Here is a 56,893-nt window from a genome sequence, read left to right as displayed (position 1 = left end):
AGATCGGCCCGTTCTTCGGTTATGGGCCGCTGAAGGTACACTGGTATGGCGTCGCTTACGTCGTCGGCATCCTGTTCGCCTGGTGGTACGCCAAGCGCCTCATCACCAATTCGCGCTTGTGGCGGGATGGCAAGCTGCCGATGAAGCCCATCGACATCGACGATTTCGTCATCTGGGCCGCCGTCGGTATCGTCGCCGGTGGTCGGCTGGGCTACGTGCTTTTCTACAATTTCCCGCGTTACTTCAACAATCCGATCGAGATCTTCTACCTGCAGGATGGCGGCATGTCGTTCCATGGCGGCATCACCGGAACGATCCTCGCCATGTTCTTCTTCGCCCGCTCGCGCGGCATCAATGTCTGGTCCTTGTTCGACGTCGTCGCCGCCGGTGTCCCGGTCGGCCTGGGACTCGGGCGCCTGGCCAACTTCATCAATTCAGAGCTTTGGGGTCGGCTCACCACCGTGCCGTGGGCGGTTGAATTTCCGAACGGCGGCCCCTTCCCACGCCACCCGAGCCAGATCTACGAAGCATTGCTGGAAGGCCTTGTGCTCTTCCTGGTGCTTCGCTTCCTCACGCATACGCGCCTGAAATTGATGACGCCCGGCTTCGTCTCGGGAGCCTTCGTCGCCGGTTACGGCCTGTCGCGCATCTTTGTGGAATTCTTCCGAGAACCGGATGCGCAGCTTGGTTATCTGTTTGGTGGCTGGCTCACCATGGGCATGATCCTGTCGGTGCCGATGGTGCTGATCGGCATCTGGTGCATGGCCACGGCTAAACCTGCAACCCATGCACAGCCGGCATGACCCCGCTTAAGCGCCGTATCGCCGAATTGATCATAGCCGTTGGCCCCATCCCGGTCAGCGAATACATGGCGCTTTGCCTGTTCGATCCGGACGCAGGTTATTACACGACGCGGGAGCCGTTCGGTGCAGCCGGCGATTTCATCACCGCGCCGGAAGTTAGCCAGATGTTCGGTGAACTGGTAGCGGTTTGGCTCTACGAAGCCTGGCGTGCGATCGGTTCGCCGATGCCGGTCACCTTGGCCGAGATTGGGCCGGGCCGCGGCACGCTGATGAAGGACATGCTGCGCACGCTCCGGCGGCTCGATCCGGCTTTTGCCGGTGCAGCGACTATAGCGTTGATCGAGGCGAGCCCACGACTGCGCGAAGTTCAAAAAGAAACCCTGGCTGATACTTCCAAGGCTATCGATTGGCACGAAACGGTCGCATCCCTGCCCGAAGCGCCGTTGCTGATCGTCGGTAACGAATTGTTCGACGCGATTCCAATCCGTCAGTTCGCACGGACCGCCGACGGTTGGCGCGAACGTATGGTCGGCCTTGATGCGAAGGGTGAGCTCGGCTTCTACGCCGGTGCCGCCTCGCTCGACCCTTCTCTCTTGCCGTCCGATGCGAAAACCGCGCCAGACGGCACCGTCGTCGAAGCCGCGCCGGCCCGATCGGCATTGATGCAGACGATCGCCGACCATATCGTGGTTCGTGGCGGGGCTGGCCTTTTTTTCGACTATGGACACCTCCAACCCGGAGTGGGTGACACGTTGCAAGCAATGCGCAGCCACCAATATGAGGACGTGCTGGCAAATCCTGGTGAAGCCGACCTTACCTCGCATGTCGATTTCGCTGCCCTCGCAGCCACCACACGGGCATCGGGCTTGCGCGCCGATTTCACGACCCAAGGCTCGTTCCTGCTCGGCATGGGTCTTCTGGAACGCGCCGGTCAGCTCGGCGCCGGTGCCGACGAGGCCATGCGCGAGCGCATCTCCAGTGAGGCCGAGCGCCTTGCTGGCCCACAGGCGATGGGAGAACTGTTCAAGGTACTCGCCATCGCGCATGAAGATGTCGCCCTGCCGGTGTTCCGCAGCCGCATCGATCAGCCGGAGTAAGACACCAATCGATGCAGCAAGCCGAGCTCGACACGCTGAAAGCAGCGATCCTTTCCCATTTTCCGGATCTAGCAGGGTCCAGCTTCAGCCTGCTCACGCAGGGTTGGGATTCGATCGCCGTGGACGTCGATGATCGGCTGATCTTCAAATTCCCGCGCAATGAGAACGCCGAGAAGTCGCTGATCCGCGAAGTCAGCCTCCTCAACGTTATCCGCCCGGCTACCGACATGCCTGTTCCCGATATCCAGCTGATTGCTGATGCGCGGATCTTTTCACGCCACCGAAAGCTCAAGGGCAGTTATCTCGAGACGTCTCACTATGCCCGTTTGCCGGTGGAGGCGCGCGAAGACCTTGCTCTGCGCCTGGCCCGTTTCTACGTCGACCTGCACGGGCTAGACCTGGAGAGGATGCGCGCTGCCGGTGCGGGACCGGTGGAGGCCTGGGCGAAACCCGACGAAGTCCGCGACAAGGTGTTGCCGCTCCTGTCTGGCGAGTTGCAGAGGCAAGCCAGCCAGATCATCGCATCGTGGACAGAGTTGCCGCCGGACCCGTATGGCGAGACCTATGGTTTCTTCGATGGCCACGGCTGGAACATGGCCTTCGACCACGAAGCCAACCGTCTCAGCGGCATTTATGACTTTGCCGATTCCGGCTTCGGTCCGTTGCACCGGGATTTCATCTATTCGAACTTCATTTCTCCCGATCTGACCGAACGTATCGTCTCCCATTATGAGGCCTTGTCCGGCTGTGCGCTTGAACGCAAGCGCATCGAGGTGCTTACCGGCGCGCATCGGTTGTGGGAGATGGCTGAGGCCGTCAACGATCCATCGCAAATGCCTTTGATGATCGACCATTTCGCTTGTTGGGCAGCCATGTGCATTGACCCAGCCGACCACCACGCCCCCAATCGTGATTGACTTCGCACCCTGCCCTGTCCCACTGTCCGCGCTTCGAGCTGTCGGCGTATCGCCTTGACAGCTCCAGCCAGACAAAAGACAGATCTCGCAATAGGCTCTAGAATGCTGAACGAAACGAAGCCGGATCCGATCCGGTCTCCGATGCTTGAAAAGGCGGCGGCCCAAGGGATTCGCCACGGCTACTTCACGCGCATCGGCGGCGTCTCAAACGGCATCTATCGTGGACTGAACATCGGGGTGGGTTCCCAGGACGACCCGGAGATGGTGCACGAGAATCGCCGCCGCGTCGCGGAATGGATGGGCGTGCCGGTCACGCATCTGCTCAGCGCCCACCAAATCCATTCGCCCGATGTCATCGTCGTCCGCGAACCCTTCAATGGTGAACGGCCCAAGGCCGACGCCATCGTCACCGACAGACCGGGTATTGCTATCGCCGCAACGACTGCCGATTGCGGGCCGGTGTTGTTTGCCGATGCCCATGCTCGCGTTGTCGGCGCCACCCATGCCGGCTGGAAAGGCGCTTTCACGGGCGTGCTCGAAAACACCATTTCTGCCATGGAAGGCTTGGGAGCGAAGCGCGAGAACATCGTCGCGGTGCTGGGCCCGTCGATCAGCCCGCGCAACTACGAGGTCGGATCGGAATTCGTCGCTCGCTTTGTCGAGGCAGAAGCCGGCAACGAGCGCTATTTCACGCCGTCGAATAAAGCGGGCCATGCGATGTTCGATCTCAACCGCTATACGATCGACCGGCTGCAAAACGCCGGCGTGACTGCCGAGGGGCTCGACCGCTGCACCTATGCGGAAGAGGACCTCTTCTTTTCTTATCGCCGCACAGTCCACCGCAATGAGCCGGACTATGGACGTCAGTTGTCGGCAATCGTTTTGGAGGACAACGGCTGATGGCGCTGCATTTCGAACGCTCCGAATTCGACGCCCGTCGCGACCGGCTGATGATCGAAATGGCCGAGAAGAAACTCGACGCCATTCTGCTGTTCGCACAGGAAAGCATGTACTGGCTGACCGGCTATGACACGTTCGGTTTCTGCTTCTTCCAGTGCCTGATCGTCAAAGCCGACGGTTCGATGGTGCTGCTTACCCGCTCGGCTGATCTGCGCCAGGCGCGGCACACCTCGACGATCGATAACATCGTCGTTTGGATGGATCGCGCCGACGCCAATCCGGCGATCGATCTGCGCAACCTTTTGAACGACCTGGACCTGCTCGGCGCGCGCATCGGTGTCGAATACGACACGCATGGCCTCACCGCCTATAACGGCCGCCGTGTGGATGAACAGTTGCAGACCTTCGGCCAGATCGCGGACGCTTCCGGCATCGTTGGCCGGTTGCGACTGTTCAAGAGCCCGGCAGAAATCGCAAAGGCCGAAAAGGCTGCGGCATTGAGCGACGATGCCCTGGACGCCGCCCTCCCGTTGATCAAGCAAGGTGGTGACGAGGCGCAAATCCTTGCGGCCATGCAGGGCGCCGTCTTTTCCGGCGGGGGCGACTACCCCGCCAATGAATTCATCATCGGTTCCGGCCCAGACGCGCTTCTGTGCCGCTACAAGGCCGGACGCCGCAAGCTCAACAAGAACGATCAGCTGACGCTGGAATGGGCCGGCGTCTTTCATCATTACCACGCCCCGATGATGCGCACGGTGCTCACCGGCAAGGTTTCCAAGCGCCACCAGGAACTGTTCGACGCCTCGCGCGCAGCATTGATCGCGGTCGAGAAGACTATGACGCCTGGTAATACGTTTGGCGATGTCTTCGACGCCCATGCGCGGACTATGGAAGCCTATGGGCTCACCCGGCACCGGCTAAACGCCTGCGGTTATTCCGTCGGCGCCCGCTTCACCCCATCCTGGATGGACATGCCGATGTTCTATCAAGGCAATCCCGAGCCGATCGCGCCGAACATGACGCTGTTCGCACACATGATCATCATGGATTCCGAGACGGAAACCGCCATGACGCTCGGCCGAACCTATCTGACGACGGAATCGCAGCCGAAGCCGCTTTCGCGCCATGATCTCGACTTGATCGTGCGCTGAATCCCAAGCCGGGTTGGGCATGAGTTCGTCGCCGAGGAGTTCGTGAGTCGATGAGGCGAGTGTGCCTGACCATCGTGCCATTGCTTGCTGCCTTGGCGCTATCGGCCTGCAACAAGGCCAACGACGTCTTGCAGCCAGCACCGGCCACGACGGCTCCGGCCGGCGCCGCCGCACCGATGGCGGCATCGCAATCCGTTACGCCAGCGAACCCGATAGCCGGCGCACCCGCTGCGACCGGGACCACGCCCGCCCCGACGCCTGCCCAGTCTGCAGCGGTGCTCAGCAAGACCCGCCTGCAGATCGCTCCGATCGTCGGCGCCTCTGTGGAAGCTGCCACTCCGCTCACTCAACGGCTCGCGGCACGTGCCAAGGAAAGCGGCATCGCGATCGCCGGCAGCGCAGACCAGACTGCGACTCATGTGTTGAAGGGCTATTTCTCGACCATCTCCGAGGGCAAGGACACCACCGTCATCTATGTGTGGGACGTCTATGATCCCGCAGGCAACCGTCTGCACCGCATCAACGGCCAGCAGAAGGCTCCGACAGTCAACGGCGCTGAAGGCTGGGCGGCTGTGCCGCCCGCAACCATGCAGGCGATCGCCGACCAGACCGTCGGACAATTGACCAGCTGGCTCGCAGGCCGTGTTGCCGGCTGAGGACGGAATCTAGCCGGCTAGCACCCCGCCGGCCTGCCCTTGGGTCAAATCTTTGTTGGGATTCTGACGCTGAATCGCCAATAGGGCGCTTGCAATACCGGCACGGCTGGTTAAAAGCCCCATAAACTCCACCACCAGGTACGGTGCATGAAACTCTTCGCGGGCAATTCCAACAGGGTGCTGGCCGAAGCGGTCGCCCGCTATCTCAACATACCGTTGGGCAAGGCCAGCGTCAGACGCTTCGCTGATCAGGAGATCTTTGTCGAGATCCAGGAAAACGTGCGCGGCGAGGATGTCTTCATCCTGCAGTCGACTTCCTATCCGACCAACGATCACCTGATGGAACTGCTCATCATGATCGATGCCTTTATGCGCTCGTCGGCACGGCGCATCACGGCGGTCCTCCCCTATTTCGGCTATGCCCGCCAGGACCGGCGAGCCTCGGGCCGCACGCCGATCTCGGCCAAGCTCGTCGCAAACATGATCACCCGTGCCGGCGCCGACCGCGTTCTGACGCTCGACCTGCATGCGGGCCAGATCCAGGGTTTCTTCGACATCCCGACCGACAACCTGTTTGCCGTGCCGGTGATGGCGCGCGACGTGAAGGCCAAATACAAGCAGCTCGGCAACGTCATGGTGGTCTCGCCCGACGTCGGCGGCGTGGTGCGCGCACGCGCGCTCGCCAAGCGTATCGATGCCCAGCTCGCCATCGTCGACAAGCGCCGCGAACGGCCGGGTGAATCGGAAGTCATGAACGTCATCGGCGACGTGCGCGGCAAGGACTGTCTGCTGATCGACGATATCGTCGATTCCGGTGGTACGCTTTGCAATGCAGCCGATGCGTTGCTTGCCAACGGCGCCACCAGCGTCACTGCCTACATCACGCACGGTGTGCTTTCCGGCGGTGCAGTGGCCCGCATCACGGGTTCCAAGCTGCAGGAACTAGTGATCACCGACTCGATCCAGCCGACCCAGGCAGTCATCGATGCGCACAATGTCCGCGTCATCTCGATCGGTGACCTGATGGGCGAGGCGATCTCGCGAACGGCAACTGAGGAATCCGTCTCCAGCCTGTTCGACTAAACGCCGCGTGTCCATTTGGACTTATAGCGGCTATCGCAGAATTCCGTCCAACACCGGCAGACTGATCAGCGCCGAAAGGGCGATAAGACCGAAACAAAGTCTGCGGAAAGTCGTCTCGCTGGCGATACCGAACATGTGCGCACCCAGCCACAATCCGACCCCATAGGATGGTGCGACGACGATGGCCAGAGTGATGATCGGCACCGTGATGAGACCACCCCAGAGATAGCTGACCGCGGTGATCGCCGAAGAGACAGCGAAATAAAGAATGATATTGGCCCGCACCGTATTGCCGGGAATGCCGCCGCCCAACCAGTAGGCCACCACAGGCGGGCCGCCAACTTGCGCTGCGCCCGAGAAAAGGCCGGAAATCGCGCCGACTGCGACCGTAAGATGGGCTCTTGGGCGACCGTCATAACGCCAGCCCGAGATCAAGAGCAGAAGCAGCATAACGACAATGGCGATGATCGACCAACGGATGATCAACGGATCGAGCTGCGCCAACGCGTAGGTGCCCAATGGCACCCCGACAAGTGCTCCGATCGCCATGACGAAAACATTCGTTTTGTCTGCCAGTCTCCAGGCGCCCCGCAAGAAGCCGACCGACATCACCCCGTCGACCACAAGCAGCAGCGGTGCCGCCAGCTTGGGGCCGATCACCGAGCTTGCCAGCGGGACAAAGATGAGGGCCGCACCGAAGCCTGAAAAGCCGCGCGCGAGCCCTGCGATAAGCCCGATGGCGAAAATGGCAAGTACGGCCTGGTTTGAAGTGCCGGCCAGGAGGGACTGAAGCATGGTTTTGTCGGAAGGCTAAGGATCATTACCGTTTAGCTGTTTTTGGCGCGTATGACAGGGCGCAAGTCGAGGCAAGCCATGGTGCAGCGAAGCTCGACCGTGACGAACAGGCCGAGAGCACGTTTTTTCCGCTGGCCCTACCCCACCTCCCGCGCGCCTCTCAGATAGGCGCGGGGTGAGGTGCCGAGCATGCGCTTGAACATGGTGGTGAAGGCCGGAACGCTGTCATAGCCGAGGTCGAGGGCCACACGCGTCACCGGCTCGCCGTCCGTGAGCCTCGGCAAGGCGGCGAGCAGCAGTGCCTGCTGGCGCCACGTCGAGAGCGAGAGCCCGGTTTCGCGGTGGAAGACACGGGTGAAGGTGCGCCGGCTCATGCCGACGGTTTCTGCCCAATCATCGATGGTCGCATGCGGCGATGGTTCGGCGACGAAGCGCCGGCAGAGCGCGGCGATGCGGGGATCGTGCGGGAACGGCAGGCCGAGCGGCCGTTCCTCCATGGCTGGGATCTCGTGCAGAAGCAGAGCCATCAGAAGCCCGGCACGCTCGCTCTGCGGCTCGTCGGTCGGCAAGGTCACCGCCTCGATGATCAGGCTGCGCATCAGGTCGCTGACGCCGACGACACGCAGGTTGGTCGGCAGGCCGGCAACAGCATCGGGGGCGACATAGACCGAACGCATCGAGACGTTGCCCTGCATGTCCACCGCATGCTTGATGCCGGCCGGAATCCACATGGCGTGGTCGGGTGGAACCATCCAGCGGCCGAAATGCGTTTTCACCAGCACCACACCGGTCAAGGCGTGCAGCAGCTGGCTGCGGTTATGGCGATGGTCAGGCACGGTGTAGCCGTCCGGATATTCCGATGGCAGAGCAACGACGAGATCCTTGGCACGGTCGAGCCACTCCAGTCGCTCGCGATGACGGCGATGCAGATCTGTGATCGGCGCATCCAGATAGGAGACACTTACCGGCATGGTTTGGCCCACTCGCGTAAGAAATGGACCAAACCACGAAAGAAGCAGCATCGCAACGGGATTATAAGCGCCACCGCAGCGACGCATTGCCGTCTGCATCACTTTAGGAGCATAGCCTTGACCGACACCGCAGCGACAACCGGTCGCGCGACAAGCGCGGCGACCACCACAGCCTTCACCGTCATCCTCGCGGTGAGCTTCGGCCACTTCATCAACGACATCATGCAGTCGCTGCTTTCGGCCATCTATCCGCTCCTCAAGGACAATTACAGCTTGGACTTCTGGCAGATCGGCCTGTTGACCTTTACCTTCCAGGTGACGGCCTCACTGCTGCAGCCGGTGGTGGGCATGGTCACCGACAAGCGGCCGATGCCGTTCTCCTTGCCGTGGGGCATGGCTTCCTCGCTGCTCGGCCTGATCATCCTGGCTTATGCCGGCCATTATTGGCTGCTGCTGCTCGGCGCCTCGCTGATCGGCATCGGCTCGTCGATCTTCCATCCGGAATCCTCGCGTATCGCCAGATTGGCGTCCGGCGGCAAGCACGGCCTCGCCCAGTCCCTGTTCCAGGTCGGCGGCAATTTCGGCCAGGCCATGGGCCCGCTGGCCGCAGCCTTCATCGTCGTGCCTTTCGGCCAGACCAGCATCTCCTGGTTTGCCATCGGCTCGCTCATCGGCATCGTCGTCCTGTGGCAGGTCGGCAATTGGTATATCCGCTATCGCAAGGCAGTGGGCAATCGCCCCGCCGCGGTTCACGTGTCGCCCTTCTCACGCAGTCGGGTTGCATGGTCGCTGGTCATCCTGACGATGCTGGTGCTTTCCAAGAATGCCTACATCGCCAGCCTGTCGAGCTATTACACCTTCTACACCATCGAGAGGTTCGGCGTTTCCGTGCAGATGTCACAGGTGCTGCTGTTCGCCTTCCTGGGCGCCTCGGCGCTCGGCATCCTGCTCGGCGGACCGTTCGGCGATCGCTACGGCCAGAAGGCGATGATCTGGTTTTCGATCGTCGGCGTGCTGCCTTTCACACTGATCCTGCCCTATGCCAATCTGGAGTGGACGGTGATCCTCACCATCCTGATCGGCCTCATCCTGTCGTCGGCCTTCTCCAACATCGTGGTGTTCGCGCAGGAATTAGTGCCGGGCCGTGTCGGCATGATCGCCGGCATATTCTTCGGCTTCGCCTTCGGCATGGGTGGCATCGCGGCCGCCATCCTCGGCGTTGTAGCGGATGCCAAGGGCATCGACTTCGTCTACCAGATCTGTTCGTACCTGCCCTTGCTCGGCCTGCTCACCATCTTCCTGCCCAACATGAAGGAAGCGAAGAAGGCCGCCAAGGCAGCGTAAGACGAGAAAGCGGCCATGCTTGCGCGTTTGGCCGCCTTCCGCTATAGAGCCGCCACCCGCGTAGACACCCTTGGAGGCAACGCGGACGAGGGCCGCGGATTTCGCGGCTTTCGACATTTTCGGAACCCGGCTTGCCGGACACCGGGAATGCTCCAGCAACGCGAAAGGAAATACCATGAGCCACGATACTTACGAGCTCAAGGCCGAATCGCGCGAACAGGTCGGTAAGGGGTCCGCCCGTGCAGTTCGCCGCGAAGGCAAAGTGCCTGCAGTCATTTACGGCGACAAGCAGCCCCCACTGGCTATCGCCCTGTCCTACAAGGACGTTTTCTACAAGATCCATGGCGGTGGCTTCCTGACCACGGTCGCCACGATCGATGTCGACGGCAAGAAGATCCAGGTCCTGCCGAAGGACTACCAGCTTGACCCGGTCAAGGACTTCCCGCTGCATGTCGACTTCCTGCGCATCGGCAAGAACACCGAAGTCAACGTCAACGTTCCGGTCCACTTCCTCAACGAAGAGAAGTCGCCCGGCATCAAGCGCGGTGGCGTACTCAACATCGTCCGTCACGAGGTAGAGTTCCACTGCCCGGCCAACGCGATCCCGGAATTCATCGAGATCGATCTTACCGGCGCTGAGATCGGCGATTCCATCCACATTTCGGCGGTCAAGCTGCCGGCTGGCGTGAAGCCGGTCATTTCTGACCGCGACTTCACCATCGCTACCATCGCTGGTTCGGCCGCGATGAAGCCGGAGACCGAGGAAGCGGAAGCTGCCCCGGCCGCCGAGGAAGCTGAAGAAGAGAAGTAATTTTCGCTGCCCGGGAGGGCCGCAGCCATGCTTTTGTTTGCTGGTCTCGGCAATCCGGGTACGAAATACGCCAACAACCGGCACAATGTCGGTTTCATGGCGGCGGACGTTATCGCCCGCCGCCATTCCTTTTCGCCCTGGTCGAGGAAATTCCAGGCCGAGATCGCCGAAGGCAGGATCGGTGGCGAAAAAGTTCTGCTCATGAAGCCGCAGACCTTTATGAACCTCTCTGGCCAGGCCGTCGGTGAAGCGTTGCGCTTCTACAAGCTCGACGCCGCGTCAGTGACCGTCTTCTACGATGAGATCGAACTGCCCGCCGGCAAGGTACGGGTCAAGATCGGTGGCGGCTCCGCCGGCCACAATGGCATCCGCTCGCTCGACCAGCACATCGGCAACAACTACCGCCGCGTGCGCATCGGTGTCGGCCATCCAGGCGCCAAGGAAATGGTGCATGGTCATGTGCTGGGTGACTTCTCCAAAACCGATCAGGAATGGCTGGACGTGCTGCTCGACAGCATCGCTGACAGCGCGGATCTGATTGCCAAGGGCGACGACAATTCCTTTATGAACCGGGTGACGCTGGCCCTGCGCGACAAGCTGCAGCCGACCGGTCCGGACGACACCCCGCCGGCCAAGGCCCCGAAACAGTCAGCACCACCGAAGGCGCAGAGCCATATCCGCCAGGCAAGGCCGCAGCAGCCGGCCGTCAAGGTTCCTGAAAACGGGCCGATGGCCGCCATGCTGAAGAAGCTGCTCGGCAACAAGGATTGAGCGTTTGAGAGGCTGACTGCCTCGGCGGCCCACGAAGCTGCAATCGCCCTTGCAGTACCGAAAGACTTGACGATCCAAGGCCCTTTCCCCCATAGCCCTGAACAAATTTCGAACTCCCGATAGGACCACATCATCATGGGTTTCAAATGCGGCATCGTTGGGCTGCCCAACGTCGGCAAGTCTACGCTGTTCAACGCACTGACGCGCACCGCGGCAGCCCAGGCGGCCAACTATCCTTTCTGCACGATCGAGCCGAACACCGGTGAGGTGGCGGTGCCGGATCCGCGCCTGAAGAAAATCGCCGAAGTTGCCAAGTCGAAAGAGATCATCCCGACCCGTATCTCCTTCGTCGACATCGCCGGCCTGGTGCGCGGCGCTTCGAAGGGCGAAGGTCTCGGCAATCAATTCCTCGCCAACATCCGCGAGGTCGACGCCATCGTGCATGTGCTGCGCTGCTTCGAGGATGACGACATCACCCATGTCGAAGGCCGCATCAATCCGGTGGCTGATGCCGACACGGTCGAGACCGAGCTAATGCTGTCGGACCTCGAAAGCCTGGAACGCCGAATCGTCAACGTGCGTAAGCGCGCGCAGGCCAAGGACAAGGAATCGATGACCGTCCTGCCGGTGATGGAGCAGGCCCTTGCTTTGCTGCAGGACGGCAGACCCTGCCGTGTCATGCTCAAGGGAATCGCTGCGGAAGACTTGAAGATCCTGCAAGATCTCAATCTGCTCACCGCCCATCCGGTTCTCTATGTCTGCAACGTCGCTGAAGCGGAAGCGGCGACTGGCAACGAGCACACCAAGGCGGTCGAGGCAATGGCGGCCTCCCAGGGCGCTTCAACCGTCATCATCTCGGCAGCCATCGAGGCAGAGGTCGCCCAACTGCCCGACGGTGAGCAGAAGGAGTTCCTGGAGGCGATGGGCCTCCACGAGCCGGGCCTCGATCGGCTGATCCGCGCCGGCTACGAGCTTTTGCACCTGATTACATACTTCACCGCAGGCCCCAAGGAGACACGCGCCTGGACGATCGAGCGCGGCACCAAGGCACCGGGTGCCGCTGGCGTCATTCACACCGATTTCGAGCGCGGCTTCATCCGCGCCCAGACGATCGCCTATGACGACTTCGTTACACTCGGCGGCGAAGTGGCGGCCAAGGAAGCCGGCAAGGCGCGCGACGAAGGCAAGGAATATGTCGTGCAGGACGGCGATGTGATGCTGTTCAAATTCAACACCTGACGTCACGCTTGTGAACGCACGCACCCTGCTCGACACCGACCTGCCACCGACCATCCGCGGCATGGTCGATGGTTATGCATGGGATCGCGACACGCTCGGCCAATCACACGCGGGCGTGTTCAAGCTGGAAGCAGGGGACCGGCCCGGCCTGTTTCTGAAGACCGACGAAGCCAATGCCTTCGCCGAACTGCCCGCCGAGGTGGAACGCCTGCACTGGCTGGGACATCAAGGCATTGCCTGCCCGAGAGTTCTGGCTTTCGAGGTCCATGGCGGCCGCAACTGGCTGCTGATGAGCGCCGTGGCCGGCAAGGATCTCGTCTCCGCCGGCCCGCTGCCCCCCGAAAAAACAATCATCATCATGGCAGAGGCGCTGCGCATCCTGCACGCACTGGATATCCGCTCCTGCCCATTCGATCACCGGTTGGAGCATCGCATCCCCGACGCGATGGCGCGTATGGATGCCGGACTTGTCGACGAAGAGGATTTCGACGACGAACGCCTGGGTCAGACGGCGCAGGATGTCTACTCCGATATCATTGCCCTGCGTCCGAAAAGCGAGGACCTTGTCGTCACGCATGGCGATGCCTGTCTGCCGAATTTCATGGTCGACGGTCATCGCTTCTCCGGCTTCATCGACTGCAGCCGCCTTGGCGTGGCCGATCGTTGCCAGGATCTGGCCCTTTCCTGCTGGAGCATTCGCCACAATCTCGGCGAAGAGTGGATCGCGCCGTTCCTGGCTCTCTACGGCAAGCCGGACGCTGATCCGGCGAAACTTGCCTACTATCGGTTGCTCGACGAGTTTTTCTGATCGAGCGCTGCGGCCGCACAACACATTCCCGGCATCGCCGAGCTAGCTGCTCTTTTGCGGCTTGACGCGGCCCATGCCCAGGTCTATCGCGCCCTTGCGCCGGCAGGATTTCTCCCCTCGGCGCCGTCATGAGCCTGTGCCCTTGGGCCTTCATATCGTTTCCAGCATGGGAGACCACGCGATGATCAAAGCCTTCGTCGTGGACAATGACCGTCTGCGCCTCGCCGACGACCTCGAGCAGAACCGTGATGCGATTGTCTGGGTCGATCTGCTCAACCCTACCAAGGAAGAAGAAGCCTTGGTTGAGACCGTGTTCGGCATAGCCGTGCCGACACGTGAGGAAATGGAGGAGATCGAGATTTCCAGCCGTCTCTATGTCGAGGACGGTGGATATTTCATGACCGCCAACCTGCCCTCGCAGACGGAGGGCGAGAAGCCCGAAATGTCGCCGGTCACCTTCGTTCTGGCGTCAAAGCGGCTCGTCACCGTGCGCTATCACGAACCGCGCGCGTTCAAGACCTTCCCGTTGCGCGCGGAGAAGGTGGCGACCGGCTGCACGAGCGCGGACACGATCCTGATCGGCTTGCTGGAAGCCATCGTCGATCGCCTGGCCGATATCCTGGAGAAGGCCGGCCGCGACATCGAGGCGATCTCTCGCGATATCTTCGAGGCGACCGCCACCAACGCCTCGCGCCGCAACCGCGACTTCCAGGAACTCCTGAAAAGCATCGGCCGCAAGGAGGATCTCGCCTCCAGCGTCCGCGACAGCCTGACCTCGCTGCAGCGGGTGGCGGGGTTCCTTACGCATGCCGCAACGCAGACCAAGATGGGCAAGGATGCCCGCGCACGCATCAAGACCTTGTCGCGAGACGTGCTGTCGCTCGCTGATCACGCCACTTTCCTGTCGCAGAAGATCAGCTTTCTGTTGGATGCCACGCTCGGCATGATTTCGATCGAGCAGAACGCGATCATCAAGATCTTCTCGGTCGCCGCCGTCATCTTCCTGCCGCCGACGCTCGTTGCATCGATCTACGGCATGAATTTCGACATCATGCCGGAATTGAAATGGGAAATCGGCTATCCCTTCGCGATCGGTCTGATGATCATCTCGGCAATCTTGCCCTATCTCTATTTCCGTCGGCGCGGATGGCTTTGACGGTTGGCACCTGCAGATGCCATCCACAGCCTCCAAAGCGCTGAACCAAGCGCTGCGTAGCCTTGCGGGAAGGCGTCGCCGCGGTCACAATAATCGTACAAGCTTGAACGAGGTTGCGCGATGACCGGGAAGAAATGGGCCTATGAGGACTTCGAGGAAGGCGCCGTCCTCGATCTCGGCACCAAGAAGGTGGCTGCAGCGGAAATCGTCGAGTTCGCCTCCGAATTCGACTTCCAGCCTATGCATCTCGATGAGGAAGCCGGCAAGGCAGGGCTTCTCGGAGGTCTTTCTGCGTCCGGTTGGCATACCTGCTGCATGTTCATGCGTATGCTGTGCGATGCTTTCCTGCTGGAATCGACCTCGCAAGGCGCACCGGGCGTCGACCAGGTCAAATGGAAAAAGCCGGTTCTGGCCGGCGACACGTTGACGGGGCGCACCAAGATCCTTGCCAAGCGTCTTTCCAAGTCGAAGCCGAGGCTTGGTTTCGTCACAATGCGGGCCGAGTTGTTCAACCAGCGTGGCGAGGCAGTGTTCGAACTGGAAAACACCGGCATGTTCCTGACGCGCGCGGGAGGCGAAGCATGACGCTCGACGAATATTTCGGCATTGGTGCGACTGTCACGCTCGGCTCGCACCTGTTCGAGCCGGAAGAGATCAAGGCATTTGCCCGAAAATACGACCCGCAGATCTTCCATGTCGACGAGGAGGCAGCCAGGACGAGCCTGCTCGGCGGCCTGTGCGCTTCCGGCTGGCACACCGCGTCGACCTGGATGAAATACAATCTCAAGACCCCGAAGCGACCCGGCCTCGTCTGGGCCGGCCCTGGTCCCGAACCGGAGTTTGGCCCCTCGCCCGGCTTCCGTAATCTCAAATGGCTCAAGCCGGTGTTTGCCGGTGAGACGGTCACTTTCACCCGCACCGGCCTTGCTCACCGTCCACTCGCCTCGCGACCCGGCTGGCGGCTGCTCACCATCCTGTGCGAGGCTTTCGACTCCACCGGCGACAAGGTGATCGAGTTTGAAAGCTCGGTGCTGGTCAAGGCGGAATAATCTTTTTAAAGCAGCACACCGTCATCGCATCCTGACACCAAGGTGGCAGGACGACTACGCTATTGGACACCCCTGACAAGACGAGGTTCGCCATGGCGGCGCACCCGTTTTCGGGGGGAATCCGGCCAATGGATATGAGCGCCTTGTGGCTCTATTTCGTTCTGCTTGTCGGCATCATTATCGTACCCGGCATGGATATGCTGTTCGTGCTTGCCAATGCGCTCACGGGCGGACGGCAGGCAGGCGCAGTGGCAACCTCCGGCATCATGATCGGAGGCATATTCCATACCATCTTCGGCACGGCCTTCGTAACCGGCCTGTCCACGCTGCTTCCTATGGTGGCGCCGGCCATGATGGTGGCAGGGTCGCTTTACATGATGTGGATCGGCTTCACGCTTTCCCGCAGCGCCATCGAAGTCGACGCCGTAGACGCAGCGACAGCACGTCCTCTCGGCACGATCCTGGCGCAAGGCATCCTCACCTGCGTGCTCAATCCCAAGGCCTGGCTGTTCGTGCTCGCCGTCTACCCCCAATTCATGAAACCGAGCTACGGCCCGATCTGGCTGCAGGCGCTGATCATGGGTATCATGACCATCACCGTGCAGATGGTCGTCTATGGTGGTTTGGCGCTAGCCGCCTTGCGCGGTCGTGACGCACTGACCGCAAATCATGCGGCAACCGTTTGGATCGGTCGAGGCGCCGGCCTGCTCCTGATGGCCGTCGCTTGCCTCACGCTGTTCAGGGCAATGAAGGGGATGTGAGATCCTCGCAGATTCCGCCTGCTATCCCTCAATGCCCGTCGAAAGCAATCAAGGTACGCACCGGCACGTTGAGGGCTTCGAGCTTCTTGCGCCCGCCGAGATCGGGCAGGTCGATGATGAAACAAGCAGCCACGATATCGGCTCCGATCTGGCGCAGCAGCTTCACGGCTGCTTCTGCCGTGCCACCCGTGGCGATGAGGTCGTCTACCAGGATCACCTTTTCGCCCGGGGCCACGCCATCCTTATGCATCTCCATCTCGTCCAGCCCATATTCCAGGCTATAGGCGACGCGCACCGTTTCATGCGGCAGCTTGCCCTTCTTGCGGATTGGCACGAAACCCGCCGAAAGCTGATGCGCTATGGCACCGCCCAGGATGAAGCCGCGTGCCTCGATGCCGGCGATCTTGCCGACCTTCTCTCCGGCATAGGGATGAACCAGTTCATCGATGGCGCGACGGAAGGCGCGCGCATTGCCAAGCAATGTGGTGATATCCCGAAACAGGATGCCGGGCTTTGGATAATCCGGAATGGTGCGGATAGCGGAAAGCAGCGTTTCTTCGATCGACGGTGTCATCAAGAATCCAATCCTTATTCCCCCCATCGATAGAGCAATTCCAGCAAAAGTGTGTAGCGGTTTTGCACGCGGAATTGCGTAAATAAAGTTGGAGCATCCCGCGTTCCATGAAGGTGGAACCGCCTGGCTGCTGCAGCGGGCAAGGAAAAGCCGGAAGCCGCTCACTTTCGGCTTCCGGCCATTTGTTGCGAAAGAGCTAGGCAGGCAGCGTATCGGTCTCCACGGCCTGCTCATCGTCCGGCGCAGGTGCCGCCTTGAGCAGGACTGCGATGACCCCCGCGGCGATCATGAAGGCGCCGACCACCCAGAGACCCGCCTTCGGATTGCCCGTCAGATCGGTGAGCCAGCCAGTGACATACGGTCCGACGAAACCGGCCAGATTGCCGAGCGAGTTGATGAGGGCAATACCGCCTGCCGCGGCGGCTCCCGTCAGGAACCGGGTCGGCAGCGCCCAGAAGGTCGGCAGTGCCGAGCAGATGCCCATGGCGCATATCGTGACCGCAATCATCGTGGTGAAGGGTGACTGCATGTAGAGCGCGACGGGAATGGCAAGCCCTCCCACGATCGCCGGGATCGCCACATGCCAAACACGCTCGCCGGTGCTGTCGCCGTGGCGTGCCCATAGGTACATGGCAATCGCACCAAAAGCATAAGGAATCGCGACGATGAAGCCTTGCTCGAGGATCGAATACTCGGTGTTGAAGGCCTGTTTGAAGCCGGCGATGATCGTCGGCAGGAAGAAGCCGACGGCATAGAGCCCGTAGACGATGCCGAAATAGACGAAGGCCAATGCCAGGATGCGCGGCTGGGTCAACGCCTTGCTCAATGGATAATGATAGCGCTGGCTGGTCTGGAGCTGTTCGGTGTCCATCTCGTGCTGCAGCCAGTTGCGCTCGTCCGGGGTCAGCCAGGTCGCATCTTGCGGCTTGTCTGTCAGATAGAACCAGCAAAGCACCCCGATCAGGATCGCCGGAAGGCCTTCGACCAGGAACATGAAGCGCCAGCCTTCCATCCCGAACAGCAGGCCGTGGCCGGCCGAGATCAGCCAGGCCGACAGCGGTGAACCGATCACGGACGACACCGGTATAGCGATCATGAACAGCGCGACTGCACGCGCACGCTCACGCTTCGGGAACCAGAAGGTGAGGTAGAGGATGATCCCGGGGAAGAATCCCGCCTCGGCGATGCCGAGCAGGAAACGCAGGCCGTACATCGACATCGCATTGGGCACGAATGCCATCAGCGACGCAACGATGCCCCAGCTTACCATAATGCGCGCGATCCAGCGCCGTGCACCGACCTTATGCAGGATGAGGTTGCTGGGAACCTCGAGCAGCAGATAGCCGATGAAGAAGATGCCCGAGGCCAGTCCGAAGGCGGCCTTGTCGAAACCCAGCGCATCATTCATGCCATGGGGCGCGGCAAAGCCGATATTGGTGCGATCGAGATAGTTGATGAAATAGAGCAGCCCTAGAAACGGCATAAGCCGCCAGGCAACTTTACGAATGACGCGCTGGCGCGTGCCGGGGTCAGCGGCAATCGAGTGAGATGGACCAGCCAAGGCTTCCTCCCTGAATCGACGCTCCCCGCGCGGCAACGTAACCATGCAGCAGGGTTAACGTCCATCGCAGGATGTCAGGTCGGATCGGCCATGCACGGCTGTGTATAGGGCCAAAACAAAAAGGCGCCCGAAGGCGCCGTCTTGTTCTTTATGTCGCGAGGTTTAGTGCGCGATATTCGACCAGACCTTGCGCTTGGTCAGATACATCAGCACCGAGAACAGAAGCAGGAAAACGATGACGCGGAAGCCGGTCTTCTTGCGGTCTTCCAGATGTGGTTCCGCAGCCCACATCAGGAAGGCGGAGACGTCTTCGGAATACTGCTCGACCGTCTGCGGCGCACCATCATCATAGGTGACCTGGTCTGCCGAAATCGGCTTCGGCATCTTCAACGACACGCCCGCATTGAAGTACGGGTTGTAGTGCGTGCCTTCCGGAATGGTCATGCCGGCCGGCGGCTGCTCGTCATAGCCCGTCAGCAGAGAATGGATATAGTCCGGGCCATTCTCGGCATACTGCGTGAAGATATCGATGATGAACTGCGGGAAGCCGCGTTCGACGCCGCGCGCCTTGGCAAGCAGCGACATATCCGGCGGAACCGCCCCCCCGTTGGCTGCCGCCGCCGCCTGATCATTGGGATACGGCGAGGGGAAATGATCCGAAGCAATTCCAGGCCGCTCGAACATCTCGCCTGCGTCGTTCGGGCCATCCTGCACGGTATAGCCGGCAGCGAAGGCCTTAACCTGCGCTTCCGAATAACCCAGGTCGGACAGCGTGCGGAAGGCTACCAGCTTCATGGAATGACAGGCCGAGCAGACTTCCTTGTAGACCTTCAGGCCGCGCTGCAACTGAGCCTTGTCGTAGGTGCCGAACGGCCCTGCGAAAGACCAGCTCATCTCCTTCGGCTTGTGGATCGGGAAATGAGTCGGGTTGGCTTCGTGCGAAGCCTCGCCTGCCTTGCCGGCTTCTTCGGCATAGGCGGCCGCGCCGATGAACAGCGCGGAGACCGCAGCCAGCGAAATGAGAATCTTCTTCATACCAATATCCCCTGGATTCTCTTTTCGCTCAGCCCTTGGTTTCCGGCGATGCCGTCGCCCCGGCAGGATGCCCGCTGCCACCCTTGTTCTTCTCCAGCACCGCTTCGGTGATGGAGTTGGGCAGGCGGCGCGGCGTCTCGATGAGGCCGAGCACCGGCAGGATGACCAGGAAGAAGGCGAAGTAGAACAGCGTTGCCATCTGCGCCATCAGCACATAGGCGCCTTCTGCTGGACGCGAACCGAGCCAGCCGAGCAGGATGGCGTTGGCCACGAAAAGCCAGAAAAACAGCTTGTACCAGGGACGGTAGACCGCCGAACGCACCTTCGAAGTGTCGAGCCAAGGAACCAGGAACAGCATGGCAATCGCGCCGAACATGGCCAGCACGCCACCGAGCTTGGAGTCGATCGGTCCGATGTTGAAGGTAATGGCGCGCAGGATCGCGTAGAACGGCAGGAAGTACCATTCCGGAACGATATGGGCCGGAGTCTTCAGCGGATCGGCAACGATGTAGTTGTCCGGATGGCCGAGATAGTTCGGGATGTAGAAGATGAAGTAGGCGAAGAACAGCAGGAACACCACCATGCCGAGCGCATCCTTGATGGTCGCATAGGGTGTGAAGGCGACGGTGTCGGTCTTCGACTTGACCTCGATCCCGGTCGGGTTGCTCTGACCGACGACATGCAGGGCCCAGACGTGAAGCACAACGACACCGGCAATCATGAACGGCAGCAGATAGTGCAGCGCGAAGAAGCGGTTCAGTGTCGGATTGTCGACCGCAAAGCCGCCGAGCAGCAGTTCCTGGATCCAGTTGCCCACCACCGGAATGGCTGTGAAGAAGCCGGTGATGACGGTGGCGCCCCAGAAGGACATCTGGCCCCATGGCAGCACGTAACCCATGAACCCGGTTGCCATCATCAAGAGGTAGATGATGCAACCCAGAATCCACAGCAATTCGCGCGGCGCCTTGTAGGAGCCGTAATAGAGGCCGCGGAAGATGTGCAGGTAAACTGCAATGAAGAAGAACGACGCACCGTTGGAGTGCATATAGCGCAGCAGCCAACCCTGGTTGACGTCGCGCATGATCTTCTCGACCGAGCCAAAGGCGAGGCTGGTGTCTGAAACATAGTGCATTGCCAGGACGATGCCGGTGAGGATCTGCGACACCAGCATGATCGAAAGGATGCCACCAAACGTCCACATGTAGTTCAGGTTGCGCGGCACCGGGTAGGCAATGAAGGAATCATAGACGAGCCGCGGCAGCGGCATGCGTGCGTCGAACCAGCGTCCGATGCCGGTCTTTGGCGTGTAGGTCGAGTGTCCCTCGCTCATGGAAATGTCCCCCTGCCTCAGCCGATGCGGATCTTGGTATCGGAGATAAATGAGAAGACCGGAACAGCCATGTTTTCAGGCGCCGGACCTTTGCGGATTCGGCCGGAGGTGTCGTAGACCGAACCATGGCACGGGCAGAACCAGCCGTTGTACTCGCCCTGCTGGCCGAGCGGAATGCAGCCAAGATGGGTGCAGACGCCCACCATCACCAGCCAGTTCTCCTTGCCCTTGCCGGCGGAGCGGTCAAGGTCGGTCGCCTGGGCGTCCGACGCGAGATTGGCATTGCGGGCGAGCGGATCCTTCAGCTCCTCCAGCTTGACTTCCTGCGCGGCCTTCACCTCTTCCGGCGTGCGGTTACGGATGAAGACCGGCTTGCCGCGCCATTTCACCGTCAGCGACATGCCGGGCTGCAGCGAGGCGACGTCCACCTCGACCGAAGCCAACGCGCGCGTGGAGGCGTCCGGCTGCATCTGGTCGATGAACGGCCAGGCAACGGAAGCCGCGCCGACCACACCGGCCATGCCGGTGGCTATATAGAGAAAATCACGGCGATTGGGATCGTGGGTTTCGTCAGTTGCGCTCACGGGTGCCTGGTCCTTTCGCCTCTTCCGTACCGAAAGGCGAGCCCCCTGTCCCGCTTGAGCATCCCCGCTCAATTCGCACCGGCCCGACAGCGCATGGCAACAGGCTAGCGAATTCCTCCGGCATTTGGATTTCGGTTTATGCGTGCAGCCCGTTTTTGTCCAGTCGGGTGAAGCCTACAGGGCAGATTGTCGCGGGGACAAATGCCGCGCCGCAAAATGATGTTGTTCGAACAGTCACTTTGATGACCAAGAGAGCGTACCACGCGCACCGCGCCCCGTGGTACCAAGCCAAGCGATCGGATGGTTCGCGCCGGCGTTCGAGGCATCCTGCTGGTTATGTCGCCCCCAGCCTGACAAGCACTTCGCGCGGTATCTGCAGGTCGCGGATCACCGCGTCGTGGCGGCGAAAACCGCACAATTCGCGCTGGATGAACCAGGCATAGACGAGGCCGGCCGTTTCCTTGAGCAGTTTGGCCCTGCCCTCCTTATCGCCGTCATAGGTCTTGAGCCGCAGAAGCGCTTTTTCGGCGCGGTCGCCCGCCCGGCCAAGCGCAGCCGCCTTTTCCGCAAGCACCTCATGACCCAACGCATCGAACATCGCCTCGGCGAGCGAACCGCCGGAAGCACCAGAATAACCGGAAGGAGGCCTGAGCGTCATTCAATCCCGCCTTTCGCAAATAAAGACAGTTTGGCTGCGATCATAACTCACTCCGCCGCGTTTGCCTCTTCCAGTGAGTCGTCGCCGCTGAACAGGAAACCACCGGACTGCCGTTTCCACAGCCGCGCATAGAGGCCGTCGGCTGCCACCAATTCCTCGTGTGTTCCTTCCTCGACGATTCGGCCCTTGTCCATGACCACCAACCGGTCGAGTGCAGCGATGGTGGAAAGCCGGTGCGCGATGGCGATGACGGTCTTTCCTTCCATCAACTGGTAGAGATTCTCCTGGATCGCCGCTTCGACTTCCGAATCGAGTGCCGAGGTGGCTTCGTCGAGGATGAGGATGGGAGCATCCTTCAGCATCATGCGAGCGATCGCCACGCGCTGCCGCTGCCCGCCGGAAAGCTTGACACCACGTTCACCGACCTGCGCCTCATAACCCTTGCGGCCGCGGGGATCCTCGACATGGACGATGAAATCGTGCGCAGCGGCCCGCTTGGCCGCGTCGACAATCTGTGCATCCGAAGCACCCTCGCGACCATAGCCGATATTGTCGCGGATCGACCGGTGCATCAGCATCGCTTCCTGGCTGACCACGCCGAACTGGGCGCGCAGCGAGGCCTGTGTCAGCTCGCGGACATCACGGCCGTCGATCAGGATGCGCCCCTTTTCGACATCGAACAGCCTGAGCATCAGATTGACGATCGTCGTCTTGCCGGCTCCCGAAGGACCGACGATGGCGACACGCTCGCCTGCCCGGATATGCAGGTTCAAATTGTCGATGACCCCGCCTTCCTTGCCATAGTGGAAGGAGACGTTCTCGAAACGGATGTCGCCGCTGGCGCGCGGCATCACCGCCGCATCTTCGGCATCGCGGATTGCAGGGGTCACCGAGATCGTGCGCGTGGCGTCCTGCACGGTAGCGTAATTGCGCACCAGCCCGTTGATGTTGAACATCATCCAACCCGACATCTGGTTGAGCCGGAAGACCAGGCCGAGTGCCGCGGCGATCGCCCCGGTCGAGATATGGCCCGATGTCCAGTTCAAGACGGCGATGATGGCAATCAGGCTCATCATGATGCCGTTGAGGATGGCAACCGAGGACCGCACTGTGGTGATCGCCCGCGTCAATCGCACGACAGCGGTCAGGAAACCCTCAAGGCCATCGCGGATATAAGCGTGCTCGCGCTTGCCGCTGTCGAACAGCTTGACCGCCACGATGTTGGTGAAGGCGTCCACCAGCCGTCCGTTGAAGACCGAGCGCTGGTCGGCAGTCTCGCGCCCGGCGCGCCGCATCTCAGGCAGCAGGAACCAGACGATGGCAGCATAGCCAGCGAACCACAACGCCACGACGACGCCCATCAAAGGGTCCAGCGACATCAGGATCGTGATCGCCAGGATCAGGAAGGTCAGGAACGACCACATCGTCTGCAGAACGTTGATGATGAAATCACCGACGGCCTCCCCGCCCTGCATGATCTTGGTAGCGATGCGACCGGCGAAATCGTTCTGATAGAAACCGTAGGGCTGTTGGATTACGCGCCGGAATGCCTGCCAGCGCACCATCGAATAGAAGCCTGGAACAATAACCTGCTGTTCGACCACCGCCGATGCGATCAGGATGACGGCGCGAACAACCAGAATCAGCAGCAACAGACCGATCAGCGCCGGCCAGTGGTCGGCAAACAGCGTGGCTGGCGAGGACCTGTCGAGCAGGTCGATCAACCAGCCGACCGACCAGTACATCGCGGCGTCCACGGCACCAGCGAGGCCACCGGTGATCAGCAGCAGCAGGAAAGCGCCCTTGGCCTGGTTGGCGAAATAGAGAATGAACCGCCATGCATCCGACGGCAGCACCTCTCGATCCGTATCGCTGAACGGGTCGATGGCGCCTTCGACGGAACGCCAGATGCGGTCACGGAAACCTCCGCTGGTCACGTATCGGCGTCCTCACTGCTGGCTTCAGGAATCTGAATCAAGGCATCAATTGCCACGTGCATCCTTTTGTTCCGATTCACGTCTTCGCGATAGCTTCGAAAGCTGCGCGAACGCGGTTCTTGGCCGACGACAGCCGTCGCTGTTCGCGTACGGCCGCTATCCCATGTCATTGCTCCACCGCCTCTTCGGTCACCTTCAGGTCGGCGGCAGCGTCTATCCCGAGGTCGTCGTGCAACTGGAAGCCCCCGGATTGGCGCTGCCAAAGCTGAGCGTACAGCCCGCCTTTGGCGACCAGTTCGTCATGCGAGCCCTCCTCGATGATGCGGCCACGGTCCATCACCACCAGCCGGTCCATCGCCGCAATGGTCGAGAGCCGATGGGCGATGGCGATCACCGTCTTGCCTTCCATCAGGCGATAGAGGTTCTCCTGGATGGCTGCCTCGACCTCCGAATCCAGCGCCGAGGTCGCTTCGTCGAGGATCAGAATCGGAGCGTCCTTCAGCATCACCCGCGCGATGGCGATGCGCTGGCGCTGTCCGCCGGAGAGCTTGACGCCTCGCTCGCCGACATGGGCGTCGAAGCCGGTTCGCCCCTCGCGATCCACAAGGCCGGCGACGACATCGGCCACCTGGGCCGCTTCCACCACCCGCGAGATGTCGGCATCCGTGGCTTCCTGGCGCCCATATTTCAGATTTTCGCGAACCGAGCGATGCAGCAGCGACGTGTCCTGACTGACGAATCCGATCGCGGCACGCACACTTTCCTGCGTCACGTCGCGCACATCCTGCCCGTCAATCAGGACGCGGCCGTCTTGAACGTCGTAGAGACGCAGCAGGAGGTTCACCAGCGTCGACTTGCCTGCACCCGACCGGCCGATGACCCCTACCCTCTCGCCTGGCGCGATCTTCAGCGACAGGTTTTCGATGAGGCCGCCTTTTCCGTCCTTGCGCCCATAGTTGAAGTTGACGCGATCGAGCTCGATCGCGCCCTTGGTCACCCGCAGCGTCTCGGCTCCGGGCTTGTCGAGCATCCTGATCGGCTTGGCAACGGTGGTCATCGAGTTGCCGGCCGTGCCGATCTGCCGGAAGATATTTCCGCCGGCATCCAGGATCCGGTAGGAGATACCCGCGATCTGCAGCGCAAAAGGGATGGCCGTGGCCACCGCCGCTGCACTCATTCCGCCCACGCTCCAGCGCGCCAGTGCCAACCAGCTGATGGCCACCAGCAGGCTGGCATTCATGAAGAACAAGGCCGACCACATGCCGGTGAATACGCGCATCAGCCGGTAAAAGGTTTCGGCGTGCCTGACCACGGCTTGTGAAACATATCTGTCCTCATGTTCGCCGGTCGAAAACGTCTTCAGCGTCAGGATGTTGGTGTAGCTGTCGACAATGCGGCCGCTCATCACCGACCACTCCTCGGAAAGGTCGGTCGAACGCCGTGCGATAAGCGGCATGCAATATCTGAGCAGCAGGCCATAGAGCACCAGCCAGACTGCGATCGCTGCGACCAGCGTGACGTCGAACCGCGCCAGCACGGTGATGGCGACCACGACGAACACCATGGCGTACCAGACGGTATCGATGGTCAGGTTGACGGCGATCTCGATGGAATCGCCGCCTTGCATGACCTTGGTTCCGATCCGGCCGGCGAAATCGTTCTGGAAGAACGTCCAATCCTGCCTGGTAACATGCCAATGGCTCTGCCACCGGATGAGATCGATGAAGTTCGCCGCAATTGCATGGTTCCGCACGAGCGCGTCGAGAACGATGGTGAGCGGCCGCAGGAAGACGACGCAGGCCATGACGACCAGCGTCGTCCCCTGCTCAATAAAGAAGCTGCGCGGATCTGAACTCGCCAGCATGCCGACGATGACGCCGACGAAGATCGGCAGCATGGCGTCCACGACGGCGCCCGCCGCAACGAACAGCATGCGCATGGCGAAACCAGCGCGGAACTGCATGATGAAATAGCGGAAAAAGTTCCAAAGCCCCATCGGCGGCTGGCGATCTTCGGCCAGCGCGACAGGAGAATAGCGGGTCTCAAACCAGTCGAAGACTTTGGCGAACATCTTCTTCACTCATGCGGGTGCCTCGAGTCCGGCGGCCGGCCCCGATAGCTACGTTATAGAGTCGTTCTTCGAGCCGAACCTCGCCCAGCCCGCCCTTTTCAGGCAGCCCACGGCACCATCCGCCCCAACCGGAGCGGATGGTTTGAGGCGAAACCTATTCGGCGGCCTCTTCGGTCACCTCGAGCTTCATCTTGGCAGCCGGCTCGTGCCCAGGGTCGTCATGCAGCAGGAAACCACCCGACTGGCGCTGCCAAAGCTGGGCATAGAGCCCGCCCTTGGCAACCAGCTCGTCATGCGAACCTTCCTCGATGATGCGGCCCTGGTCCATCACCACCAGCCGGTCCATCGCTGCAATGGTCGACAGACGATGCGCGATGGCGATCACGGTCTTGCCCTGCATCAGCTTGTACAGGTTCTGCTGGATCGCCGCCTCGACTTCCGAATCCAGCGCCGAGGTGGCCTCGTCAAGAATGAGGATCGGCGCGTCCTTCAGCATGACACGGGCAATCGCGATGCGTTGGCGTTGCCCGCCGGACAGCTTCACGCCGCGTTCGCCGACATGCGCATCGAGGCCCTTGCGACCCTTCGCATCCGAGAGCCCGCCGATGAAGCCGAGTGCTTCGGCGCGCCTTGCCGCTTCCAGAACCGCCTCCTCGCCGGCGTCGGGACGGCCATAGAGGATGTTGTCGCGCACCGAACGATGCAGCAATGACGTATCCTGCGTAACCATGCCGATATGGGCGCGCAGCGAATCCTGCGTGACGTCGGCAATGTTGTCGCCATCGATCAGGATTCGTCCGCCTTCCAGGTCGTAGAAGCGCAGCAGCAGGTTGACGAGTGTCGACTTGCCGGCCCCCGAACGGCCGACAATGCCGACCTTCTCGCCCGGCTTCACCGTCAGGGACAGATTCTCGATGACGCCCTTCTGCTTGCCGTAGTGGAAGCGAATGTCGTCGAAGCGGATTTCGCCCTTGCTCGCCTTAAGATCGGGAGCACCCGGCTTGTCTTCGACCAGACGGGGCATCGAGATGGAACTGATGCCGTCCTGCACCGTGCCAATGTTCTCGAACAGGCCCGACACTTCCCACATGATCCACTGCGACATGCCGTAGAGGCGCAGCACGAGGCCGACCACCACCGCGACAGCGCCCACCGTCACGATCTCGTGCAGCCAGAAGCCGATCGCCAGCCCACCGACGGCAAGCAGCAGCGCCGAATTCAGCAGATACACCACGATGTAAAATTTGCTGATCAGCCGCCCCTGCGCATAGGCGGTATCGAGGAATTCGGTCATGCCTTCGCGGGCATAATCCGACTCGCGCCGCCCGTGCGAGAACAGCTTGACCGTCTGGATGTTGGTGTAGCTGTCGACGATACGGCCGGTCATGACCGAGCGCGCGTCAGCCTGGGCTTCCGATACTTTGCCGAGGCGCGGAACGAAATAGCGCAAGGCGACGAGATAACCGCCCAGCCAAACCACGATCGGCGCAGCAAGGCGCCAGTCGGCCGAACCGACGATGAACAGCATGCCGAGGAAATAGACCACGACATAGTTCAGCACCTCGGCGAACTTCAGCACCGTCTCACGCACGGCAAGCGCCGTCTGCATCAGCTTGGTGGCGATGCGGCCGGCAAACTCGTCCTGATAGAAGGCCATCGACTGCTTGAGCAGGTAGCGATGCACCTGCCAGCGGATGCGCATTGGATAGTTGCCGAACAGCGTCTGGTAGGTGTTGAAGGACGAAAGCGTCACCGCCGCCGGCAGAAGGATGGCGATCACAAGTGCCATGCCCGCCAGTTTCCACCATTCGGTCTGCAGGAACGTTTCCCGGTTCTGGGCCGACAGCCAGTCGACGATGTGGCCGAGGAAGCCGAACATCCAGACTTCGAGGAAGGCGATCAAGGCCATCAGCACGGTGGCCAGCAACACGAAGGGCCATGCGGGCTTGGTGAAATACCAGCAGAAGGCCCACAGCGTCTTCGGCGGCTCGACCGGTTCCTCGGCCGGGAACGGATTCAGTCTCTTTTCAAACCAGCGAAACATGGTTTCGTACTCTAATTAAGAATGGTGATGCGTGCAGCCTCAGGCTGCACGCGGCAGGATCATGGTCTCGCGATCGACTGCGGTTCGCAGCATGGCCCGACCGAGGCCTCGGGCGCCACCGATATGGGCATCCGAATGCTCTACGCCGACTCCGCCGCGTTCGCCCTCCTGACCAGCCGTGGCAGGAGCCTCCGTCTTTACCAGGCGAGGTCGCAGCAGCCTGATGAACCGGCGCACCAGCGACGGCCGGCCGGGAGCCGGAACGGCGCGCGAGAAGTCGACATCCGGCAGCATGCCGCGATGCGGCCTGTGACGGATTTCGGCATGGACCGCCGACGAGCGGGTTTCGCCGACCAGCAACGCCCAGGTTGCCAGCTTGCGGTCGTGCAGGCTGCGGGAGCCCGGTATCTTAAAGGGATCGAACATGGGCCCGTCCTCCATTGAAAAAACAGGTCGAATGATGGATTGCGCTCCCCGGCGAAATGCGGACCGGGAGCGTTAAACGGCTGAAACTGGTTAGACTCTGACGGGACCGAAGGTCCCTTGGACAGACGAGAAAACATCGCAGGATTCCCTTGGTGGCCGGAAAGAAGATCCAGCTGGAATCGGTGCGATTGGGCCTAAAAGATTAGGAGAAATGTCGAACCGAGCCAGCCGTCGGGCACACGCCCCACGCCAGAAGGCGTGCATTACGCATGGTCATCATTTCCATGAACGCCTCCGTCGGCTCGTGTTGACAATGCCGGCCTGATACACGCATTCGCAAAAAATGGCCAGATGCCAGTCAAGGAATCGCCGAAACCATGGAGTGCCTGTGGCCGATCTGCCACGCATAAAGCGGGCTCCGCAAAAGCGTTCCACCGTTTTGCGATCGGATCCCGCGACAAAACTTGAGAAGGCCCGGAAATGAAGCACGGTCTGCGCATCGCCCTCTATCAGCCGGACATCGCCGGCAATACCGGGACAATCCTCCGCTTCGCCGCCTGCATGGGGCTTGGCGTCGACATTATCGAACCTGCCGGCTTCGACCTTTCCGACCGCAATCTCAGGCGTGCCGGCATGGACTATCTCGAAATGGCGGCGCTGACCCGCCATGTCGACTGGGCGAGCTTCGAGAACTGGCGGGGAAGCGAGGTACGCAGGCTTGTGCTGCTGTCGACCAAGGCAGCGGTCCCCTACACCGACTTCGTTTTCGACAGGAACGATGTCCTGTTGTTTGGCCGCGAATCGGCTGGCGTGCCGGAAACCGTTCACGACGCTGTCGATGCCCGACTGCTCATCCCGATGCAGGCTGGCGCACGCAGCCTCAATGTTGCGCTTTCGGTGGCGATGGTCGCGGGCGAAGCCTTGCGGCAGCTCGGCTAACGCGTCGGCAATCGCCCTCCCCGTTCGCACCGGCGCGGTGATTGCTGACCATCGTTTCAGTTCGCCACGGTTGTGGGGCGATCCTGTTCCAAGGACGCTCTGTGCGAGAGCCCAACCCGTTCCACACATCTTGTCCGCCTTCGTTCGTTTCGAAGGCTTTCTTTCTAAAAGTTCAAGTTAACTTTAAGTCAAGTCGGGTTACTGAACAGTACAATGCACTGGCCGGAAGGCTGCTTGATTTTCGACCGACTATGTCGCCGTGGCTCAGTCGGCGGCCGGCAGCCGGCGAATGGTGAACTCGATCACGTCGCCAGGGCGTTCGAACCAGCTTTCGATGCTGGTCCAATAGGCCTGTTTCGGCCAGCGTTCGAACCATTCCTTCGCTTTCAGCCTGGCGTCGGTGCGCGGCAGGACAAAGGTCTCGCGCAGGAAGCCATCGCGCGGCGTTGCCTCGGCGCGGGCGCGATCCAGCCTCTTTTTGAGGCCATCTAGCGGTGGTCTTGATGGAGTACGCATGAAAGAACTCCTTGACCCAACTCCACAAGAGATTAGGGATCGCGCCCGAAAAAGACGAGTCATTTGTCGGGCAACCATGCTCGCGAGCGGAGATGGCAGTTGGAAAGACCCGAAATACCGATCGGCTTGCCGGCGGACATCGAAGATAAGAAGGAACGCGCGCGCATCTGGTTTGAGGAATTGCGCGACCGCATCTGCTCCGCCTTCGAAACGATTGAGGGCGAACTGGCTGGTCCGCAGGCCTCCTGGGCTCCAGGACGCTTTGAACGAACGCCCTGGGAACGTGAAGAAGGCAGGGGCGGAGGCGGCATCATGTCCCTGATGCATGGCCGTGTGTTCGAAAAGGTCGGTGTGCACACTTCTACCGTCTACGGCGAATTCTCGCCGGAATTCCGCAAACAGATACCCGGTGCCGAGGAGGATCCGACCTTTTGGGCCAGCGGCATCTCATTGATCGCGCATCCCTGGAACCCAAATGTGCCGGCCGTGCACATGAACACCCGCATGGTGGTCACCTCCCGGCACTGGTTCGGCGGCGGCGCCGACCTGACGCCGGTGCTCGACCGCCGCCGCACCCAGGACGACCCGGACACGCTGCGCTTTCACCGGGCCATGCAATTCGCCTGCGAAAAACACCCGGCTGTGGCGGACTATCCCAGGTTCAAGGACTGGTGCGACGGGTATTTCTTCCTGCCGCATCGCAACGAGGCTCGTGGCATCGGCGGCATCTTCTTCGACTGGTTGCATTCGTCGGAAGAAAAAGGCGGCTGGGAGGCGGACTTCCGCTTCGTGCAGGATGTTGGCCGCGCTTTCCTGGTCGTCTACCAGCATCTCCTGCGCGGCAATTTCAACGAAAACTGGACCGACGGGGATCGCGACGAGCAGTTGGTGCGGCGTGGCCGCTATGCCGAATTCAACCTCCTCTACGATCGCGGCACGCTGTTCGGGCTGAAGACCGGTGGCAATGTCAACTCCATCTTGTCCAGCCTGCCTCCGCAGGTGAAGTGGCCCTGAGTTTCATCACTTTATCTCCCTCTCGCCATTTTCATCGCAACCAAAACGGAGGGTGCGTGTTATGCTGGACCTTCCAGATGACGAGATAGGAGGACTCCGATGAAGGAATTTCATTGCGGCTCGCTAGTCCCCGGCTGCGAATGGCATACCCGCGCCGAGGAAGAAGCGGAGGTCATGCGCCGTGCTGTCGAGCATATGCGAGAGACCCATGGCGAGACTATCATCCGCGAAACCATGATCGAGGCGATCCGCTCGCGTATCGACAAGGTTCGCGACGCGGCCTGATTAAGGCGTTTTGAATGCGCCCCAGGGCGTGCTGAAAACACACCTCAATCCGCCGCAAGCATTTCGGCGGCGCGTTCGAGCAGCGCGCCGCGGTCAGGCTGGAAGCCCTTGTCGACCCATTCCCCTTCAAGATTTTTGAGCAGAGTTCCGAATTTCGGCCCTGGCGGTACGCCAAGAGCGGAAATATCGGCTCCCTTGATGGGAAATGCCGGCTTTTCCCACTTTCCTGCGAAGCCAAGCAGGCGCGCATAGCCCCCCGCTTCGACCAACGCGCCGTCGTTTGTCGCAACGCGCGCACGCGCCGAAGCAAGCGACAGTTTGAGCCGGTCGACGATGGCTTGCCGGTCGCCGAGATAGAGCGTCTTGGCCAGCGCGCCTTCCGTCATTCTCGCGTCGATCGCCGGAGCGAGCGCCCAACGCTGCAAGCGGTTTCCCTCTTCCGTCGAAAAGCGCAGCCGTTCGGCAAGCGTCTTCATGCGCGCAGCGTCCGGGGGCACAATTGCCTCCAGTCTCAGCAGTGCTTGTGGCGACCATCCGAGATCGCGCTCAGCGGCGACAAGGCCATGGACGGCATCGATGCCCCATTTTTCGCTTTCCGGGAGGACCCGCGACAGCACGCCGGCCTGGCGCATCCACAACAGCGCCCGCGAAGGGTCCGGCGCGGATAACAGTTTCTTGAGTTCCGTCCAGACGCGCTCCGGTGAAAGCCTGTCGAGCCCCTCCTTCAACCGCGCGCAGGCCTTCAGGCCTTCCGCATCCGGGCGCCCCGCTCCGTACCAGGCGAAGAAACGGAAGAAGCGGAGAATCCGCAGATAGTCCTCGCGGATGCGTTTTTCGGCATCGCCGATGAAGCGCAACTGTCGTGCCTCGATGTCGGCAATGCCGCCGACCAGATCGACAATGGTGCCATCGGCCTTGGCATACAAGGCGTTGATGGTGAAATCCCGCCGCTCGGCGTCGGCTTTCCAGTCGCGGCCGAACGAAACCTTGGCATGGCGGCCGTCCGTTTCGATATCGGCCCTCAGCGTCGTCACTTCATAGCCTTTGCCAGCCGCGACGACAGTGATCGTGCCGTGGTCGATACCGGTTGGCACGGCCTTGAAGCCAGCCGCCTTGACACGCCGCATCGTCTCGTCCGGAAGCGTGGTGCTGGCAACATCGATGTCCGCCACTGGCTCGCCGATCAGGGCGTTGCGAACAGCGCCGCCTGCGATCCGTGCCTCCTCGCCATCGCCCGAAAGCACTTCGAGTAGCCGCTTGAGATGTTTGTCATTCAGCCAGTCGGCCTTGTCCGCGATGGAGACCTGGCTCATCAAGCATAAAGCCTTTCGTAAAGTGTGCGAATGATACCTGCCGTCACGCCCCAGATGCGTTGCCCGTCATAGGGCATTTCATAGAAGAACCACTCCAGGTCGTTCCAGAAGCGGCTGTCACGACGATGGTTGGCCGGATCCATCAGGAAGGAGAGCGGCACTTCGAAGGCGGCATCGACTTCGTCATGGTTCAATGTGAGCGAAAACCCCGGTCGCACGATCGAAAGCACCGGCGCGATACGATAGCCGCTGCCCGAAACATAGTCGGGCATGCGTCCGATGACCTCGATGAACTCCCGTCCGAGCCCGACCTCTTCGTCCGTCTCGCGCAGCGCCGCGAATTCCGCGGAGCGGTCGCCGCTGTCGATGCGGCCGCCTGGAAAGGCGACTTGCCCGGTATGGCTGCGCAACGTCTCGGCGCGCTTGGTGAGCAGCACCGTCGCCTGGGGGCCGCGATCGATGACGGGGATCAACACCGCAGCATCCCGCAGCGGCTCGCTCCGCTTCAGGCGCGGATGACCGGGATTGAAGCGATGGTCGCCATCCTCGTCCGGATGGATGATGAAATTTTCTTCGCGTGCCGCGCGCGCCCGGAAATCGGCGGCCGAAAACAACGCGGGAAGCGGTTGGTCCATCAGGCACTCAACTCCGCAAGCCGTGCCGTCGGCATGATCGGATAGGTTTCTCCATTCGAACGCACCGCAAACATCGAAACACCGTCGACGACGACCTCTTCGCCGTGGCCGACCAGTTCATACATCACCGGCCGCGACACGAGCGCCTCCAGCCGCCCACGCACCAGGACATAGGGCTTCAACCCCCCGGTCTCGGGCTCGTCGACGAAGCGTAGTGGGTTGGACGGCCCAACTTCAACGACGTCGCCGACATTCGTGCGGAAGGTGATGATTTGATCGTCACCCTTGCCGGAAACATCGACCTCGACGGCGACAAACGGCGCATCGATCACGCGGATGCCAACCCGCTCGACGGGCGTGACCAGATAGGTCCTGCCATCGGCATCCTTGCGCAGCACGGTGGAGAACAGCTGCACCAGTGGCATGCGGCCGATTGGCGTGCCGAGATAGAACCAGGTGCCGTCCTGGCGGATTTCCATGTCGATGTCGCCGCAGAAGCGCGGATTCCAGCGCTCCACCGGCGGCAACCCCTTGCCGACTCGCGCCGCGCGCGCGACCAGCGCTTCCAGCCCACGCGCATCCGCAACGGCTGTCATGCTGTCAGGCGTCTGTCCGGAAGCTTCTGTCATCGTCACGAAATAGTCACTGTTGTTGCGCTTGTCAGCCGTACACGGTCAAATAAGCTCGGGGCCAGAGCCCGGCGACGGCCGAATCGCCGCATAATGAACGCTGAGATGATGCGGGCCCATGTCTACAACAACAAGGCTGTCCCCAACGACAAGGATCGATGCCTGATGAGCGTGATAGTCAAGGAAAGCCCGATCGACGAAAAACAAATGATCGCCGAGGCGGAGAAAGCACTCTCCGACATCTCGCGCGTCCGCGACGGTGTCGGCAAGGTCATCTTCGGACAGGAGAGCGTGATCGAACGCACGCTGGTGGCGCTTCTGGCTGGCGGACACGCCTTGCTGGTAGGTGTGCCTGGCCTCGCCAAGACCAAATTGGTGGAGACGCTGGGAGTGGTGCTAGGCCTCGATGCCCGTCGCATCCAGTTCACCCCCGATTTGATGCCGTCGGATATTCTGGGTTCCGAAGTGATGGAACAAGATGATATCGGCAAACGTTCGTTTCGCTTCATTCGTGGGCCGATCTTCGCGCAATTGCTCATGGCGGACGAAATCAACCGTGCCTCCCCGCGCACGCAATCGGCTCTCCTGCAGTCGATGCAGGAATACCACGTCACCATTGCAGGCGCCCGACACGATCTGCCCGCGCCCTTCCATGTGCTCGCGACCCAGAACCCGCTGGAGCAAGAGGGTACTTACCCGCTGCCGGAGGCACAGCTCGACCGCTTTTTGATGCAGGTCGATATCCTCTATCCCGAGATCGAGGCCGAGCGGCGTATCCTGCTTGAGACCACTGGCATTGACGAAGCGAAGCCCGAAAATGTGCTCGACCCGGTGCGGCTGCGTGCCATACAGACCCTGATCCGCCGTATGCCGGTACCCGAAAGCGTCGTCGAGGCGATCCTCAAATTGGTGCGGTCGGCCCGCCCTGGTCAGGGCGATGCCGAGACCGACAAACATATCGCCTGGGGCCCCGGGCCGCGCGCCAGCCAGGCGCTGACTTTGTGTGCTCGCGCCCGTGCGCTGTATGATGGGCGCCTTGCGCCATCGGTCGATGATGTCAAAGCACTTGCCGAGCCTGTGTTGCAGCACCGCATGGCGCTGACCTTCGCGGCACGCGCGGAAGGCATGAGCGTGCGTGATGTAGTGGCAAAGCTGACCAAGGGACTTTAGGTAAAGGCCTGATGGCGAGGATAGGTGAGGCACAGGCACCGGTAGCCGCGCGGGATGCGCTGGCCAGGGGGCGTCTGCGTGCTTCGCTGGTGCCGGATTTGCTGGTCGAGGCGCGCCGCATCGTCAATACGGTCATCGCCGGCTGGCATGGCCGCCGCAAACGCGGCATCGGCGAAGACTTCTGGCAGTTCCGCCCCTATGTCGAAGGCGAGGCGATTGCCAATATCGACTGGCGCCGATCGGCCCGTGACGACCATATCTATGTGCGCGATCGCGAATGGGAGGCTGCTCACACCGTCTGGCTGTGGGCCGACCCGTCGCCGTCCATGCTTTACAAATCAGCGGGCGCCAGGGTTTCCAAACAATCCAGGGCGCTGGTGCTGACGCTTGCCATGGCTGAATTGTTGTCGCGCAGCGGCGAGCGCATCGCCTGGCCCGGCCTTGTCGACCCGTTCATCAATCGCAACGGCGCCGAGCGCATCGCTTCGCATCTGACCCAGGCTGGCACATTGCCTGCCAAGCCGGACTTCTCCGGAATCCGCCGTTTTTCCGACGTCATCCTGGTCAGCGACTTTCTTGATCCGAGCGGCGAAACGCTCGAATGGCTAGACGGGTTGGCACGCCGCGGCGCACGTGCGCACCTGGTCGAGGTGGCAGATCCGGCCGAGGAGACATTTCCCTATGCCGGGCGCACGGAATTCACCGATCCAGAAACCGGTGACAAGCTGATAGCCGGCCGCGCAGAGATCCTGGCCGACGAATATCGCAACCTTTATATCGCTCGCCGTGAGGCGGTTGCCGCGTGGGCGAAACGCCTGGGCTGGAGTTACACGGTCAACCATACAGATCGCCTGGCTTCGGAAGCGCTGGTGGGCCTCCACTTGGCCTTGAGTTCCGAGGATAGCCATCTCGGAAGGGTCGGCGCATGAGCTGGCTTCCGCTCTCCTTCGGCGCGCCGATGCTCCTGTGGGGATTGATTGCCCTGCCGGTCATCTGGTGGCTCCTGCGTTTCACGCCGCCAAAGCCGCAGACGGAGGTGTTTCCACCGCTCAGGATCCTAGCCAGGGTTCTGAAATCCGACGACACGCCGAACCGCAGCCCCTGGTGGCTGACACTGTTGCGGCTGGTAATGGCGGCGCTCGTCATCTTCGCGCTTGCCGAACCGGTATGGAACCCTCGCGAGCGTATTCCAGTCGGAGGCAATCTGCTCGCGCTTGTGATGGACAATGGATGGGCAAGCGCGCCCGACTGGGACGAGCGGGTCGCGACTGCCAGCCGCCTGATCAATGACGCAGAGAAGAAGGAGATGCCGATCATCCTGGCCTTCACTGCGGAAAAGGCCAACCAGCAGATCGGCCCCTACAGCGCCGCTGAAGCGCGCAACCGGCTCAATGCAGTCAGGCCGCGTCCCGTACCAGCGGACAGGCAAGGTGTTTTCCTTGCCGTCGCCAACACGATCGGGGATAGTGCGGGTGTAACATTGGCGCTTCTGACCGATGGTCTTGCCGCAAAGGACGATGCCAAGGCTTTTGCGCCGCTCCTGGAGCGCAGGCTCGCGAACATCGTATGGGCCGCGCCCGGCCGCCTCGACATGGTCGGCCTTACGGCTGCCGACAACGGACTCGATCGTTTCAGTGTCACTGCGGTGCGCGCACCGTCAGGTGCCTCGCCTCGCTTCATGACGGCCGGCGCGTTCGATGAAAAAGGTAGGCGCATCGGCGATGCCGCCATCACCTTCCGCCCCGGCGACACCTCAGCCTCCGGCGAGATCGTCGTTCCTTTCGAATTGCGCAATGATTTTGCCTCCATTGCGCTCGACGGTGAAAATCAGGCCGCTGGCGTGAGGGTGCTGGACGGTACGGCAAAACGGCGCCGCGTCGGCTTGCTGTCCCAGGCACCGACGGATGACACGCGACAACTGCTCTCTCCACTCTATTACATCCGCCGGGCGCTGGAGCCCTCGGCCGACATCATCGAGCCGAAGAGCCCGGACTTGCTCGAGGCCATCCCGCAGCTCCTCGAACAGAAGCCCGCAGTCATTGTCATGGGCGATGTCGGCACCATACCGGAGGCGACGCGGGAACCACTCATCAAATGGATGCAGAACGGCGGCACGTTGATCCGCTTCGCCAGCACACGCCTGCTGACTGCCGGCAATGACGAAGAGCTGCTGCCGGTGAAGCTGCGGCTTGGCGAACGGCAGCTCGGCGGCGCCTTGTCCTGGACCGAGCCGCAGAAAGTGACGGAATTCCCGTCGAACGGCCCGTTCGCAAAACTCGCGCCGCCCCAGGACGTGACGGTAACGCGCCAGATCCTGGCAGAACCGACGCCGTCGCTTGCTGAACGCACTTGGGCCACGCTGGCCGACGGCACACCTCTGGTGACCGCGGACCGCCGCGGCAAGGGTATCGTGGTCCTCTTCCACATTACCCCTTCGGCGACCTGGTCCAACCTGCCGATTTCGGGCAGCTTCGTGGAAATGCTGCGGGCGATCGTCCAGCTATCACGCAACCAGGGCGCAGCGGGAACCACCACCGAAGGCGTCCCGGCCGCTTCGTTGCCGCCATACCGGATGATCGCTGCGGACGGGCAAATCGAGCCACCCACCGGCGACGCGAAGCCGCTGCAGACAGGCAAGGGCCCGCTCGCTGTGACAATCGAGAACCCGCCTGGCCTCTACGGTACGGAGGATGGTGTCTTCGCGCACAACCTGCTGACGGCCGATGCCACGCTGGCACCGATCAGCAGGCCGACGACATCAGTTCCCGTCATTGCCGAAAGCTACGCAGCCGACGAATCGCGCGATATGAAAGGACCGCTCTTGTTCGGCGCACTCGCCCTGTTGATTCTGGACGGCCTCATCGTGCTTTGGCTTGCAGGTCTGTGGCGCCGGAATGCCCGGCGAATCACGGCCGCGGCCATCGCACTGATCCTGCTTCCCGCACTTCTCCTGCCTGTTTCACCGGCATCGGCCAATGACGCCAAGCCGGATGATCAACAGGCGATCGAAGCGACAATGGTGACCCGCCTCGCCTATGTTCTGACCGGGAATTCCAGCATCGATTCCGTCAGCCGGGCCGGCATGACCGGCCTCACCCGTTTCCTGCGCGAGAAGACCGCGCTTGAACCTGGAGAGCCGACGGGCGTCAACGTCGAGAACGACGATCTGGCGTTTTATCCCCTCATCTACTGGCCAGTGGATGCAAACGTACCAGCGCCGTCGCAGGCTGCGATTGCCCGCATCGACGAATATATGAAGAATGGTGGCACGATCCTGTTCGACACGCGTGACCAGTACGCCACTTCACTGGAGACCTCGACCAGCCCGGCGACCCTGCGTTTGCGCGAAATATTGGGCAATCTCAATGTCCCGCCGCTGGAGCCGGTCCCATCCGACCATGTGCTGACCAAGTCTTTCTATATCCTCAATGATTTCCCGGGACGCTTCGCCGGAAGCCCGCTTTGGGTCGAAGCCTCGCTGGAAGCGAGCAACCCCGACAACCGCCCCGTCCGGACCGGTGACGGCGTTACGCCGATCATGATCACCGCCAATGATTTCGCCGGGGCCTGGGCGGTCGATGGCAGTGGCAGCCCGCTGCTTCCCACGGTCCCGTCCGACCCGATGCAGCGCGAACTGGCATTCCGCTCCGGCGTCAACATCATGATGTATATGCTGACCGGCAACTACAAATCCGATCAGGTTCATGTTCCGGATCTGTTGCAGCGGCTGGGACAGTGACATGAACTGGTCTGTCGCCTTCGAACCCCTGCTTTCCTGGCCGCTGCTGGCAGCGATGCTGCTGCCGCTGGCGCTTATCGCCGGCGTCGGTCTTTGGTTCCGACAGCGCGGCGCCTACCTGCGGCTGGCGGCACTTGCAGCTTTCGCGCTCGCCCTTCTGAACCCTGTCCTGCTCGATGAGGAACGCGATGCCTTGAAAAGCGTGGTTGCTGTCGTCGTCGACCGCAGCCAGAGCCAGGATATCAACGACCGTGCAGCACAGACGGAAGCCGCGCTTGCCGGCCTGAAGGAGAGGCTTGCCCGCTTCAAGCAGTTCGATGTGCGTGTTGTTGAAGCGGGCAAAAGCGGAGCGGCCGAGGAACGCACCGAAACGCGGCTGTTCTCGGCCTTGAACGGCGCACTGCGTGACGTGCCGCCGTCCCGCGTTGCCGGCGCGGTGATGATCACGGACGGCGAGGTCCATGACGTGCCGGCAGGACGTTCAGATCTCAATGCACCACTGCATGCACTGATCACCGGCCGCGAGGGCGAAAAGGATCGCCGTGTCCGCTTTGACAAGGCCCCACGCTTCGGGTTGGTCGGCAAGCCGCTCGACATGACTTACCGTGTCATTGCCACCGACGGCGCAACCGGTCCGGTGGAGGTTCGCGTCTCCGTCAACGGCCAGCAAGTGGCCGTCGAACGCGCCTTCATCGGCCAGGAAATGCCGCTGCAGGTGACGATCCCGACCGCTGGCCGCAACATCGTCGAACTCGCCATTCCAAAGGAAGACGGCGAACTGACCGACGTCAACAACCGCACGATCGCGCTGGTCGACGGCATCCGTGAGAATCTGCGAGTGCTGCTGGTCTCCGGAGAGCCGCATGCCGGCGAGCGCACCTGGCGCAATCTGCTGAAATCCGACGCCTCGGTGGATCTGGTTCACTTCACCATCCTGCGGCCACCTGAAAAGCAGGATGGCACACCGATCAACGAACTGTCCCTGATTGCCTTCCCGGTTCGCGAACTTTTCATCGAAAAGATCAATGAGTTCGACCTGATTATCTTCGACCGTTACCAGCATCGCGATGTGCTGCCGACCCTCTATTACGACTACATCACCGAGTATGTCGAAAACGGCGGCGCCTTGCTGATTGCCGCAGGCCCTGAATATGGCGGCCAGGCGACGATCGCACGCACGCCGCTGATGGGCGCCCTGCCCGGCATGCCCACGGGCGAGGTCATCGACAAGGGCTTCTATCCGCGCCTGACCGATCTCGGCGGGCGCCATCCGGTCACGCGCGGCCTCGACGGCTCGCAGAACAATCCACCCCGCTGGGGTCGCTGGTTCCGCACCATCGGTATCGACCGTCCGGAAGGCGAAGTCGTGATGAAGGGGGCGGATGACCGCCCGCTGCTGGTCCTCGACCGCAAGGGGGAAGGTCGCGTTGGCATGCTGTTGTCAGATCAGGGCTGGTTGTGGGCACGCGGTTTCGAAGGCGGCGGTCCTTATGTTCAGCTCTATCGCCGCATTGCGCACTGGTTGATGAAGGAACCCGAACTCGAGGAGGAGCGCTTGACCGCTGACGGTCGCGGCATGACGCTCGAAGTCCGGCGCCAGACCATGAGCGAGGATCCCGGTTCCGCGCGTATCATCACGCCATCCGGGAAGGCGCTGACGATCACGCTGCAGAAGTCGGAACCCGGTATCTTCAGCGGCAGTGTCGAAGTGAACGAGATCGGCCTCTATCAGGTCGCCAGCGGCGACCTCACTGCGTTGGCGCATGTCGGTCCTGTCAACGCTCCAGAATTCGGCGATGTCGTCTCGACGGAAAGTCGATTGAAACCCGCCGCGGAAGCTACCGGCGGCAGTGTCAGGCGGCTTGCAAGCGGTGCAGGCAGCGATGTTTCCTTGCCTTCTGTCGTCCCCATCCGCGATCAGGCCGCGGCAGCGGGGCGCGACTGGATCGGCCTGCGTACCACCGACGACAGCGTGCTGAAGGCAGTTTCCCGCGTGCCGCTGTTCGGCGGTTTCCTCGGCTTAGGCCTGTTGCTTCTGGCAATGGGCAGCATGTGGTATCGCGAAGGCCGATAGACTTGGGCCTGGAAGTTCGTGCCGCAAAAACGATCTGCGCTGCCTCGGAGCATCGACAACAAGAAGGCCGCTCTCCGGATTTCGGAGGCGGCCTTTCCTGTCCAGCCAAACAACTTCAACAAAAGTGAGCGGCGGTTTCGCGTTCCGGAGTTTCGGAGAAACAACAGTTAGAGCGTCTTCGCGGTTCGAAGAAAGGCAAGCACTCTAACTGGGAAACCATGCCTAGGCCTTCTTGGCGGCCTTGTGGACATGGTGGATGTGGTGCTTGCTGGTGTGGTGCTTGCGAAGGTGATGCTTGCGCACATGATGCTTCTTGTGAGCAACGCTGTGATGGCGATGCGCCTTCTTGTGCACGACGTGCTTGGCGGCGGGAGCAGCATTCGCCGCGCTTGCGCCGAGAACCGGCATCGAGAAAGCGAGCGCAACCGCAAGGCCGAGAGCGGAAAGGATAGACTTCTTCATGGGTGTTGTTCCTGATTGAGCGGGCCTGTCCAGCGGCGCGGCCAAAAGCCAATTGCCACCAGTCTTAACGAACCCTGTCGCTGGAGCCGAACAGAAGGCCGAACCGTTTCCGGCATAAGCCTGCTCTGCGCGTCGAAGCGCCTTTCCGCTGTGGCCCGCATGGCCGCGGCAGGTCTAGGGAATGGCAAGGCCGCCTCCGTGAGGGGGATCGAAGGCGGCCTCGAGGTAGCCAGGACGAATTACATCGTCTTCTTGGCTTCAGCCTTCTTGGGGGCCTTCTTGTGCTTCTTCACCTTCTTGGCCGCGACCTTGTGGACAGGCTTCTTGGCGGTCGTGGTAGCGGCCGCGGCCGGAGCAGCCGTGGTGGTCGCGGTCGCCGAGGCAGCGTTGGCGACGGAGGTTCCGAGGACCGGCATCGAGAAGGCGAGAGCAACGGCAAGGCCGAGAGCGGAGAGAAGGGTCTTTTTCATGATCAGCTTTCCTTTGTGCGCAGGTTGGGTGCAAGTGTCACTGGCTGGGGTCGTCCGGTGTCACTCCAAGGAGCTTCAGTGCGTTGGCGAAGGTCCGGATGCCCTGTGCCTGCTTGTGATCGGCGCAGTACCGGGTCGCCTTTTTCTGGAGCACCTTTGCCTGGGCGGCCTGCACCGCCTTGGCGTGGTTTTCGATGGCCTCGTCGAGTTGTCGACTTAGCCGGCTGCAACGTTCGCTCCGCGTGATCGCCGCCTCCGCATTCGAATGTCCAACACCGATCATGGCGAGCGAGATGCTGAACAGCGCTCCCATCCATCGGCATGAACTTCTCTGCATGATCGGTGTCCTGATCTCCCGGTTGCGAGGCGCCGCGACCGGTGTCCTGGCCGCTGCGGATATCGTTATGCCATTGATTTTTTTCGGAAGTTTTTCTGGATTGTTGAATCTTGTTTCTGGATTGTTTCTGAGTGCATTTTGTCGGCCCGCTGGCCAAGACACTGGTCCAGCCCTATCCTATAAGGCGCAAATCACGGGCTGGAGCGTTTCCGTTTTTCTCGGAAACGCGGAAACGCTCAAACTGTTGTTTGCGCAATTCCGGGCGGAAAACCGCTGCGCACTTTTCCTGAATTGCTCCAGCGGCTGGCCGAAAGACAGGTACCGAGTGAAACCCGATCCGCATATTCTCATAGTCGATGACGACAAGGGCATCCGCGATCTGCTGCAGGAGTTCTTCGAGAAACGTGGCTTGCGCACGTCCGTGGCTCGCGACGGCACCGAGATGGAGACCATCATGCGGCGCGGTCAATTTGACCTCGTTATCCTCGACGTCATGTTACCTGGCAAAAGCGGCCTGGAACTCTGCCGCGAGTTGAGAAGCGCCAATCAGAACATTCCCATCATCATGTTGACCGCGGTCAACGAGACCACGGATCGTGTCGTCGGTCTCGAAATCGGAGCGGATGACTATGTGCCGAAGCCCTTCGATCCGCGCGAGCTTCTCGCTCGTATCCGCGCCGTTCTGAGGCGCAACACTGGAGTTGCCGAAGCGAAACGCTTGCCTGCCCGACAAATCTATCGTTTCGCCGGCTGGACCATGGATTGCTCGCGTCGCAGCTTGGTCGCACCCGGCGATGTTCGGGTTGAACTGACAGCCGCGGAGTTCAATCTGCTGCACACATTCGTAAAGAGCGCGCAGCGCGTTTTGACCCGCGATCAGCTCATCGAACTTTCCGGCGGGGATGGCGCGATCGCCTATGACCGCAGCATCGACATCCTGGTCAGCCGATTGCGGCGCAAGATGGAAGACGACCCCAAGACCCCCAAGCTGATCCAGACAGTGCGCAGCGGCGGCTATCAGTTCATTCCCGAGACCATCAACGAATGAGGCGGTTCCTGCCCCAGACCCTGCCTGCCTGGGTCCTGCTGGTAGTGATCGCCAGCCTGCTCGTCAGCCAGGTGGCAACGCTCTATATCGTCGCCCGTGACCGGGCGGCGGCGTCCGACATCGTCGATTACTACCGGCTGAACGACCGCGCCTTCGCCGTTGTCCAGTTGCTTTACGCCGCGACACCAGCGGATCGCAAACGCATGGCATCGGGCGTCGCCAGCACCAGCTATGCGCTGACTGTTTCAGACATACCGGTCGTCGCCTCTTCGATCGCCCAGGACGACCAATTGGCCGAACTGGAAGATATCCTGGTCAGTCGCCTGTCGCGTTTCGGTGTCACGGAGGCAAGGGTGCGGCGTGACGCTGCAACCGAATCCGAAAAGCCGCCACGCAGGCGGGGTACAGACATTGGTGAGGTGGAGAAGGATCTGCTGGCGCTGTCTGCCGGTTTTGCGCACAGCGACAAGCTAACCGCTTCAATCCAGTTTTCCGACGGGCAATGGTTGAATTTCACTGAACCTATCATCCCGCCGGGACCTGTGCTGAGCCCCGAAAGCTTGCCTCTCTACGGTGTCATGGCTGCATTGGTGGTGGTTATGTCGGTCTGGTCCATCCGCCGCTTGACCGCACCCTACAGGATCATGGAAACGGCGGTGAAACGCATCAGCAAGGACTTGAAAAGTTCTCCCATCTCCGAAGCCGGCAGTCGTGAGATCAGAACGGCTGCGCGTGCCATCAATGTCATGCAGTCGCGGCTGCGCGAATATGTCGAGGACCGCGAGCAACTGGCGGCCGCGCTCGCGCATGATCTGCGCACCCCGCTCACGCGCATGCGTTTGAGGCTCGCGCTCCTGCGCAAATCGAAGCTGCGCGACGACCTCGCCAAAGACGTTGGCGATATCGAGGACATCGCTCGCTCGGTCGTCGACTTCGCGACGTTCGAAGTCGCGGACGAAAAGAGCGAGCGCATCGATTTCGTTTCGCTGGTGGAGTCTGTCGCAGACGGCTTCCCGGAGGTTATGCTGGACGATGACGAACTGCCCTCACGCGAACTGATCTGCATTGCGAGACCGATCGCGTTGCGGCGCTGTGTCACCAACCTTGTCCAGAACGCAGTCACCTACGGCCACAAGGCTCAGCTCAGCCTGCAGCATTCGATGACTCAGGTCGCGCTGGTCATCCACGATGAGGGCCCAGGCATTCCGCAAGCCAAACTCGATGCCGTGTTCAGCCCGTTCATTCGCCTGGAGAAGTCACGCAGCCGCGAAACCGGAGGATTGGGTCTGGGCCTGACGATCGCCCGCAATATCGCACGCGCGGCCGGCGGCGAAATCTATCTCTCGAACCATCCCGAAGGCGGCCTTCGGACCGAATTGCGCTTACCCCTCGCGGCCTAGATGCGCCGGCACGTCGTGCGAACGCGTCGGCGCTATGCCGTACGCCTCAGCGGCGCAGAACCGCCGAGAGTACGTCGCGGATGCCGATGGCTCCGACGAACCGCGACTGATCGTCGAACAACGCCACCGGAGCGGTCTGGGACCGATGCATGGCGAGCATCACCGTCTTCAGGGACGTGCCGGGCGTTGCCCAAAATACCTGCGATTTTTCCTCCGGCTGGCGTTCCACATCCGTACAGGAGGTCCACACCGCGGGCTTGCCGTCGCGCTCTGCTGCCGTCACCAACCAGTTGCTGTCGATCTTGAAGCGGGTCGTTCTGCGCCGATCCAGCCAGATCCAGCCATCTTCCGAGGTCTCCAGATCCCGGCGATCACGCATGACATTCCAGGCGGTCAGCACCGAAAGTGGATTCACATTGGAGATGAATTCGCGCACATAGTCGTTTGCCGGTTTCAGCACGATATCTTCCGGCGGACCGGACTGCACGATGCGGCCACCTTCCATGATGGTGATCGTGCTGCCGATCTTCAGCGCCTCTTCAAGATCATGGCTGACGAAGATGATGGTCTTCTTCAGGGTCGTCTGCAGCTGCAGCAACTCATCTTGGAGCTTGGTGCGAATGAGCGGATCAAGTGCGGAAAAGGGTTCGTCCATCAGAAGGATCGGCGCTTCGGTGGCAAAGGCGCGCGCCAGGCCGACGCGCTGCTGCATGCCGCCCGAAAGTTCATGCGCATATTTCTTTGCCCAGGGATCGAGATTGACAAGCTTGAGCTGCTTCTCCACGCGCGCCTTGCGTTCGGTCTCGGGCACGCCCGCGAGTTCCAAGCCGAAACCGACATTTTCCTCCACCGTGCGCCAGGGCAGCAGGCCGAACTGCTGGAACACCATGGCCACCTGGTGCTGGCGCAGTTGACGCAACGTCGCTTCATCACAGGAGACGACGTCAACCATGCCGTCGCCATTCTTCACCATCACCTGGCCTCGGCTGACGACGTTGAGCCGGTTGACGGCGCGCAGCAACGTTGACTTCCCGGAGCCCGAAAGTCCCATCAACACGGAGATCTCACCTTCATTGACGGTGAGATTGGCGCCGGCACAGCCTAGGACATTGCCCGTCTGCTCCAGGATTTCAGCGCGCGTTGCGCCCCTGTCGACCATCGCAAGCGCATCGCGCGTATCGGGACCGAAGACGATATCGACATTCTTGAAATCAACGGCGACGGTCATTTCTTGCCTCCCACGCCGATACGGGTCATCCGGTCGAGCACGATCGCCAGCACGACGATGGCAAGACCCGCTTCAAGACCGAGGTCGATCTTGCGCGAACCCAGCGCACGGTTGATTTCGGTACCGAGGCCACCTGCCCCGATCAGCGCTGCGAACACCACCATCGACAACGACAGCATGATGCATTGCGTCAGCCCCGCCATGATGGTCGGCAACGCCGCCGGCAATTCGACTTTCCACAGCAGCTGGCGTTTCGTGGCGCCGAAGGCTTCGCCGGCTTCGATGATCGCTTTCGGCACAGAGGTGACCCCGAGATGCGTGAGACGCACGGCCGTGGGAATCACGAATATGATCGTGACGATGAGGCCTGGAGCGTTGCCGAGGCCGAACAAGGTGAGCACCGGGATCAGATAAACGAAGGTCGGCAGGGTCTGCATCAGATCCAGTACCGGCAGCATGAATTTGTAGACCTTGGGCTTGTGCGCCGCCCAGATACCGAGCGGCACCCCGATCGCCATGGACGCGATGGTGGCGGCGACGACCAGGACAAGCGTCTGGACGGTCTGCTTCCACAGACCTTGGTTGATGATGAAGAGCAGGCTCAGCAGGACTCCGACCGCCAACGCCTTCGAGCGCTGCAGCCACCAGGCAAGCAACGCGATCAGAAGAACGACGACCACCGGCGGCATCATCAAGAGCAGGTCGACGACGCCGTCGAGCAGCGAGTTCAGCCCGCTCGAGAAGCCGCGGAAGATGCTGTTGAAATTGTCGGTGAGGAAAGTGAAGAACGCCTTGCCCCATGCACCGACCGGAATCTTCCAGGCGACCAGGAAATTCGAAACGGGATCCATCTGCTCTCCCTCTCCATGCCTCCGTCCACCCTCGAGGCATCCCTCATCTTCTCACAGCCTACGAAAAAGGGGCAGCCCCACACACGAACGGCTGCCCCTATATGTCGCCCGCAAAGGGCGGTTGGGTCAGCCGCCGATCGCGCTCTTCACCGCCGCAGCCGCATCGCCACCGTCGAAGGTCGTTACGCCGGCAAGCCAGGGTGTGACGACATCGGGGTTCTTCTTCAGCCAATCCTTCGCGACGTCGTTCGGCGCGCCACCTTTCAGGATCGCATCCATCATCTGGTTTTCCGCCGACAGTTCAAATTTCAGGTTCTTGAAAAAAGTCCCCAGATTCGGGCATTCGGTCGCATAACCCTTGCGCACATTGGTGTGTACGGTCGCGGCTCCGAATCCTGAATCGCCCATGCCGTCAAGATACGAGATCTTCATCTCGCCCATCACCGGATGCGGGGTCCAGCCCAGAAAAACGATCCATTGATTGTCCTTCATGGAGGTTTCGGCTTGCGTCAGCATTCCGGCCTCCGAGGATTCGACCAATTCATAACCGTTCAGGGGCGACCCTTGTTTGGCAATCATGTCAAGGATGATACGGTTGCCGTCATTGCCGGCCTCGATGCCGTAGATCTTGCCGCCGAGCTTTTCCTTCACCTCCGGTTTTGCAAGATCGTTGAGCGACTTCACACCGGCCTCCGCCATATAGGTCGGAACCACCATCCCATAGCCGGCACCTTCCAGGTTGGTGGCAATGGTTTCGACAGAACCGTCCGCGGCATAGTCCTTGATATCGTTGGTCTGGGACGGCATCCAATTCCCGAGGAAGACGTCGAGATCCTTGTTCTTCAGCGAAGCATAAGTGACCGGCACTGAAAGCTGAATGACCTCGGGCTCGTAACCGAGAGCGGTGAGCAATGTGGCGGCCGTACCGGTCGTCGCCTGCACGTCGGTCCAGCCGACATCGGAGAGGCGCACCTTCTTGCAGCTTTCGGCGTCGCCAGCGAAGGCCGCGCCGGTGGACAGGAGCGCGGCAAGGCTAAAACCTGCGATGATGGACTTCATGCGTAACATGAACTTTCTCCCATTGTGTTTGTTTGGCGAAGCGGAATCCGGCGCCTGGCCTTGTTGTGTCAGCCAAACACCATTTTTGTGTTGTTTCAAGCACCAGGAGGTACGATTGACGGCGCGCATTGGCCGATCAGCGACACGGCCGAGCTTTTTTGGTGGAAGGCCGGAAAGCGCCCCTCCCCGCAGCGTCTAACTTCTGCATAAAGGATCATGGCCAAGCTCTACTTCAACTACGCAACCATGAACGCAGGCAAGACAACCATGCTCTTGCAGGCCTCGTACAATTACCGCGAGAGCGGCATGACCACGATGCTGTTCGTGGCGGGCCACTATCGCAAGGGTGACATAGGCTTCATCTCTTCGCGGATCGGCCTTGAAGCCGGGGCGGAGATGTTTCGCGACGGCGACGACCTCTACGCCCGCATTGCAGAACATCACGAACACACCACCGTGCACTGCGTCTTCGTCGACGAGGCGCAATTCCTGGAAGAGGAGCAGGTGTGGCAGTTGGCCCGCGTTGCTGACCGGCTCGGTATCCCGGTAATGTGTTATGGACTGCGGACCGACTTCCAGGGCAATCTTTTCACCGGTTCACGCGCGCTGCTGGCCATTGCCGATGACCTGCGCGAGGTCCGCACCATCTGTCGCTGCGGACGCAAGGCAACGATGGTCGTGCGCCTCGGCGCCGACGGCAAGGTCGCAAAACAAGGCGACCAGGTGGCGATCGGCAAGGATATCTACGTATCGCTCTGCCGCCGCCATTGGGAGGAAGAAATGGGGCGCGCCCAGCCTGACGATTTCATCGGCTTCTCGCGACCTTGAGGCGACTTCGCCGGCATTAGGTCCCCAGGCTGCGGCCAAGAGTACCATGGCCGCCCCCCAATTGCTGCTGATAGGCTCACCTTGTCGCCATCGATCCGAGGAATGATCATGCAACGCCAGGCACTCGGCCCAGCCATCGCAGCTTTCACCATGCTCATCGCCCTGCCCGCGCTCGCGGAGGGCGATGCCGTCGCCGGCAAGAAGGTGTTCAATAAATGTGTCGCCTGCCACGACGCAACTTCGGAAAAGGACAAGCTCGGGCCGCATCTGCTCGGTGTCTTCGGCCGCACTGCCGGCACCACGCCAAGCTATCTTGCAAGATACTCGCAAGCCATGAAGGACGCCGGTGCCGCCGGACTCGTCTGGGACGACACATCGCTTGCCGAATATCTGCGCAGCCCGAAACAGAAAGTTCCCGGCAACAAGATGGCCTATATGGGCCTGAAGGACGATGCCGAAATTGCCAACGTCATCGCCTATCTGAAGGCCGCCCCCAAGCCCTGATCCGAAGCAATCGTCGCCAGCATCGCCATGAGTGGTCGTGCTCGCGACGAAAGCAACGTCTGCGTCTTTCAATCGCCAATCGCCCCACATATATTCGCCATCGACTGCCGCGTGCAGTGTAGGCTTGCCACCACTAGGGGGATCTGATGGCGACATTGCAAAACTTCGACACCGAAATCGCCAAGACCAGACAGGTCGTCGAAGACATGCGTTCCAAGATCGAGCAATCCGGTACCGTGCTCGACACGCTTGCCAAGGCCGATCAGAAAATCGGCGATGCCAATTTCGACATCGAGAATGCCCGCATCCAGGACGTTCTCAAGCAGCAGAAGACCATGGAAGCCAATATCGCCGATCTGATCATCGGCCTTGAGGACGCGACCAATGTCTTCGGTTCCGAATTCGAGAGCATGAAGAACTATACTGGCTGGGAAAGCTTCGTCGGCATCTTCTCGGCACAGAAGAAACAGCGCATGCGCACCGACCGCGTGCGCAACATGTCGCTCGCCGGCAACCTGCAGGAGCTCCTGGCCAAGTCCGACACGATCGTCGGCATTCTGAAGGCGCAGAAGGAGGTACTCGATCAACGCTACAAGACCTCCGAGGCCAGTCTTTCGCAGGTGATCGAACGCCGCAAGGCGACCATGGCCGAACTCGAAGCCGTGCAGAAGCGAATTCAGGAATTGAATCCGCTGCTGCTGGACATCGAAAACAAGATTGCCGCCTCGACCAGCCAGAAAGATCGCACCGGGCTGGAAAGCGAGCGCACCAAGCTCGCCACCGAATACAATGAGCGTCAAGCCAAGGAACAGGAATTGCTGGCGGCCAGCCAGACGCTGGAACGCTACACGTCCATGTTCCAGACCTTCGTGGATTCGCTGAACAACCAGATCGCCGCGCAGTCGACACTCATCAACAAGCTGACCATCGATACCGAACAGCGCATCGTGCTCTATAAAGCGCTTGAGGATTCGCTGAAGACAGCCGCCCAGCAGGATGTCGCGCACAAGATCAACACTCTGGGCTCGCAAGTCGACACTACCGCTGAAGAGACGATGGCAGGTATCGGTGCGGCCGCCCAGAAACACATCGGCGACCTGCTCGAAATGCATGAGAAGAACATGGTGGCGACAGCCGACATCCAGCGCCGCAAGAAGCTGGCGGACGATGCTTTCGCACGCCGCTTCGACGACGTCATGAAGAAGCACAATTCAGCGAACTATGTGCAGTCCTGACCTCGGCAGGACTGTTCACACCTATCGATGACTTTTCGTAACCCCATCCAGCGTCTTTCTCCCTTCGAGGGAGCAAACGCATGACCATCGAAACCGATGCGGCCGAGCGCTATTTCTCGGCCATAACGGCGGCGTTGTCCGGTCTCGAGATCTTCATGCGCGATGACCGCTCGCCGCTGTACCGGCATGGTATCGTCGCCAAGATCGTGGCCGAGTACATCAGCCGCCTCGACAAGTCTTTCACCTGCTGGCGCAACCGTCTCGGCTTCATGGAGACATTCAAAATCTCCCGCGCCGAAAGCGGCTATCCGGTCTTCCAGAACCTGCTTGAGCTGGAGAATGATCGTCGTCAGGCTGACAGCCGGCTTGCCACCATCCCATCCACGCGTGAGCTGCGCTCTGAGATGGCCGACTTCATCCTGCGCCACAAGGAATTTCCAAAGACGCTGCAGAAATCGATGGCGGAGAGGCTCTATCTGGAAGACATCAAGAGCGGCGAGACCTTCGGCCCCTTCACCTTGGCACAGACAGCCAAGGTCTCTGTCAATCCGAAATCCGGCCTGCCTTACTATCTGGTGCATTGGGCAAGCTTCGACGGCACCGCCAATCTGCCACTGATCTATATGGTGACGGTGGAGGATTCATCCGACGACATCGTGCGCCAGTTGGTCGGCAAGGATGGCCGCCTCAACGAGGATGTCGAGATACCGCTGCCCGTGGATGGCCTGCTGAACCCTGACCTCGCTCGCCGTTTCGACGACTTCACCGAAAAGAACTCCTCCTATTCACTGACGCCGCTGACCATAGCGGTCAATCTCGACAAGGATTTCGAGCCGCTGCATCCCAAGCAGCTGCGGCGCGTGATTCTCGGCCCCTTCTACTCGGCCGGCATCACCGACAACAATTCGACCGTGACCGAAGTGCTGGCCAAGGTGCGCAAGCCGGAGAATGCCTGGCTGCTCACCTGGACCATCCAGGAAATCTATTCGAAGGGCGAGAAACCGGGGCGTCGCGGCCTTTTCTCCAGCGAAAAGACCACCCAGGAATTTTTCATCAACACCGATGACCTGGAAGCAACGCGGCAGGGCGTTTCGAGTTTCGAGAACCACGCGCTGGTGCCGCACGAAGCTTATCAGGCACTCTATGCCGCGGGCGAAACCCAGAAGATATTCAACGGCTACAAGGTGCACATCCTGTCCGGCGGACGGGTGATTTCGGACGTCTAGAGCCACTGCGTAACGAGGGACAGAATGGACACCGGGCTGACCACCATTCCGGAAGCCGATATCGAAAAGCACCGCGCTACCGCGCAGAGCTTCATCACCCGCATCGTCGTGCTGGAGGATTCGTCGGGAGAATCCGGCACCGCGCTTGCGGGGACAGGTCGCCGCTTTGTCTCCACTGTTTCAGCTGGCTCGCTGCGCAAAACGCGAGAAGTCGAACTGCAAAAGACGGTTGCCTCCACACGGCCCGACGATCAGTTGCTGTCAATCCCGCAGCACACGCTGCTTTACCGCGCGCGGCGCGGCATTGCCGTAGCGCTGGCGGTATCGGACATCTTCGCGCGATCGACCGATCTCGAAAGCCTGCAGGCGCAGAACGCACGCTCACCGCTAGAGGGTGAACAGGCCACCCAATTCAAGAAACTGCTCTCCGCTTCAGCCTATGTCGCCGCCTTCACGCTCGCCTCCTACCTGTCCCAACTCATCGACAGCGATGGCGAGGCGCCGAACGATATCGCCGAGCCGGACTTCCTGTTCGACACGCCGCAGGATGCGGTGAAGTCCCTTGTTGCGGGCCTCGACAGGGTTCTCGCCGGCACCAAGGACGATGCCGATCTCCTGACTCGCGCCAAAAGCTTCGCCCGCGTCGCCATTGACGGCCTGCTGACACGCAAGGGCCGCTTCGACGGGCTTGACGCCTTCGAAGACACGCACATTCGCATTGATGCCGACGACTTCACGATCGACGGCTTCGATGTCGCGCCTGGCAAGAAGTCGAAACCGCTCGTGATGACCTTCAAGAAGCCGGAAGAGGTCGTCGGCAATCACATCGCCAAATACCAGTCGGTGAAACTGGCCAAGATGCTGATGGCCTACGACTTCGACCGGGAGCTGAACCCGTTTGTCGAGCTCGGCGGCTTCTTGTTCACCTTCATCGGCGACGGCGCACCGGGCACCGGCAAGACGACGCTGATCCAGATGATCGCCGGCCTGATCAACGACTATTGCAAGGTCGCCGGCTATCCCTTCGCTTATGAGAATTTCGGCGTCGACCAGATCTCGTCCTATCAAGGCAAGTCCGGCCAGAATTGCCGGCAGTTCATCAACAATGTGCTCAACCCGCGCGCGATCGGCTTCGGTACCATCGACGACATCGACCAGGTCGCGGCCAAGCGTTCCGACGATCGCGCCTCGGCCGGCCAGCAGGAGATCACTGGCGTCCTGATGGACGCCTTTGCTGGCGCCGGCACGGTGGTGCGCGGCAATTGCGCCTTTGGCATGTTTTCCAACTACCCCGAAAACGTCGACGATGCGTTGCGCCAGCGCGCCGGTGCCCGCTGGCTGGTCGACGGCCCGCAGACCCGCGACGATTATATCGACATTTTCGTGCTGCTTGCCGGCAAGAACCACAAGATCCCGCTCGGTGAGCACAAGCTTTATGCCGCCCAGGAGATCCAGCGCGCCGTGGCGGAAGCCTATGAAGGTCACGACAAGCCGCACGAAGATGGGCTGATGAAGGTCTATGAGCGCTTCATCAAGGAAAGCGGTCAGCCGAAAACACTGGAAGATGTCGGCAGCTATCTGCATCTGATCAAGGAAGCCGAGCCACGCTTCACCGGGCGCGCTATCAAGAACGTCACCGATGCCATCAAGATGCGCGCCATGGACATCGAACTGCCTGATGAGTGGTTCGAAAAGCCCGAAGCCTTCATGCACAAGAGCTACGATGACAAGAAGGCGATGATCGAGGAACTGCGCCGTCCATTCGACATGGACATGATCATGCAGGAGATCAACCGCTACGCCGATTCCGAATTCCGCTATGCCGACAAGTCCGACGATGCGGCGGTCGACAAGCTGCTTCGCGACGCTCGCCTGCGCGAACGCGCAGCCAGGGAGATGGAGGAGTTGAAGAAGAAGGGGCTGTGGAACGCGTAATTCTTCCCTTCTCCCCGTTTACGGGGAGAAGGTGTCACGAAGTGACGGATGAGGGGCAGCGCCATGCGCGGCAGCAATGAAGCCAGAACCTCAAGAGCTCGGCTGCTTCGGCGCGTAGACAATGAGGCCGAGGAAAAGCTCTGGTACGAACTTCGCGGAAGGCGCCTGAATGGCTACAAATTTGTCCGCCAGTTACCGATCGGTCCATATTTCGCGGACTTCGCGTGTCGCGAAGCAAACCTTGTCGTTGAAGTTGATGGCAGCCAACATGCGATGAGTCAGACAGATCGCTTCCGAGATGAAACCATGAATGGAAATGGGTGGTCCGTATTGCGGATTTGGCATGCAGATGTTCTCAAAGACCAACGCTCGGTCTTGAACACGATTCTTGCCGCACTCAATGGCAGTTTGAACCAGAAGATGACTTCCCACGAGATCAAATTCTTGCCTGCGTCAGCCGGTGTCGAGAACCAAGCATGACCTGTGCCGCCCCTCATCCGCCCTTCGGGCACCTTCTCCCCCTAAACGGGGAGAAGGAATAATGGATCTCCTGCGCGACAACGAGCTCATCTACGGCCGCCTGCTGCCGATCGACGAGCCGCATCTCATCGATCGCTACAACAAGGCGCTGAAGGCGTTCGGTTTCAAGCCGACCAAGCTGAAGAGCTTCCATGTCGACCGCACTGGTTTCTCGCCCGAGATCGCCGAGGAATGCAAGGACTACGACTATCTCGATCCCAACGGGATCAACCGCCGTTTCATCATCCTGACGCCTGCGCAGATCGACTTGCCGGTCGTACACACGGCTTTCTCGAACACCTCGCAGCTGATGTTCGAGTTCATGTCGAAGAACAGCCGCGCCATCGATGCGCTGACCATCAAGGACGTCATCTACGGCGAGATCGAGGATTCGGTCTCGACAGTAAGCGATATCGAAGACCTGCTCTCCATCAACCAGGTGGAGTTTCGCGTCCTCTCGGCAGAGGATGTGCTTGGCAAGGCTTCGGAGCTCGGCACGCTGGTCGACCGGCTGAAACAGGAGCCTGACGCCTGGCGCGATAACAAGATGCTCGAACGTATGGTGGAACTGGCCAAGGTTACCGGCGACATTCGCGAAAATGCGCTGGTCCCCGATCAGGTCATCTTCCGCCACAATGCCTATTGGACGAGTCATTTCGGCGGTCTCTATGTTTTCGTCGACCCGGACGTGACGACGGTCATCGGCGATCCGGCAGCCCCGGGATTCCGGCGTTCGCGACCGTGGCAAGTCAGTTACCTGTCGATCAAGGATGCCGACGCCGTCTTTCGTTTCCTGGCCAGCAGCGGCCGCATCGAACTGCCGCGCGCCTCCTGGATCGAGAACTCGGGCTATCTCGAACATCGCGCCGAAATGGTGGTGCGCAATCTGATCTGGCAGGCCGACCCGGATCGCAATCTTTCCAGTGTCGACAAGGTTTGGCTGCAGACCTGGATCCACAACAATGCCTCGGCGATCAATCGCGACGGCGACTTTCCATTCCTCAATGCCGCCAAGCGCGAAATCGGCCAGCTCGGCCAACTGAAGATCGAGGATGTGCAGCCGAGGCAGCGCTTCCTGGTGGTGCGCGCCAAGCCAAGACACGCCGATGCCTGGCTGACCAACCGGCTGATCTCCGATTTCGTGCCGTCGGACTTCGTTTCCCGCTACGTCTTCAACAAGCAGGGTTTCTACAAGGACTATGAAGGCTTCAGCGGCGCTTGGCGATCGCATGTTGTCGACGTTCTGAAAACCACATATCTCAGGGACAAGGACGCGTTCAGGAACCGTCTCTATGGCCTGACCGACTAGGGGGTGTGACCGTATGCTCGATCCGATCGTGAATTTCATCACCCGGATATTCCAGTGGATCGGCCGCGGTATCGGCCTCCTGATCGGCATCATCCTGTGGCCATTCATGTGGCTCGGTCGCTGGTATTTCCAGCGCGGCTGGATCCTGAAGACGGTGGTGGGCGTCGGCCTGCTCATCCTGGCAGGCCTCTACGCCAATCTCATTTATGCGACGCAGTGGTGGAATAATTTCGATCCCAACTATGTCGACAAGTACAAGTTCGAGAGCCGCAACGTTTCGGCAGGCGAACAAGTCACCGCCGGCGGCGGCACCGATACCACAAGGTCGTGCGGCCGCTCCGCCATCGCCGATGTCACCGCCGATCTGACTGACCTCAACGTGAATCAGAACGCCTGGATCTCGTCGATGATCCTCTACAAGGTCGGCCTGTTCGGCCTCGACTGGGACAAGACGCCGTTCATGGACAACAAGGCCTCGTTCCAACGCGGCATCAATCAGGCGGCACGGCGTACTGCCACTGAGCTTGCCGACAATATGGGCCGGGTGCGCACCACCTCGCAGATCGACAGCGATCTGCAGGACGCGCGCGGAAACCTCCAGTTCGATGAATACACCTGGTATTTCGGCCTGAGCCCGTTCGGCCCCAAGACGCCGACGCCGAGCTATTACCGCGACGCCATCAGGAAGCTGCGGGCGTTCAATACCAAGCTCGCCAACTGTCAGGCTGTCTTCGACGCTCGTGCCGACAATCTCAAGCAGTACATCGACCGCATTTCATCGGACATCGGTTCGACTTCCGCGATCCTCAAAGATCGTGCGGAGAACTACAATTATGGCTTCTTCGACGCGCGCGCCGACGACCGCTTCTGGTTCGCTTATGGCCAGCTTTATGCCTATTACGGGTTGATGAAAGCTGCGGAGGCCGATTTCGAGGACGTTATCAAGCAGAAGAACCTGAAAAGCCTTTGGGACACGATGGACGCCCAGTTCGTTTCGGCGCTACGCATCCAGCCCTGGCTCGTCGCCAACAGCGACGAGACCGGCATCTTTGCTACACACCTGACCACCATGGGCTTTTATGTCCTGCGTGTCCGCTCCAACCTGGTCGAGATCAGCAACGTGCTGTCGCAATAGCGAATAGCGAATAGCGAATAGCGAATAGCGAATAGCGAATAGCGAATAGCGAATAGCGAATAGCGAATAGCGAATAAAGTTAGCCGGTTGCGATGATGTCGCAAGCTGGATTGCGAATACGACTGCGCCTTCCCCTATTCGCTACTCGCCATTCGCTATTCGCTGCGAACACCCCTGTCGCATTTCGCGTATTGCGCGGCTGTTTTGAGACGGCGGGAAGAGCCCACACTCGGCTTCTATGCCGCACGACACCGGCGGCGAATGCCGCGCCTGCCACCTGACGATTGGGAGATCACCGGATATGGCCGAGTACAAGAGTGACATTGAGATCGCGCGTGGGGCGAAGAAGCAGCCGATCCAGGCGATCGGCGAGAAGATCGGCATACCGAACGAGCATCTTCTGCCCTATGGCCATGACAAGGCCAAGGTCTCGGCCGAGTTCATCAAGTCGGTGAAGGGCAACAAGGACGGCAAGCTGATCCTGGTCACCGCCATCAATCC

The 56,893-nt window shown here is 60.9% G+C and carries 56 protein-coding genes (1 of these 56 cut by a window edge); 34 read left to right on the top strand and 22 right to left on the bottom strand.

Annotated elements, in window-relative coordinates; translation table 11 throughout:
- The 7 genes from lgt to L4923_RS16140 all read left to right on the top strand — a co-directional run.
- On the top strand, positions 1-803 hold the 3' portion of the coding sequence (gene lgt, locus L4923_RS16170; protein WP_425530960.1) for a prolipoprotein diacylglyceryl transferase. 52 nt of this gene lie to the left of the window's left edge; only the last 803 of its 855 coding nucleotides appear in the window; its start codon lies off the left edge, out of view; the stop codon is at positions 801-803.
- Entirely contained in the window at positions 800-1,900 is a 1,101-nt protein-coding gene (locus L4923_RS16165) for a class I SAM-dependent methyltransferase (protein WP_239366856.1), read from the top strand. Before lgt ends, L4923_RS16165 begins: the two co-directional genes overlap by 4 nt.
- An 11-nt stretch (positions 1,901-1,911) precedes the next feature.
- Positions 1,912-2,817: a phosphotransferase family protein gene (locus L4923_RS16160; protein WP_239366855.1), complete on the top strand. Its 906-nt coding sequence runs from the start codon at positions 1,912-1,914 to the stop codon at positions 2,815-2,817.
- 102 nt (positions 2,818-2,919) lie between these two features.
- A complete protein-coding gene (gene pgeF / locus L4923_RS16155) occupies positions 2,920-3,717 on the top strand; it encodes a peptidoglycan editing factor PgeF (protein WP_239366854.1) in 798 nt (265 codons plus the stop codon).
- Complete coding sequence (locus L4923_RS16150) at positions 3,717-4,868, top strand: M24 family metallopeptidase (protein ID WP_239366853.1); 1,152 nt, start codon at positions 3,717-3,719, stop codon at positions 4,866-4,868. The genes pgeF and L4923_RS16150 overlap by 1 nt, the downstream gene beginning before the upstream one ends.
- Before the next feature lie 50 nt (positions 4,869-4,918).
- The gene (locus L4923_RS16145; RefSeq protein WP_239366852.1) at positions 4,919-5,524 is read left to right on the top strand and encodes a hypothetical protein; all 606 of its coding nucleotides are present in this window, start codon (positions 4,919-4,921) and stop codon (positions 5,522-5,524) included.
- A 147-nt stretch (positions 5,525-5,671) separates the two neighbouring features.
- Positions 5,672-6,607, top strand: coding sequence for a ribose-phosphate pyrophosphokinase (locus tag L4923_RS16140; protein ID WP_239366851.1), 936 nt, complete (start codon positions 5,672-5,674; stop codon positions 6,605-6,607).
- A gap of 30 nt (positions 6,608-6,637) precedes the next feature.
- Here L4923_RS16140 and L4923_RS16135 read toward each other — a convergent pair whose 3' ends face one another.
- Together L4923_RS16135 and L4923_RS16130 are read right to left on the bottom strand one after the other, a co-directional pair.
- Complete coding sequence (locus tag L4923_RS16135; RefSeq protein WP_239366850.1) at positions 6,638-7,402, bottom strand: sulfite exporter TauE/SafE family protein; 765 nt, start codon at positions 7,400-7,402, stop codon at positions 6,638-6,640.
- 137 nt (positions 7,403-7,539) lie between these two features.
- The gene (locus L4923_RS16130) at positions 7,540-8,373 is read right to left on the bottom strand and encodes an AraC family transcriptional regulator (RefSeq protein ID WP_239366848.1); all 834 of its coding nucleotides are present in this window, start codon (positions 8,371-8,373) and stop codon (positions 7,540-7,542) included.
- 117 nt (positions 8,374-8,490) lie between these two features.
- Here L4923_RS16130 and L4923_RS16125 point away from each other — a divergent pair, with 117 nt between their 5' ends.
- From L4923_RS16125 to L4923_RS16085, 9 genes are all read left to right on the top strand, one after another.
- Positions 8,491-9,717, top strand: a complete 1,227-nt coding sequence (locus L4923_RS16125; RefSeq protein WP_239366846.1) for an MFS transporter — start codon at positions 8,491-8,493, stop codon at positions 9,715-9,717.
- Between the two features lie 175 nt (positions 9,718-9,892).
- Positions 9,893-10,528 (top strand): 50S ribosomal protein L25/general stress protein Ctc, encoded by a 636-nt coding sequence (locus L4923_RS16120; RefSeq protein ID WP_239366843.1) that lies wholly within the window; start codon positions 9,893-9,895, stop codon positions 10,526-10,528.
- A gap of 27 nt (positions 10,529-10,555) precedes the next feature.
- Positions 10,556-11,299: an aminoacyl-tRNA hydrolase gene (gene pth, locus L4923_RS16115; RefSeq protein ID WP_239366840.1), complete on the top strand. Its 744-nt coding sequence runs from the start codon at positions 10,556-10,558 to the stop codon at positions 11,297-11,299.
- Positions 11,300-11,434: 135 nt separating this feature from the next.
- Positions 11,435-12,538: a redox-regulated ATPase YchF gene (gene ychF, locus L4923_RS16110; RefSeq protein WP_239366837.1), complete on the top strand. Its 1,104-nt coding sequence runs from the start codon at positions 11,435-11,437 to the stop codon at positions 12,536-12,538.
- 10 nt (positions 12,539-12,548) lie between these two features.
- Entirely contained in the window at positions 12,549-13,346 is a 798-nt protein-coding gene (locus L4923_RS16105; protein ID WP_343303415.1) for an APH(3')-II family aminoglycoside O-phosphotransferase, read from the top strand.
- A gap of 181 nt (positions 13,347-13,527) precedes the next feature.
- Positions 13,528-14,502 (top strand): magnesium/cobalt transporter CorA, encoded by a 975-nt coding sequence (gene corA, locus L4923_RS16100; protein ID WP_239366834.1) that lies wholly within the window; start codon positions 13,528-13,530, stop codon positions 14,500-14,502.
- Positions 14,503-14,622: 120 nt separating this feature from the next.
- Entirely contained in the window at positions 14,623-15,087 is a 465-nt protein-coding gene (locus L4923_RS16095; RefSeq protein WP_239366832.1) for a MaoC family dehydratase, read from the top strand.
- Complete coding sequence (locus L4923_RS16090) at positions 15,084-15,551, top strand: MaoC family dehydratase (protein WP_239366830.1); 468 nt, start codon at positions 15,084-15,086, stop codon at positions 15,549-15,551. Before L4923_RS16095 ends, L4923_RS16090 begins: the two co-directional genes overlap by 4 nt.
- A 128-nt stretch (positions 15,552-15,679) precedes the next feature.
- Positions 15,680-16,312, top strand: a complete 633-nt coding sequence (locus tag L4923_RS16085; RefSeq protein WP_343303412.1) for a LysE family translocator — start codon at positions 15,680-15,682, stop codon at positions 16,310-16,312.
- 28 nt (positions 16,313-16,340) lie between these two features.
- Here the strand turns inward: L4923_RS16085 and L4923_RS16080 are convergent, their stop codons facing one another.
- The 10 genes from L4923_RS16080 to L4923_RS16035 form a co-directional block, all read right to left on the bottom strand.
- Complete coding sequence (locus L4923_RS16080) at positions 16,341-16,886, bottom strand: adenine phosphoribosyltransferase (protein ID WP_239366828.1); 546 nt, start codon at positions 16,884-16,886, stop codon at positions 16,341-16,343.
- Positions 16,887-17,082: 196 nt separating this feature from the next.
- A complete protein-coding gene (locus L4923_RS16075) occupies positions 17,083-18,447 on the bottom strand; it encodes an MFS transporter (RefSeq protein WP_239366826.1) in 1,365 nt (454 codons plus the stop codon).
- A gap of 162 nt (positions 18,448-18,609) precedes the next feature.
- Complete coding sequence (locus L4923_RS16070) at positions 18,610-19,482, bottom strand: cytochrome c1 (RefSeq protein ID WP_239366824.1); 873 nt, start codon at positions 19,480-19,482, stop codon at positions 18,610-18,612.
- Positions 19,483-19,510: 28 nt separating this feature from the next.
- Positions 19,511-20,812, bottom strand: a complete 1,302-nt coding sequence (locus tag L4923_RS16065; protein WP_239366822.1) for a cytochrome b — start codon at positions 20,810-20,812, stop codon at positions 19,511-19,513.
- 17 nt (positions 20,813-20,829) lie between these two features.
- Complete coding sequence (petA, locus tag L4923_RS16060; RefSeq protein ID WP_343303409.1) at positions 20,830-21,396, bottom strand: ubiquinol-cytochrome c reductase iron-sulfur subunit; 567 nt, start codon at positions 21,394-21,396, stop codon at positions 20,830-20,832.
- Positions 21,397-21,730: 334 nt separating this feature from the next.
- A complete protein-coding gene (locus L4923_RS16055) occupies positions 21,731-22,054 on the bottom strand; it encodes a DUF6665 family protein (RefSeq protein WP_239366820.1) in 324 nt (107 codons plus the stop codon).
- Positions 22,055-22,101: 47 nt separating this feature from the next.
- A complete protein-coding gene (locus L4923_RS16050; RefSeq protein WP_239366819.1) occupies positions 22,102-23,991 on the bottom strand; it encodes an ABC transporter ATP-binding protein in 1,890 nt (629 codons plus the stop codon).
- A 166-nt stretch (positions 23,992-24,157) separates the two neighbouring features.
- Positions 24,158-26,062: an ABC transporter ATP-binding protein gene (locus tag L4923_RS16045; protein WP_239366817.1), complete on the bottom strand. Its 1,905-nt coding sequence runs from the start codon at positions 26,060-26,062 to the stop codon at positions 24,158-24,160.
- Between the two features lie 154 nt (positions 26,063-26,216).
- Positions 26,217-28,106 (bottom strand): ABC transporter ATP-binding protein, encoded by a 1,890-nt coding sequence (locus L4923_RS16040; protein ID WP_239366814.1) that lies wholly within the window; start codon positions 28,104-28,106, stop codon positions 26,217-26,219.
- Positions 28,107-28,145: 39 nt separating this feature from the next.
- Positions 28,146-28,532: a hypothetical protein gene (locus L4923_RS16035; RefSeq protein WP_239366811.1), complete on the bottom strand. Its 387-nt coding sequence runs from the start codon at positions 28,530-28,532 to the stop codon at positions 28,146-28,148.
- Between the two features lie 480 nt (positions 28,533-29,012).
- Here L4923_RS16035 and L4923_RS16030 point away from each other — a divergent pair, with 480 nt between their 5' ends.
- Positions 29,013-29,471, top strand: coding sequence for a tRNA (cytidine(34)-2'-O)-methyltransferase (locus L4923_RS16030; RefSeq protein ID WP_239366808.1), 459 nt, complete (start codon positions 29,013-29,015; stop codon positions 29,469-29,471).
- Between the two features lie 264 nt (positions 29,472-29,735).
- Here L4923_RS16030 and L4923_RS16025 read toward each other — a convergent pair whose 3' ends face one another.
- On the bottom strand, positions 29,736-29,987 hold the full coding sequence (locus tag L4923_RS16025) for a hypothetical protein (protein ID WP_129413806.1): 252 nt from the start codon (positions 29,985-29,987) through the stop codon (positions 29,736-29,738).
- Positions 29,988-30,086: 99 nt separating this feature from the next.
- On the opposite strand from L4923_RS16025, the gene hemF reads away from it, so the two are divergent.
- Both hemF and L4923_RS16015 read left to right on the top strand, forming a co-directional pair.
- Positions 30,087-31,001 (top strand): oxygen-dependent coproporphyrinogen oxidase, encoded by a 915-nt coding sequence (gene hemF, locus L4923_RS16020; RefSeq protein WP_239366805.1) that lies wholly within the window; start codon positions 30,087-30,089, stop codon positions 30,999-31,001.
- A gap of 99 nt (positions 31,002-31,100) precedes the next feature.
- A complete protein-coding gene (locus L4923_RS16015) occupies positions 31,101-31,286 on the top strand; it encodes a DUF1059 domain-containing protein (protein ID WP_054310583.1) in 186 nt (61 codons plus the stop codon).
- A gap of 44 nt (positions 31,287-31,330) precedes the next feature.
- Here L4923_RS16015 and L4923_RS16010 read toward each other — a convergent pair whose 3' ends face one another.
- From L4923_RS16010 to L4923_RS16000, 3 genes are read right to left on the bottom strand one after another with little or no spacing between them, the layout of a single operon-like run.
- Entirely contained in the window at positions 31,331-32,599 is a 1,269-nt protein-coding gene (locus L4923_RS16010; protein WP_239366803.1) for a CCA tRNA nucleotidyltransferase, read from the bottom strand.
- Positions 32,599-33,234 carry a CoA pyrophosphatase gene (locus L4923_RS16005; protein ID WP_239366802.1) on the bottom strand — a complete coding sequence of 212 codons (636 nt, stop codon included), beginning with the start codon at positions 33,232-33,234 and terminating at the stop codon, positions 32,599-32,601. The genes L4923_RS16010 and L4923_RS16005 overlap by 1 nt, the downstream gene beginning before the upstream one ends.
- Entirely contained in the window at positions 33,234-33,863 is a 630-nt protein-coding gene (locus tag L4923_RS16000) for a DUF1285 domain-containing protein (RefSeq protein ID WP_239366972.1), read from the bottom strand. Before L4923_RS16000 ends, L4923_RS16005 begins: the two co-directional genes overlap by 1 nt.
- 165 nt (positions 33,864-34,028) lie before the next feature.
- Between L4923_RS16000 and L4923_RS15995 the strand changes: the two genes are divergently transcribed.
- Genes L4923_RS15995 through L4923_RS15980 form a run of 4 tightly spaced genes read left to right on the top strand, consistent with a single transcriptional unit; the run spans position 34,029 to position 40,846 of the window.
- Positions 34,029-35,033, top strand: a complete 1,005-nt coding sequence (locus tag L4923_RS15995; RefSeq protein WP_239366970.1) for an AAA family ATPase — start codon at positions 34,029-34,031, stop codon at positions 35,031-35,033.
- An 11-nt stretch (positions 35,034-35,044) separates the two neighbouring features.
- The gene (locus tag L4923_RS15990; RefSeq protein ID WP_239366801.1) at positions 35,045-35,962 is read left to right on the top strand and encodes a DUF58 domain-containing protein; all 918 of its coding nucleotides are present in this window, start codon (positions 35,045-35,047) and stop codon (positions 35,960-35,962) included.
- The gene (locus L4923_RS15985) at positions 35,959-38,772 is read left to right on the top strand and encodes a DUF4159 domain-containing protein (protein ID WP_239366800.1); all 2,814 of its coding nucleotides are present in this window, start codon (positions 35,959-35,961) and stop codon (positions 38,770-38,772) included. Before L4923_RS15990 ends, L4923_RS15985 begins: the two co-directional genes overlap by 4 nt.
- A 1-nt stretch (position 38,773) precedes the next feature.
- A complete protein-coding gene (locus L4923_RS15980; protein ID WP_239366799.1) occupies positions 38,774-40,846 on the top strand; it encodes a hypothetical protein in 2,073 nt (690 codons plus the stop codon).
- A 222-nt stretch (positions 40,847-41,068) separates the two neighbouring features.
- Here L4923_RS15980 and L4923_RS15975 read toward each other — a convergent pair whose 3' ends face one another.
- The 3 genes from L4923_RS15975 to L4923_RS15965 form a co-directional block, all read right to left on the bottom strand.
- Positions 41,069-41,308: a hypothetical protein gene (locus L4923_RS15975; RefSeq protein ID WP_239366798.1), complete on the bottom strand. Its 240-nt coding sequence runs from the start codon at positions 41,306-41,308 to the stop codon at positions 41,069-41,071.
- 239 nt (positions 41,309-41,547) lie between these two features.
- A complete protein-coding gene (locus tag L4923_RS15970) occupies positions 41,548-41,778 on the bottom strand; it encodes a hypothetical protein (protein ID WP_239366797.1) in 231 nt (76 codons plus the stop codon).
- Positions 41,779-41,815: 37 nt separating this feature from the next.
- Complete coding sequence (locus tag L4923_RS15965) at positions 41,816-42,115, bottom strand: hypothetical protein (protein WP_239366796.1); 300 nt, start codon at positions 42,113-42,115, stop codon at positions 41,816-41,818.
- A gap of 325 nt (positions 42,116-42,440) precedes the next feature.
- Between L4923_RS15965 and L4923_RS15960 the strand changes: the two genes are divergently transcribed.
- Both L4923_RS15960 and L4923_RS15955 read left to right on the top strand, forming a co-directional pair.
- The gene (locus tag L4923_RS15960) at positions 42,441-43,163 is read left to right on the top strand and encodes a response regulator (RefSeq protein ID WP_239366795.1); all 723 of its coding nucleotides are present in this window, start codon (positions 42,441-42,443) and stop codon (positions 43,161-43,163) included.
- Positions 43,160-44,563 carry an ATP-binding protein gene (locus L4923_RS15955; protein WP_239366794.1) on the top strand — a complete coding sequence of 468 codons (1,404 nt, stop codon included), beginning with the start codon at positions 43,160-43,162 and terminating at the stop codon, positions 44,561-44,563. The genes L4923_RS15960 and L4923_RS15955 overlap by 4 nt, the downstream gene beginning before the upstream one ends.
- A 46-nt stretch (positions 44,564-44,609) precedes the next feature.
- Here the strand turns inward: L4923_RS15955 and choV are convergent, their stop codons facing one another.
- The 3 genes from choV to choX form a co-directional block, all read right to left on the bottom strand.
- Positions 44,610-45,791, bottom strand: coding sequence for a choline ABC transporter ATP-binding protein (choV, locus tag L4923_RS15950; RefSeq protein ID WP_239366791.1), 1,182 nt, complete (start codon positions 45,789-45,791; stop codon positions 44,610-44,612).
- Positions 45,788-46,642, bottom strand: a complete 855-nt coding sequence (gene choW / locus L4923_RS15945; RefSeq protein ID WP_239366788.1) for a choline ABC transporter permease subunit — start codon at positions 46,640-46,642, stop codon at positions 45,788-45,790. Before choW ends, choV begins: the two co-directional genes overlap by 4 nt.
- 126 nt (positions 46,643-46,768) lie before the next feature.
- A complete protein-coding gene (gene choX / locus L4923_RS15940) occupies positions 46,769-47,710 on the bottom strand; it encodes a choline ABC transporter substrate-binding protein (protein WP_239366786.1) in 942 nt (313 codons plus the stop codon).
- Between the two features lie 207 nt (positions 47,711-47,917).
- Between choX and L4923_RS15935 the strand changes: the two genes are divergently transcribed.
- The 9 genes from L4923_RS15935 to L4923_RS15895 form a co-directional block, all read left to right on the top strand.
- Entirely contained in the window at positions 47,918-48,529 is a 612-nt protein-coding gene (locus L4923_RS15935; RefSeq protein ID WP_239366784.1) for a thymidine kinase, read from the top strand.
- A 108-nt stretch (positions 48,530-48,637) separates the two neighbouring features.
- Positions 48,638-49,033 (top strand): c-type cytochrome, encoded by a 396-nt coding sequence (locus L4923_RS15930; protein ID WP_425530959.1) that lies wholly within the window; start codon positions 48,638-48,640, stop codon positions 49,031-49,033.
- Positions 49,034-49,179: 146 nt separating this feature from the next.
- Entirely contained in the window at positions 49,180-50,268 is a 1,089-nt protein-coding gene (locus L4923_RS15925; RefSeq protein ID WP_239366782.1) for a hypothetical protein, read from the top strand.
- An 80-nt stretch (positions 50,269-50,348) separates the two neighbouring features.
- The gene (locus tag L4923_RS15920; protein ID WP_239366780.1) at positions 50,349-51,494 is read left to right on the top strand and encodes a hypothetical protein; all 1,146 of its coding nucleotides are present in this window, start codon (positions 50,349-50,351) and stop codon (positions 51,492-51,494) included.
- Positions 51,495-51,518: 24 nt separating this feature from the next.
- Complete coding sequence (locus L4923_RS15915) at positions 51,519-53,429, top strand: AAA family ATPase (RefSeq protein ID WP_239366778.1); 1,911 nt, start codon at positions 51,519-51,521, stop codon at positions 53,427-53,429.
- Positions 53,430-53,492: 63 nt separating this feature from the next.
- On the top strand, positions 53,493-53,909 hold the full coding sequence (locus L4923_RS15910; protein WP_239366776.1) for an endonuclease domain-containing protein: 417 nt from the start codon (positions 53,493-53,495) through the stop codon (positions 53,907-53,909).
- Positions 53,910-53,970: 61 nt separating this feature from the next.
- On the top strand, positions 53,971-55,257 hold the full coding sequence (locus L4923_RS15905) for a DUF6638 family protein (protein ID WP_239366774.1): 1,287 nt from the start codon (positions 53,971-53,973) through the stop codon (positions 55,255-55,257).
- A 13-nt stretch (positions 55,258-55,270) separates the two neighbouring features.
- Positions 55,271-56,392, top strand: a complete 1,122-nt coding sequence (locus tag L4923_RS15900) for a DUF2333 family protein (protein ID WP_239366772.1) — start codon at positions 55,271-55,273, stop codon at positions 56,390-56,392.
- A gap of 301 nt (positions 56,393-56,693) precedes the next feature.
- Positions 56,694-56,893: formate--tetrahydrofolate ligase (locus tag L4923_RS15895; RefSeq protein WP_239366769.1), on the top strand; the 200-nt coding region annotated here is incomplete at its 3' end.

Origin of the sequence: Terribium retamae, assembly GCF_022347545.1 — a bacterium.
Taxonomy (GTDB): domain Bacteria; phylum Pseudomonadota; class Alphaproteobacteria; order Rhizobiales; family Rhizobiaceae; genus Mesorhizobium; species Mesorhizobium retamae.
Note: the sequence above shows the minus strand (reverse complement) of the source record. Positions and strands in the feature narration are given on the sequence as shown.

Excerpts from the sequence above, each read along its gene's own strand:
- L4923_RS16120 (WP_239366843.1), top strand. The coding sequence starts at position 9,893 with ATGAGCCACGATACTTACGAGCTCAAGGCCGAATCGCGCGAACAGGTC.
- L4923_RS15905 (WP_239366774.1), top strand. The coding sequence starts at position 53,971 with ATGGATCTCCTGCGCGACAACGAGCTCATCTACGGCCGCCTGCTGCCG.
- L4923_RS16065 (WP_239366822.1), bottom strand. The coding sequence starts at position 20,812 with ATGAGCGAGGGACACTCGACCTACACGCCAAAGACCGGCATCGGACGC.
- L4923_RS15935 (WP_239366784.1), top strand. The coding sequence starts at position 47,918 with ATGGCCAAGCTCTACTTCAACTACGCAACCATGAACGCAGGCAAGACA.
- L4923_RS15985 (WP_239366800.1), top strand. The coding sequence starts at position 35,959 with ATGAGCTGGCTTCCGCTCTCCTTCGGCGCGCCGATGCTCCTGTGGGGA.
- pth (WP_239366840.1), top strand. The coding sequence starts at position 10,556 with ATGCTTTTGTTTGCTGGTCTCGGCAATCCGGGTACGAAATACGCCAAC.
- L4923_RS15975 (WP_239366798.1), bottom strand. The coding sequence starts at position 41,308 with ATGAAGAAGTCTATCCTTTCCGCTCTCGGCCTTGCGGTTGCGCTCGCT.
- L4923_RS16035 (WP_239366811.1), bottom strand. The coding sequence starts at position 28,532 with ATGTTCGATCCCTTTAAGATACCGGGCTCCCGCAGCCTGCACGACCGC.
- choW (WP_239366788.1), bottom strand. The coding sequence starts at position 46,642 with ATGGATCCCGTTTCGAATTTCCTGGTCGCCTGGAAGATTCCGGTCGGT.
- L4923_RS15920 (WP_239366780.1), top strand. The coding sequence starts at position 50,349 with ATGACCATCGAAACCGATGCGGCCGAGCGCTATTTCTCGGCCATAACG.
- L4923_RS16055 (WP_239366820.1), bottom strand. The coding sequence starts at position 22,054 with ATGACGCTCAGGCCTCCTTCCGGTTATTCTGGTGCTTCCGGCGGTTCG.
- L4923_RS16135 (WP_239366850.1), bottom strand. The coding sequence starts at position 7,402 with ATGCTTCAGTCCCTCCTGGCCGGCACTTCAAACCAGGCCGTACTTGCC.
- L4923_RS16145 (WP_239366852.1), top strand. The coding sequence starts at position 4,919 with ATGAGGCGAGTGTGCCTGACCATCGTGCCATTGCTTGCTGCCTTGGCG.
- L4923_RS16095 (WP_239366832.1), top strand. The coding sequence starts at position 14,623 with ATGACCGGGAAGAAATGGGCCTATGAGGACTTCGAGGAAGGCGCCGTC.
- L4923_RS15995 (WP_239366970.1), top strand. The coding sequence starts at position 34,029 with ATGAGCGTGATAGTCAAGGAAAGCCCGATCGACGAAAAACAAATGATC.
- L4923_RS16030 (WP_239366808.1), top strand. The coding sequence starts at position 29,013 with ATGAAGCACGGTCTGCGCATCGCCCTCTATCAGCCGGACATCGCCGGC.
- L4923_RS15970 (WP_239366797.1), bottom strand. The coding sequence starts at position 41,778 with ATGAAAAAGACCCTTCTCTCCGCTCTCGGCCTTGCCGTTGCTCTCGCC.
- L4923_RS16090 (WP_239366830.1), top strand. The coding sequence starts at position 15,084 with ATGACGCTCGACGAATATTTCGGCATTGGTGCGACTGTCACGCTCGGC.
- L4923_RS16080 (WP_239366828.1), bottom strand. The coding sequence starts at position 16,886 with ATGACACCGTCGATCGAAGAAACGCTGCTTTCCGCTATCCGCACCATT.
- L4923_RS16140 (WP_239366851.1), top strand. The coding sequence starts at position 5,672 with ATGAAACTCTTCGCGGGCAATTCCAACAGGGTGCTGGCCGAAGCGGTC.
- choV (WP_239366791.1), bottom strand. The coding sequence starts at position 45,791 with ATGACCGTCGCCGTTGATTTCAAGAATGTCGATATCGTCTTCGGTCCC.
- pgeF (WP_239366854.1), top strand. The coding sequence starts at position 2,920 with ATGCTGAACGAAACGAAGCCGGATCCGATCCGGTCTCCGATGCTTGAA.
- L4923_RS15980 (WP_239366799.1), top strand. The coding sequence starts at position 38,774 with ATGAACTGGTCTGTCGCCTTCGAACCCCTGCTTTCCTGGCCGCTGCTG.
- ychF (WP_239366837.1), top strand. The coding sequence starts at position 11,435 with ATGGGTTTCAAATGCGGCATCGTTGGGCTGCCCAACGTCGGCAAGTCT.
- L4923_RS16000 (WP_239366972.1), bottom strand. The coding sequence starts at position 33,863 with ATGACAGAAGCTTCCGGACAGACGCCTGACAGCATGACAGCCGTTGCG.
- L4923_RS15930 (WP_425530959.1), top strand. The coding sequence starts at position 48,638 with ATGCAACGCCAGGCACTCGGCCCAGCCATCGCAGCTTTCACCATGCTC.
- L4923_RS16040 (WP_239366814.1), bottom strand. The coding sequence starts at position 28,106 with ATGTTTCGCTGGTTTGAAAAGAGACTGAATCCGTTCCCGGCCGAGGAA.
- L4923_RS15965 (WP_239366796.1), bottom strand. The coding sequence starts at position 42,115 with ATGCAGAGAAGTTCATGCCGATGGATGGGAGCGCTGTTCAGCATCTCG.
- L4923_RS16005 (WP_239366802.1), bottom strand. The coding sequence starts at position 33,234 with ATGGACCAACCGCTTCCCGCGTTGTTTTCGGCCGCCGATTTCCGGGCG.
- L4923_RS16085 (WP_343303412.1), top strand. The coding sequence starts at position 15,680 with ATGGATATGAGCGCCTTGTGGCTCTATTTCGTTCTGCTTGTCGGCATC.
- L4923_RS16025 (WP_129413806.1), bottom strand. The coding sequence starts at position 29,987 with ATGCGTACTCCATCAAGACCACCGCTAGATGGCCTCAAAAAGAGGCTG.
- L4923_RS16015 (WP_054310583.1), top strand. The coding sequence starts at position 31,101 with ATGAAGGAATTTCATTGCGGCTCGCTAGTCCCCGGCTGCGAATGGCAT.
- L4923_RS16150 (WP_239366853.1), top strand. The coding sequence starts at position 3,717 with ATGGCGCTGCATTTCGAACGCTCCGAATTCGACGCCCGTCGCGACCGG.
- L4923_RS15955 (WP_239366794.1), top strand. The coding sequence starts at position 43,160 with ATGAGGCGGTTCCTGCCCCAGACCCTGCCTGCCTGGGTCCTGCTGGTA.
- L4923_RS16160 (WP_239366855.1), top strand. The coding sequence starts at position 1,912 with ATGCAGCAAGCCGAGCTCGACACGCTGAAAGCAGCGATCCTTTCCCAT.
- L4923_RS15910 (WP_239366776.1), top strand. The coding sequence starts at position 53,493 with ATGCGCGGCAGCAATGAAGCCAGAACCTCAAGAGCTCGGCTGCTTCGG.
- L4923_RS15990 (WP_239366801.1), top strand. The coding sequence starts at position 35,045 with ATGGCGAGGATAGGTGAGGCACAGGCACCGGTAGCCGCGCGGGATGCG.
- corA (WP_239366834.1), top strand. The coding sequence starts at position 13,528 with ATGATCAAAGCCTTCGTCGTGGACAATGACCGTCTGCGCCTCGCCGAC.
- choX (WP_239366786.1), bottom strand. The coding sequence starts at position 47,710 with ATGTTACGCATGAAGTCCATCATCGCAGGTTTTAGCCTTGCCGCGCTC.
- L4923_RS16165 (WP_239366856.1), top strand. The coding sequence starts at position 800 with ATGACCCCGCTTAAGCGCCGTATCGCCGAATTGATCATAGCCGTTGGC.
- L4923_RS16130 (WP_239366848.1), bottom strand. The coding sequence starts at position 8,373 with ATGCCGGTAAGTGTCTCCTATCTGGATGCGCCGATCACAGATCTGCAT.
- L4923_RS16010 (WP_239366803.1), bottom strand. The coding sequence starts at position 32,599 with ATGAGCCAGGTCTCCATCGCGGACAAGGCCGACTGGCTGAATGACAAA.
- L4923_RS15900 (WP_239366772.1), top strand. The coding sequence starts at position 55,271 with ATGCTCGATCCGATCGTGAATTTCATCACCCGGATATTCCAGTGGATC.
- L4923_RS16045 (WP_239366817.1), bottom strand. The coding sequence starts at position 26,062 with ATGTTCGCCAAAGTCTTCGACTGGTTTGAGACCCGCTATTCTCCTGTC.
- L4923_RS15915 (WP_239366778.1), top strand. The coding sequence starts at position 51,519 with ATGGACACCGGGCTGACCACCATTCCGGAAGCCGATATCGAAAAGCAC.
- L4923_RS16070 (WP_239366824.1), bottom strand. The coding sequence starts at position 19,482 with ATGAAGAAGATTCTCATTTCGCTGGCTGCGGTCTCCGCGCTGTTCATC.
- L4923_RS15925 (WP_239366782.1), top strand. The coding sequence starts at position 49,180 with ATGGCGACATTGCAAAACTTCGACACCGAAATCGCCAAGACCAGACAG.